This is a genomic window from Bradyrhizobium sp. SZCCT0231 (assembly GCF_018130245.1).
Lineage (GTDB): Bacteria > Pseudomonadota > Alphaproteobacteria > Rhizobiales > Xanthobacteraceae > Bradyrhizobium > Bradyrhizobium japonicum_F.
Genome location: NZ_JAFCKP010000014.1, coordinates 113557 through 169988 on the forward strand (window position 1 = coordinate 113557; position 56432 = coordinate 169988).

Here is a 56432-nt window from a genome sequence, read left to right on the forward strand (position 1 = left end):
CGTCTTAAGGCCCTACCCCTGTCGGCTCGTTTGCGCCCAGCAACTCGATCTGCCCCACGAGGCGCACGTCGATCCGCGGCCCCGTATTCCCCTCCACCCAGCCCCGAACGCGAATACGTCTATTTTCCAAGGACTTAAGGGTGATGCCAGCGCTTTCGAACGCCGCGAGCGTGCGCTTTGAAATAGTCACGGCAAAGCCACGTGTCCAGTTCCGCCCGAAGTTGAGGTAGGTCATTGCCCCAACTTGCCGGACCGACAGGATTTTGCCCTCGACCACCGCAAAGCGCCCGATCTCCGCCAAAATATCGTCCGGACTTTCCGCGTTTTTTATGGCCGACGGGTCAGCCCAGCTGCCCTTTTTTTGGCGCCGTGCCGCGGCCTCGGACGCCATCAGGGCGGCCGCGCAGTCCTTGTCCACGATCTCGGCGGAGGCGATGGCGTCGCCCCGGGCGAGCAGCATGGCCTGCACGGAGCTGCCGCTTTCGCCGACGAAGACCAACGCGCCCTGGCGGCCATAGCGGTCGGGCGTGTCGTCGGGGCTGCGCAGCGTCACGTCGCGGCCGGTGAGCAGTGAGGCCAGCGCCTGCTTCGTGGTCGCCGTCGGCTCGATGCCGGTGAGGCGGATCTCGCGCCCGTCATCGAGGCGCACGCTGCGCGCATCGACGATGGCAGCGACGCGGCCTTGGTCTTGCGACTCGAACTGGCATGGTGTCGCGAGCGCCGAGTTACTTGCGACAAGAAATGCGACGATGAAGTGAAGCCGTTGCGTCACGTGACCCGGAGAGGTTGCAGTGCGCGACAACTATACCTCATGCGTAGTGGGCCGCGAAGAGGCTTCGTCACACTCCGTCATTGCGAGCCAACGAGGCCGCGCTTCGCGCGGATCCGTTGGTCGCAATGACGACGCGGAAACATTTCGACGCGCCTCACCATTCCGTTTTGCGGAAAACGCGCGCGGCAATCGTACGCTTGCAGCACCCCGCGCTTGCTGCCCTCTCGCGCATGCGGCATGATTGCGGCAAGAGCAATAACCAAGCCGCCATCAGAGTACGGCGCGATAAAGGAGGTCGTTTCGATGAAGACTGTTTTGTCCGGCATTTTTGCCGCCGCGTTTGCCCTCAATGCGAGCGCCGCGCAGGCCCAGGACAAGCCGCCACTGAAGATCGGCGGCATCCTCGACATGTCGAGCCTTTATGCAGATATCACCGGTCCCGGCAGCGAGACTGCGGCCAAAATGGCTGTCGAGGATTTTGGCGGTGAGGTGCTGGGTCGCAAGATCCAGGTGCTGGCGGCTGATCATCTCAACAAGGCCGATCTCTCCGCCAACATCGCCCGCGACATGCTCGACAACCAGGGCGTCGAGATGATCTACGACGTCGCGGCCTCCGCAACCGCGCTTGCGGCCGGCGAGATCGCCAAGGCGCGCAACAAGATCATCATGTTCAACGGCCCGGGCTCGATCCGTCTCACCAACGAGGCCTGCGGTCCCTACACCATCCATTACGTGTTCGACACCTACGGCCAGGCCAATGTGACCGGTCTTGCGGCGGTGAAGTCGGGCCTCGACAGCTGGTTCTTCCTCACCGCCGACTACGCCTTCGGCCAGGATCTGGAGAAGGACACCAGCGCCGTCGTGACCAAGACCGGTGGCAAGGTGCTCGGCAGCGTGCGCCATCCGCTCAACACGTCGGATTTCTCGTCCTTCCTGCTCCAGGCCCAGGCCTCCAAGGCCAAGGTGATCGGGCTCGCCAATGCCGGCGGCGACACCATCAACGCCATCAAGCAGGCGGCGGAGTTCGGCATCACCAAGGGCGGCCAGAAGGTCTCGCCGCTGCTCGCTTTCGTCACCGATATCGACTCGATCGGGCTGGAGACCGCGCAGGGGCTGTTGCTCGCGGAAGCATTCTACTGGGACCTCAACGACGACACGCGCGCGTTCTCGAAGCGCTTCATGGAGCGGACCAAGCGGGTGCCGACCTCGGCGCAGGCCGGCGTCTATTCCTCCGTTACGCATTACCTGAAAGCCGTGAAGGCAGCCGGCACCACCGACGCCGCGGCGGTGATCAAGGTGATGAAGGAGACGCCGATCAACGACTTCTTCGCCAAGGGTGGCAAGATCCGCGACGACGGCCGCATGATCCACGACATGTATCTGTTCGAGGTGAAGAAGCCGTCGGAGTCCAAGGGCCGCTGGGACGATTACAGGCTGCTCGCCACCGTGCCCGGCAACGAGGCGTTCCAATCGCTCGAGTATTCGCGCTGCCCGCTGGTGAAGAAATGAAGCGTCATCCCCGGGCTCGCGAAGCGAGAGCTATGGTGCGCAATTGCGCACCTGAGGATCCATCGGGCGGCAGTGACGGTGTGAAATATGGATTCCGGGCTCGCGCTTCGCGCGCCCCGGAATGACGAAAGAAACACAAGGGAGACGTCCCATGAACGACATGGTCCTGCAAACGCTCGAAGGCGGGCTGCTCACCATCACGATGAACCGGCCGGAGCGGAAGAACGCGCTCAACCCGGACATGGTCGCCGGGCTGGTTGAAGCGGCACGGCGCGCGGCTGACGATCCCGAGGTGCGGGCGGTGCTGTTCAAGGGCGCCGGCGGCTCTTTCTGTGTCGGCGGCGACGTCAAGTCGATGGCCGCAGGGCGCGCGCCGCTTCCGTTCGAGCAGAAGCTCGCAAACCTCCGCCGCGGCATGGAGGTCTCGCGCATCCTGCATCAGATGCCGAAGCCCGTGGTGGCGCAGCTCGATGGCGCGGCGGCCGGCGCGGGCCTGTCGATGGCGCTGTCCTGTGACCTGCGCATCGCCTCCGAATCCTGCAAGATCACCACCGCCTTCGCCAAGGTCGGTTTCTCCGGCGATTACGGCGGCACCTATTTTCTCACCCAGCTGCTCGGCAGCGCGCGGGCGCGCGAGCTCTATCTGATGTCGCCGGTGCTCACGGCCAGGGAAGCGCATGCGATCGGCATGGTGACCAAGGTCGTCCCCGACGCCGAGATCGACACCGCGGCCCACGAGCTGACACTGTCGCTGGCGCAGGGACCCTCGATCGCGCTCGGCTTCATCAAGCGCAACATCAACAATGCCGAGCACCTGGCGCTGGAAGACTGTTTCGACGGCGAGGCTATCCATCACACCCGTTGCGGCGACACCGAGGACCACAAGGAAGCCGCAAAGGCCTTCGTCGAGAAGCGCAAGCCGACCTTCAAGGGCGCATGACGATGGCGCGCTATGTCCGGCTGCGTCAGATCTGCCTGGTCGCGCCGCAGCTCGAGCCTGTCATCACGGATATCGCCAGGATCATGGGCCTCGCCGTCTGCTATCGCGACGGCAATGTGGCGAAATACGGTCTGGAGAACGCGCTGCTCCCGGTCGACACCGTCCTGCTGGAAGTCGTGGCGCCCTTCAAGGACGGCACCACGGCCGGCCGCTTCATCGAGAAGACCGGCGGCCGCGGCGGCTATATGGCGATCTTCTGCTGCGATGATCCGGACGAGCGCGGCCGCAACGCCAATGCGCTCGGCGTGCGCACCGCCAACGTGATCGACCATGCGCCCTATCACGGCGTGCAGCTTCACCCCCGCGACTGCCGCGCCGCCTTCATCGAGTTCAACCATACCGACGGCAGCGACGATAGTCTGGGCGCCTATCCGCCGGCGGGACCGGACTGGCAGAAATTCATCCGCAAGGACGTGACGCAGGCGCTGACGGCGGTGGAGATGCAGAGCCCGGACCCGCAAGGGCTGGCGGAGCATTGGGGCAAGATCATCGGGATTGCGCCGAGTCGTGGTGCCGAACTGAAGCTGCCCAATGCGACCTTCCGCTTCGTCAAGGGCGCCAGCGAGATCATGAGCGCGCTGGAGTTTCGTGTGGCTGACGTGGCGCAGGTGCTGCATACCGCCAAGGCAAAGGGGCACGCGGTCGCGGGCAATGAGTTTCTGCTGGGCGGCGTGACGTTCCGGGTTGTAGCTTGAGCGGTTGCCACACATACCGCTGTCGTCCCGGACAAGCGAAGCGCAGATCCGGGACCCATAGCCACAGGGAGTGGTTTGGCGAAGACTCGGAGTTGTCAACTCGCGCTACAACCACTCCCTGTGGTTATGGGTCCCCGCTTTCGCGGGGACGACAGGGGAGTTTGTGGAAGCGCTAGAGGGACACGGCGAGACCCTGCCGCGATCACCTTCCCCTAAAATTCGCCACCCGGCGCTCTTCGGTCGCCTTCACACCTTCCTTAAAATCCTCCGTCGCGCGCAACCTTGTCTGCTCGGCGAGCTCGTGATTGGTCGCGGCCATGACGCGGTCGGCGAGGCCATTGCGTAACGTGGCGCGCGTCGAGAGCAGTCCGAGCGGGGAGCATTCGGCGATCTCGCCGGCGAGCTTCATCGCGGCCGCCTTGACCTCGTCCTGCGGCACCAGCTCGTTGGCGAGGCCCCATTTGTAGGCCTCTTCGCCGGTGACGCGGCGGCTGGTGTAGAACATCAGCTCGGCGTTGTTCTTGCCGATCAGCTCGGGCAGCGTCACGGTCAGGCCGAAGCCGGGATGGAAGCCGAGCTTGGTAAAATTCGCCGAGAAACGGGCTTCGGGGCAGGTGACGCGGAAATCGGCTGACACCGCAAGGCCCAACCCACCGCCGATGGCCGCGCCCTGCACGGCGGCAACGATCGGCTTCTTGGCGCGGAAGATGCGCACGGCCTGGATGTAGAGATGGTTGATCGAGCCGAGACTGTCGGCCGGATCGCCTTTCTTCTCGGCCTCGTGCGCTTCCTGCGCCTGCCGCGCCGGATCCTGGAAATTGGCGCCGGCGCAGAACGCCTTGCCCTGCGCGGAGAGGACGGAGGCACGAATTTCGATGTCGCGGTCGAACTCGTCGAGCGCATCTGCGATCTGGTTGATCAGCGAGATGTCGAAGAAGTTGAGCGGCGGACGGCGGATTTCGATGGTGCCGACGTGTCCGACCTTCTCGACGCCGATGTCTTTGTAGGTGCTCATGATGATCCTCGATTGAATTAGCGCAGGCCCAAACCGCGCGCGATGATGCCGCGCAGCACCTCGGTGGTGCCGCCCTGGATGGTGAGTTTCGGCGCGGTCTTGATCGCGAAGTCGAGCTGCCGCTCCAGCGTCTCGCGGTTGGTCGCGGTCTCCTCGACGAAAGCGGCGAGATCGCGCACGCGATGCGGCAGCTGCTGCTCCCAGACCGTGCCGATGTCCTTGACGATGGACGCCTCGACCACCGGCTCCTTGCCGGCTTCCAGCATGCCGGCCACCGAGACCGACATGCGCCGCATGGTGTGGAGCTGCGCGACGAGGCGGCCGATACCCTCGGCACTGCGCGTATCCGGGTTGGGGCCGACCGCGCGGACCAGCTCCGTCAGCACGTAATAGGTCTCCAGGAAACGCTCGGGGCCCGAGCGCTCGTATGCGAGCTCGCTCGTCGCCTGCTTCCAGGCGCCGTCGACCTCGCCGAGCACGTGATCGTCAGGGATGAAGTGATCGGTGAAGACGACCTCGTTGAACTCGTACTGGCCGGTGATCTGGCCGATCGGGTTCACCTTGATGCCCGGCTGCTTCATCTTGACCAAAAACTGCGTCAGGCCGTGGCGGCGGTTCTCCTTGGTCGGCGGCGAGGTCCGGAAGATCGCGATCATGTAGTCGGCGATATGCGCCGACGAGGTCCAGATCTTGGTGCCGTTGATGAGATAGCCGCCGTCGGTCTTGGTCGCGCGCGTCTTCGCGGCGAACAGGTCGGAGCCGGAGTTAGGCTCGCTCATGCCGATGGCAAAGCAGATCTCGCCGCGGCAGATGCGCGGCAGGATGTCCATCTTGATATGTTCAGGCGCGTATTTCAAAAGCACCGGCCCGCTCTGGCGGTCGGCGACGAAGAAGCGCCGGGTCGGCGCGTTGGCGACGCGCATCTCCTCGGTCACCACGTAACGTTCCAGGAACGAGCGCTCCTGGCCGCCATACTTTTTCGGCCAGGTCATCCCGAGCCAGCCCTTGGCGCCGACCCGGCGGGAAAATTCCGGCGCGTCGGTGTCCTCGCGGTTGGGCTTGTTCGGATCGAAGGTGCCGGCGGCGATCTCCTCGGCGAGGAAGGCGCGCACTTCCTTGCGCAGTTGCTCGCACTTCTCGGGCAGGCGGATCGGATCGAAACGGAGGGCAGCGGTCATTGTGGTCGTCCCCTGATCAGCGCGAAGCCACGAGCGGCCACAATTCGTCGGCGCCGCGGTTTGCTATGAGCTTGCCGAGCTCGACGGCCCAGTAGCTCTCCGAGCCGAAATCGTCGCGCCAGGCCAGCGCCCGCAGCGAATAGCGGTGCAGGATGTGCTCCATGGTGAAGCCGATCGCGCCGTGGACCTGGTGCGCGATGCCGCCGCCTTTCTCGGCTGCTTCCGCGCAGCGGATTTTGGCGGAGGCGGCTTCGAGATAGACCTCGTCGTTGAACGACTTGGCGTTCGCGATCGCGTCGGCGGCCGAGGTCGCGGCCGCAAGCGCTGCGGCGGATTCGCCGGCAAGGCGCGCGAGATTGTGTTGCACGGCCTGGAATTTCGAGATCTTCTTCTCGAAGGCGACGCGCTCGTTGGAGTAGCGCACCGAGATGTCGAGCATCGATTCCAGCGCGCCGGCGATCTGAAGGCTGCGCGCAACGCCGCCCATCAGCATCAGGATCGTCTGGTCGAGGCCCTTTGGCGCTGGCTTGATGGTGATCGGCTGGACCTTGTCGAGCGTGACGGTGTCACTGTGGTCGTAGCCGACATTGAGTCCGGATTCGATCCGCGTCTTGCTCGCATCGACCAGCGCGATGACCGCGCCATCCTTGCCGTGCGCCAGCACCGCAAAATGTCTCGCCGCCTTGGCGAAGGGCACGCCGCGGGCGCGGCCGGAGAGCGCGCCATCGGCATCGAGGCTGATGCGATCCTTCGGGCCCGCCGGCACGATCGTCATCTCGCCCTCGGGCGATGCGATCCTGGCCTGTGCGAGCAGCCAGCCTGCGAGCATGGTCTCGGCCAGCGGCACCGCGACCGCGAAGCGGCCGGCGGCGTTCAGCAAGGCAAAACCGTCGGCGAGGCTGGCACCGGAGCCGCCGAGATCGTCGGGCACCCACGACAATGGCAGGCCGGCTTCGCTCAGCGCCTGCCACAGCGGCGCCTGCCAGGAATTCTTCTTGTCGTTGTTGATGGTTTGCGGATCGGCGAGATCGGCGAAGATCTTCTCCGCGGTCTCGACGACGATATTGTCACTCTCCGCCACAGCGTTCCCCGTGTCTTGCCATTGGCGCGTCCCGCCTCCTTGGGCCGGCGCGCAGGTTCTTCTTGCGCCCGATGATCGGAAAAAGCCATGGCCCTGACAAGCGTTGATCGCAGGTCCATCTGCGGCGCCGGCATGGGGGCAGGCTTCAAGAAATGCTAATTCCGCTTAGCGGAGTTTGCTCGATTTGCAGGGCGCGGCAAACTCGCTAAACAAGGCGCGGAAGATCAGAGCCACGGGGAAGGAAATCAGGATGGCCAAGGACAATCTGTGCGCAATCGTGACGGGGTCTGCCTCAGGCCTTGGCGCGGCAACCGCGGAAATTCTGGCGCGCAGCGGGGCGCGGCTCGTCATCAACTATTCGTCGAGCCAGAAGGAAGCCGAGGCGACGGCTGAGCTCTGCCGCAAGGCCGGCGCGGCGGAGGTGCTGGTTGCGCAGGGCGACGTCTCGAAGGACGAGGATTGCCGCAAGATCGTCGCGGCGGCCAGCGGCTGGGGCCGACTGGACATCCTCATCAACAATGCCGGCACCACCAAGCATGTCGCCCACGCCGATCTCGACGGCTTGTTGGCTGAAGATTTCCAGCGGCTCTATGGCGTCAACACCATCGGCCCGTTCCAGATGGTGCGCGCCGCGCGCAGCCTGCTCGAGGCCGGTGCGAAGGCTTCAGGGCGGCCATCGGCGGTCGTGAACGTCTCCTCGGTCGCCGGCATCAGCGGCGTCGGTTCGTCGATCGCCTATGCCGCGAGCAAAGGCGCGCTCAACACCATGACGCTGTCGCTGTCGCGCGCGCTGGCGCCGCTGATCCGCGTCAACACGGTCTGCCCCGGCTATATCGACACGCCCTGGTTCACCAAGGGGCGTGGCGAGGCGCAGGCAAAGCAGGTGCGCGACAGCGTGGTGGCGAAGGTGCCGCTGAAGGTCGCATCATCGGCAGAGGACATCGCCCAGCTCGTCTGCTTCCTGGCGATGCCGGCCTCCAGCAACATGACCGGCGAGGTCGTGCGGATGGATGCGGGGATGCATTTGATTACGTGATTGGCGCGGCTGGTGCGGCACACACAGGTGTCGTCCCGGCGAAGGCCGGGACCCATAACCACAGGGAGTGGTTTGACGAAGACTGGTAACTCCGAGTCTTCGTCAAACCACTCCCTGTGGTTATGGGTCCCGGATCTGCGCGCGCTTGTGGCGCGCTTGTCCGGGACGACAGCGAGTGTGTTCAGCCTTTTATCACGCCGCTCGCGACCAGGCGGTGCCAGATGAACAGCACCACCACTGCGCCGACCGTGGCCATGATGAAGCCGGCGCCCTGGTCGGGGCTGTAATGGCCGATGGCCTGGCCGACGAAGGTCGCCAGAAAGGCGCCGGCGATGCCGAGGATGGTGGTGAGGATGAAGCCGCTCGGATTGTTCGGCCCCGGCGCCAGCCAGCGCGCGATGAGGCCGGCGACGAAGCCGACGACGATGATCCACAACAGGCCGCCCATGCTCATGAGTGTGCTCCCCTTTCCGAGAACGGCTTCAGATTCGGCCCGAGAGTTCGTTCTCGGTCGGCAGCCGCCCGTCCGGAGTCAGATGGTCGATCACCTGCGGCAGATATTGGCTGAGGCCGGAGAGCAGCTCCTCGCGTGACAGCCCGCTCTGGGCGGACAGGCTGTCGATCTGGTCGGCGCCGAGGGCGCTGGCGAGATCGCCCGGTGCGATCGGCTTGTTCTCGCCCTTGCCGACCCAGGAATTCGCAGTGTCGCCTTGGCCGCTCTGCTGCAGCTGGTTGAGGAGATCGCCGAGCCCGCCGCTGAGCACGGTGCCGGCCGCGCCGCCCGCGAGCAGGCCGCCGAGGCCGCCCTTGAGCAGATCGCTGAGGCCGCCGCTATTGCCGCCGAGCGTGCTGTTGCTCGTATTGGCAGGCGTGGGAGGCGGCAGCGGTGAGCGTTGCTGCGGGGCAGGCGCCGCACCGGGCTGGCCGGCCGTCAGATGCTTGAACGCCTTCCAGGCGAGCAGGCCGAGCAGCGCCATGGTCATCGGCGACATGCCGCCGGAGGATTTCTCGGAGCTCGGCATGCTGGGGCCGCGCGGGCCGTTCTGCATGCCGTTGAGGACGTCGAGTAGACCCATGGTGCTCTCCTTTGGCGTTCTCGTTCGGCGAGCGCTCGCCGCTGACTGCCCCCGGCGCGAGAGCATATGGGGCACTCATGACCGTTACAAGTCGGATGCGACGCGATTGGTTGCCGGCCGCGCCTCTGCTATCGAAGGCCGGTCATTCAGGGGAGCGAGCTCAGTGGTTACGGATCGACCGATCGTGGTGGCCGGCGCCGGCGCCATCGGCTGTTTCGCCGGCGGCATGCTGGCCGCTGCCGGCCGCCGCGTCGCGCTGCTGGTGCGGCCGCGGGTGAAGACCGAGATCGAGCGGTTCGGCCTGCTTCTGACCGATTTCGACGGCTCCGAGAAGAGGCTTGGCGCGGGGCAGCTCGCGTTGTCAGAGGATCCTGCGATCTTCCACAGCGCCGGCATCGTGCTGGTGACGGTGAAGAGCGCCGACACCGCCGCTGTCGCGGACCAGATCGCGCAGCATGCGCCGCAGGATGCCGTCATCGTCTCGCTCCAGAACGGCATCGGCAATGTCGCGGTGCTGCGCGAGCGGCTCGGCGGCCGCCGCGTGCTGGCCGGCATGGTCCCGTTCAACGTGATCGCGATGGGCGAGGGCCGTTTCCACCGCTCGACCTCCGGCGACATCCATGTCGGAGAGGACGCTGAGAACACGGCCGCCGCGCTCTCGGTCGCAGGCCTGATGGTGCGCGCGAGCGGTGACATCACCGGCGTGCAATGGGGCAAGCTGATCATCAATCTGAACAATGCGCTCAGCGCGCTGTCGGACTTGCCGCTCGCTGCGCAATTGGCGAACCGCGACTGGCGCAGATTGTTCGCCGACCAGATGGCAGAGGGGCTGGCCGTGCTGAAGGCCGCCGGCATCGTGCCGGTTTCGTCGACGCCGATCCCGATGAGCTGGTCTCCGACCCTGCTGCGGCTGCCGGATGCGATCTTCACCGTGATCCTGGGACGCACGATGAAGATCGATCCCGAGGCGCGCTCCTCGATGTGGCAGGATCTGAAGCAGGGCCGCACGACCGAGATCGACTATCTCCAGGGTGCGGTCATCGCGCTCGCCGAGCAAAACAATGTCGGCGTGCCGTTGATGCGCCGCATTGTTGCGCTGATCAAGCAAGCCGAGGCGGCCGGCAAGGGCCCGCCGCGGCTGACGCCGCAGCAGATCCGCGGGGCGGCGTGAGTGAAGGAGGAACGCGATGAAGCGTTGTCTGATGATCGGGATCGCGCTGGCCGCGTTCTGCGGCGCATCGGCGCTCGCCCATGCGAGGCCGCCGACGGTCGTGAACTCTCCCGGCTATGACAGGCGATTGCAGGAGAGCAGGTCGCAGTTGGGTGGTTCGCCCGTAGTGACTGCGCCGGCAAATGCGCCGAAGCGCAGCAAGAAGAAGCATCCAGACTGAGTCCACACCCTCCGCCGTCGTCCCGGACAAGCGCGCCTCAAGCGCGCGCCGATCCGGGACCCATAACCACAGGGAGGAGTTGTGACGCGAGGCTGGTAACTCCGAGTCTTCGCCAAATTCAATTCGGTGGCTATGGATCCCGGATCTACGCGCGCTTGAGGCGCGCTTGTCCGGGACGACAGCGGAGTTTGCCGCAGCAGCGGAACGAAAGCCGAGAAACTCACCCCTTCTTCGCGGGCTTGCTCGGTGTCGGGTTGAACAGCTTCTTCAGATCGTTCAGGCTTTCCGATAGCCGCGGCCATTCGCAGGAGAACGAGCCCTTGGTGCAGGGTGCGCTCTTTGGCCTCGCACCTGCGGCCTGCTGGACCTTCGGCCGCTCGACCGGGATAGGCACGCGCTCGACTTCGGTTCGCAGCGCGACCTGCTGAAGCTGCTGCACCTGTTGCTCTTGCTGCTCGCGCTGCTGGCGCGCCGTGGCTCGGGCCACTTCATTGCTGCGGCGCTGATTGGCGAGATAGGCGGTGTAGGCTTCGTCGATCTTCTTCTGTTCCTCCGGCGTCGGATTGGGGCCGGCGATGTCGAAGGTGCGATCCTGAAGGAAGTCGTAATAGGAATAGCCGCCGCCCGGCTTGCGGCGGCCGGCAAACTTGGCGTTGCAATCGGCAAGCGCGGCGGTCTTCTCGGATTTGGTTGCGGCCTTCTCGGCGGCGTCGGCGCATTCCTCGAAATCGACCGGCGCACGTTTCCACCATTGCGCCTCGGCATCCGTATGCGTCAGCAGGAAAAAGCCTGCTGCGGCAACGAGAAGCAGCGCTGCACGAGGCGATGTAACGACGGCCGACATTCTACGAGAGCATTCCTTGCGAAACTCAACCCGAACTGAGTCGAGTCGGATTTTTGCCCCTTTATCGCCGCCTTGTCACCCATGGAACCCTGGAATTTCATGGCTGGAATGCTGACATTTTGTGCTTGACGTGGCGCAGGAGTCACAGCGCCGTGCCGACAGGCTGTTACACTCATGTTGCGAGCGCCTCACTCTCTGCGGCGACGCCAAGAAAACGATGTGGAAACGAAGTGGAAACGCCTGATGCTGCTCCCCCTGTCCGACGTGCCGCGCTGGTACGCTGAACGCAAACCGCAAGGCACGATCGCCGTCCGTCATGGACAGGACACGCTGACATGGGACGAGCTCGAGCGCGGCGCCAACCGGCGCGCGCGGGCGTTTGCGGCCAAGGGCGTCAAGCCCGGCGATTTCGTCGCGATCGGTTTGCCCAACGGCAACGCGTTCTTCGAGACCTCCTTCGCGGTCTGGAAATGCGGAGCGACGCCGACCTCGCTGTCATGGCGGCTGCCGCGCGGCGAAGCCGCCGCGGTGCTCGACATTCTCAAGCCGGCGCTGGTGGTCGGCGGCGAGGCAGACTGGAACGCGCCGAACCGCCTGCCTGCGGATTTCGTGCCGGAAGGCTTTTCGGACGAGCCGCTCAATCCGCCGGTGGCGCGCTACTGGAAGGCCATGACCTCAGGCGGTTCGACCGGGCGACCGAAGGTGATTCTCGATCATCATCCGGCTGTCACCGACACCGTCGCCGTGCCGCCGCTCAACATTCCCTTCGGCGTCTCGCTGCTCAATCCCGGTCCGCTCTACCACAATGCGCCGTTCATCGTGTCGCATTATGCGCTGTTTGCGGGCGGGAAGCTTACGGGCCTGACCAGGTTCGACGCCGAGGAGACATTGCGCCAGATCGAACGCGAGCGCGTGCAATGGGTCAATTTCGTGCCGACCATGATGCACCGGATCTGGGCGCTGCCGGAGCACGTGCGCAACTCTTACGACGTAGCGAGCCTGCAGACAGTCTTCCACATGGCAGCTCCGATGCCGCCCTGGCTGAAGGAGAACTGGATCGCTTGGCTCGGACCTGAGCGGATCTGGGAGCTCTATGGCGGCACCGAGCGCCAGGGCGCCTGCATCATATCAGGCACGGAATGGCTGATGCACAAGGGCTCGGTCGGCAAGATCGGCGACATGGCGAAGCTTCGCATCATCGGCGAGGACGGCAACGATGTCGCGCCGGGCGAGACCGGCGAGATCTACTTCCTCAACAATGACGGCAAGGACGCCACCTATCATTATCTCGGTGCCGAGCCGAAACGCCGCGCTGACGGCTGGGAGTCGCTCGGCGATATCGGCCGGCTGGATGCGGAAGGCTATCTCTATCTCGGTGACCGCCTCGCCGACATGGTGCTGCGTGGCGGCGCCAACATCTATCCGGCCGAGGTCGAGGCCGCGGTCTCTGCCTGCCCCGGCGTGCGCTCCAGCGTCGTCGTGGGCTTGCCAGATCCGGAATTGGGCCAGCGCGTGCATGCCATCATCGAGCCGGAGCCCGATGCGGACGGCCAGGCCATCGCTGACGGCATGGCGGATTTCCTCAAGGACCGGCTGAGCCGCTACAAGCATCCCGAGAGCTTCGAATTCGTCAGCGCCCCGCCGCGCGATGATTCAGGCAAGGTTCGCAGAACGCTGTTGCGCGACGAGCGCGCGGCGTGGATGAAGGAAGGGCGCGCGTTCCGGATTTTGCCGGCGAAGGCGTCGGCGCATGCCGAATAAGAAAATTCACGAAAGGACTCTTTGACATGACGATCACGATCGCAGCGAACAGCGTGCCCAAGCCGCCGGCCGAGATCATCGAAGGTTTCAGGGGGGCGCCGACCTCGGTCATTTCAGACAATCTCGCCCGGCTGCCCGGCGCGGTGGGGCTGAAACCCTATCATCGCGGCGGCAAGCTGGTGGGGACGGCCTTCACCGTGCGCACCCGTCCCGGCGACAATCTCGCCATCCACCGCGCGCTCGAGCTGGTCGGCCCCGGCGACGTCATCGTGGTCGATGGCGGCGGCGATGAGACCCGCGCGCTGGTCGGCGAGATCATGAAGAACATCGCGCAATGGCGCAAAGCGGAAGGCTATGTCATCGACGGCGCGATCCGCGATGTCGCGGCCTTCGCGGCCGACGACTTTCCCTGCTACGCCCGCGCTGTGATCCATCGCGGCCCGTACAAGAACGGCCCCGGCGAGATCAACGTGCCGGTGACGATCGGCGGCAGCGTGATTGCGCCCGGCGACATCGTCGTCGGCGACGAGGACGGCGTGGTGTCGTTTCCCGCCGCCGGCGCCGCCGCCCTGCTGGACGCGGTCCGCACCCAGGTCGCGCGCGAGGAGGAGACCATGAAGGCGATCCGCGAGGGCCGCTATCAGGGCTCGTATGGCAAAGCCTGACCAGAGAAAATGTAGGGAGGATGGCGTGAGCCAGAAGGACGAATTCCACAATCTCGACGATACCAGCGACGGGCTGTTCCGCGAGCTCGCAGCCGGCGTGACCACGCGCATCTTCTCCGGCGAGCAGGCGATGCTGTCGGTGGTGACGCTGGCGCCGCATGCGCAAGGTTCGCTGCACCATCATCCCGAGGAGCAGTGGGGCGTGCTGCTCGACGGCTCCGCCATCCGGGTCCAGGGCGATGAGGAAATTCCGGTGAAAAAGGGCGATTTCTGGCGCACGCCAGGGAACGTGCCGCACACCATGCGCGCCGGCCCTGAGGGCGCCCGCGTGCTGGACATCTTCAGTCCGCCTCGGCCAGAATACAGAAAAGCGGGTTCGGGTTTCGGAATGACCTAAGCGCCAAAGAGCAAAAGCCAGGCGCGGAAACAAAGGGAGGGGACCATGACGATCACACGACGGGCGCTGCTGGCTGCGCCCGCCATCCTCGCGATGGCACCGGCGAGCGCGCAGGCCTCGAAGATCACGCTGGTGGTGCCGTTTCCGCCGGGCGGCTCGACCGATGCCATGGCGCGGCTGCTGCAGAGCAACCTGCAGACCAAGCTCAACCGCATCGTCGTGGTCGAGAACAAATCGGGGGCGGCCGGTGCGCTCGGTGCGGCGCAGGTCGCCAAGAGCCCGGCGGACGGCTCGACGTTCCTGGTGACGTTCGATTCCCATGCGGTGATCCCGTCGATCCTCGACAAGCCTCCGGTCGATGTCGAGCGCGAGCTGATGCCGGTGCTGCTGATCGGCACCGCGCCTTACGTGATCGCCGCCGGCGCCGGCCGTCCCTACAAGAGCTTTGCCGACGTGGTCGCCGCCTGCAAGGCGACGCCCGGCGCGGTGAAATACGCTTCCGTCGGCATCGGCACGCTCGGCCATCTCGCCATGACCGTGCTCGGCAGCAAAGCCGGGGTCGAGATCATGCATGTGCCCTATCGCGGCGGCGGGCCGGCCATGAACGACGTGCTCGGCGGCCATGTCGATCTCATCGCGGGATCGGCTGCGCTGGTCGCCGCCCAGCTCGGCACCAACATGCTGCGCCCGATCCTGCAGCTCGGCCGCGAGCGGCTGCCGGCCCTGCCGGACACGCAGACCGCGATCGAGGCTGGCTTTCCCGATTTCGAGACGTTGGCCTGGTGGGGCATCTTCGCGCCCGCGGGCACGCCGCCGGACGTGGTCGCGGCCATGGCGACGGCATCCAAGGAGATCCTGAGCGAGCCCGCGACCGCCGCTCAGCTCAAGGACACCCAGCACATGACGCTGCTGCTCCAGGACGGCGCCGCCTTCAAGACCTTCTTCGACAGGCAGGTCGCCTATTGGGGCAAGGTGGTGAAGGACAACAATATCAGGGCATGAGAGGCCCTTGCCCGGGATTGCCATCCCAGGTCCGGTGGCAAGTCCGATGTCAGGTCCGGTGCGCTCGCGCGGGCCTGAGCGTCAGAGCATCTTGCCAACGATCTTTGTCATATCCGCCGCCGAAAACGCGCGCAGCGTTTCGGTGCGGACATTGCCGAGTGCGCTGAGACTGAGGCTGAGCGACATCGCGGAAGCCTCATCTGGAGCCTCGAGAAAGGTCACGACGTCATATCGTCCCTGCGTCCAGACGATCTCTTTCACAGTCACGCCGAACGTTTTGGCCATCTCCTTGAAGGCCTCGGCCCGCTTCGGCGAGTCCTTGACGTTGCGGACGCCCTGATCCGTGAAGCTCCCCAGCACAACATAGGTTACCATGGTCGTCCTCCTTGGTTAGAACTTGAGGAAACCGCGCCGAGCTTGCCACAGCGGCCGAGACAGCGCTACTTGCGCGTTGGAACGTCAGCAGATGCGACTTATTCGGTCAGGACAACGGCCGTGCGAAACTGAGTTCATGGCCGTCGGGGTCGGTGAGGTGGAAGTAGCGCTCGCCCCATTCGGCATCGCGCGGCGTGGTCGACGGCTGCCACCCGGCAGCGCGCGCCTGCGCGTAGGTCTCGTCGACATCGGCCACGTAGAAGATGACGCGGCCCCACCAGGACCAGCGCTTGTCGTCCGGCTGCGCCGTCAGGTTGAGATAGCCGCTGCCGGCGCGAAAGCTCGTGAATGCTGCGGCTTCGCCGCCATAGAGAAGCTCGAACCCGAGCGAGCGGTAGAAGTGCACGGCGCATGCCATGTCATGGGTGCCGAGCGTGATGGCGCTGATGCTCTCGATCATGTGGGCTGCTCCGCCAAGAGGGACTCCGACACGAGGGACCTGGGCGCATTGTACGACCGCCTTGCTCAGCTTGCAGGTGATCTCGTCCGCCTTGCGGCTGGCGAACCGCATCCTGCTCTGCTATGAGGGGCCGAACCCGTACCCACGGGTTCCGCGGTCCCGTAGCTCAGCCGGATAGAGCGGCGGTTTCCTAAAACTGAGCGACGCTGTTACATAGCAGCACATAGCGTCTCATTTTCTCAATAAAATCAAAAGCTTATCCGATTTTGGCGTGATATGCTGTCTCACAGCAAATCACCTCTACTCATGCACTTTGAGAGCCAAATCGGAGCCAAAAAATGCCTGTCGCACACCTCACAGATATCGTGGTGTCGCGTCTCAAAACGCCCGGCACCTATTTTGATGAAACAACTCCCGCGTTCGGAATCCGTGTCGGCAAAAATCGCAAGACGTGGATTGTCATGCGCGGTGTGGAGCGCCAGCGGGTTCGGATCGGCCACTATCCCGCCATGTCGCTTGCGGATGCTCGCAAGGAGGCGAAAAAACTCCTCACGGAAGAGCCGACCAAGCATTCCAAGATGACGTTCGCCGCCGCGTGCGATGAATACAAAGAGGCCATCAAGTCGAAGAAGCCGCGCACCCAGCGCGACTACAACCGCATCCTCGACAAATACCTCCTGCCGAAGCTCGGCAAGAAGAAGCTATCCGAGATCGAATACGAGGACGTGTCCGCGATCGCAGCCAAGCTCAAGGTCTCGGAGAAGTCACACTGCCTCGCAGTCGCCCGAACATTCCTGCGTTGGTGCGTCCAGCCGCCCCGCCGCTACATCCCGCACTCGCCGCTCGAAGGCGTGAAGGTCGGACAGGGCAGGGGCCGCAAACGCATCCTGAAACCGGATGAACTGAAAAAGGTCTGGGACGCTGCCGGGGCCGTTGGCTATCCGTACGGCACCGTCGTGCAACTGCTGATCTTGAATGGTCAGCGAAAAGGCGAGACCGCGAATCTGCGTTGGCCGTGGATTAACGAAAAGGACCGCTTAATCACATTGCCCGAGTGGGTCACGAAAAACGGCCGGGCGCACACCTTCCCCTACGGCGACATGACAGCCGCGATCCTCGACGCCATCCCGCGACGGAACAGCACCGATCTTCTATTCCCGTCGGCGGTGTCGGACGAGCGGCCGATATCGGGCTGGAGCAAGTACAAGAAGAACCTGGGGGATGGCGTCGAGGGATGGACGCTCCATGATCTGCGCCGGACGTTCGCCACCATGCTTGCGGAAATGAAAGTGCCGCCGCACGTCGTCGAGAAACTACTGAACCACACGATGGGCAGCATCGGAAACAAGGCCGACAGCATCGTGAGCGCCGTTGCCGAGGTTTATAACCTCGCCCGGTATCTGCCAGAGATGCGGGACGCTGTTGAGAAGAGCTGGGAGCCGTACCTTCAGAACCTGACCCGCGCCGCTTGAGGCGCGGGTTTCTCTACTGTTAAAGAGCAGAGTCCAGCGCGAAACCGTGTTCGCCGCGCTTGAAGTGCTTGACCTAATCCCATCGGAGGGTGAACAATAAGGAATATACACCTATCCCGAGTGCCATTTATGACTTTCCAATTCGACCCAGAAAAGCCACTCGACGAGAACGTGGCAGCATTCAAGACCCACGTGTCAGCACTTGATCCGGAATGCGCTGCCATTCTTTTTGATAATCTGGACGTTCTGCTGGGAGACGGTGATCCGACCCGGATGCGAGCCCGCCGCGGGGAATTCAATGCTGCCGTCGTCGAGGCGCTCGAAGCGCTGCCTGCGCCGATCGAAGGCAAGCCATGACGCGGTACTACCTGTGCGAAATATCGGTCGAGGGTTTCCGCGGAATTAACAACGACGGCGACCCCCTCGTCATCAAGTTGAAGCCCGCTGCGGTGAACTCGGTCGCTGCTCCAAATGGAGTCGGGAAGACATCGATATTCGAGGCGATACACTTCGCAATCTTTGGGACAGTGCCTCGTCTCGCGAAGCTCCAGGCTGCGGAACGACCCGATTCGTACATCATAAATCGCTTCCATCCCTCCGGCCATGCGGTGGTTGTCCTGACGTTCGAGCCGGACGACGGTTCGCGCAAGGTCGTGATCAAGGTCGAGAGGACGAGGACCGGGGTGCGCACGGTTAGTTCGCCCTCAGGCCAATCCGATCCAGAGGGATTTCTCAAGAGCTTGCGCGAAGACTTCGTGCTAGTCGATTACGCAAAATTTGCGGAATTCATCGACGCATCAGCGTTGGAGCGCGGGCGGTCATTCGCATCGCTTGTCGGGCTCAGCAATTACTCTGGTCTGCGGCAGGCGCTTGAAGGCGCCGCCGACACGCGGACCCTTAATACTGACTTCGACATCAGAAAGATTGAGGCAGAAATTACGGCGCGTGAGCGCGAAATGGTGGAAGCGTCCGCACGTGCTCTGACGGCATACGCTGAAATCACCGGCCAGACGGCGGCAGACCTCAACGATGTCGAGGCCCTGTGCAAGACCGTCTCATCCGCGCTGCAGGGCCTCGAGATTTTGAAATCGGTTGTGGGGTCCCTCGACGTGCGGCAGGTGGATTTAGCTGCGGCCGAGAAAGTGATCGAGAAAGAAGAAGGTGGTACAGGTCGGAAGCGGCAAGTCGAACTACGACAATCGATAACTGATCTGGGCAATCTCGCACCCGCCGCTTCGGAACAGACGGAACGGGCTGCGCTCGTGAAGGCCGCAGCTGATCGCGATACGGCCCTTGCCAAGGTCGGTAGCCCTCTGCTTCGGGAACTGTACGAGAAGGCCAGGGTAGTTATCGACGACGCGGGATGGCCTGACCCAAAGCGATGCCCGGTGTGCGAATCGACACTGACGAAGAATTTGGCCGAGCACCTTCAAGAGCGCATCGCGCAATACGCCGCCGCCGACGCTGCGAACGAGGCAATCGAGACAGCCATCCTAGCTGCCGCAAGTATCGCCCGGTTGGGACGATTGGAAACGGCGAACACGCTGGCGGTGCCCGTTGCCGAACGTATGCACGCGACGATCATGCAGGCAGCGCGCAGTCACTCACTGGCGACGGCAGAGATCAACACGGTCTTCGCTCGGCTGGAAGAGCTTGAGGCCAAGCGAGAGCAAGTGCTCTCTGGTGTACGCACTGAACTTGCGGAGATCGAGAAGACTCTCCCGCCGTCCCTCGTCGCCGTGGCGAGGACTATCGCGAACGTCAGGCAGTTTTGCGACGCGATTAATTCGTATGGTAAAACCGCAACGGCTCTGGCGGAGCGTAAGCGAGCGCTGGCGCTCCGTGAGCGATGGCGAAAGTTTATTGGGTCGGCTGCGCAGGTCTTCAGCGCTGCGGAAACGGGGCTCGCAAATACGCGGATCGCTGGCTGTGAGACCGAGTATCAGGGTCTCTTTGGATCACTTGTTCGCGGCGGCCCCGATGTCCGGCCGACGCTTCAGCGCGCTGCGGGAAGTGAGAATATCGACCTGACTCTCGCAAATTTTCACGGACAAGCCAATGTCAACGCCCGCGCAGTGCTTTCGGAAAGCTACCGCAATGCGGTGGCAGCGTCGATCTTTCTTGCGTCTGCCACGCGCTACAAAGGAGCGCCGCGCTTCGTGATCCTTGATGACGTGACGTCGAGTTTCGATGCTGGACACCAATTTAGTTTGATGGAAGCGATCCGGACAAAGCTGCAACAGCCGGCGAATCCGGACGGTTTGCAGTTCATCATTCTCAGCCACGATACGGCTCTAGAAAAGTACTTTGACAGGCAGAACGGAACAAAAGACTGGCACCATCAGAAACTGCAGGGAATGCCGCCGGTCGGACGTGTGATGATTTCCGCGCAAGAGGCGGATCGACTGAAAGTACTTGCGCACAGCCAACTGAGTGCCGGACAGATCGATCTGGGAGCGCCTTTTCTGCGCCAATATCTCGAATTCAAGCTCGGGCATATTATCTCGAAGCTCGAAATACCGTGCCCGCCAGACTATGCCACACGTGGCGATAAGAGGACGCTATCGACGTATCTCGATGCCATTATAGACGCGGTGGATTTGTATCAAGCCGCGAACCGTTGCGTACTGACGGCCGCGCAAATCAACGACATCAAGAATACGCACGTGCCGTCAATCGTCGGCAACTTCGTGAGTCATTACGAAACCGGAGCTGGCACACCATTCAACGCCCATGCACTGTTGGGGGTGCTTCAGGCGATCGATGATCTGGCGGATTGCTTTACGTGGCAGGACACCGGGGTCACACCGCCAGTGAAGCGATACTATCGCCGTCTCAACGCACGCTGAGCTAGGCGAGAAAACGCCTTATTCGCTTCTCAACTTCCTGCAGGTCTTTTGTTTCGCATTCCCAGATTGTGAGAACAGACCAACCCATCGACTGGAGCGCTGCTACTCGCTCGGCGTCCCGCTGCTTGTTGCGACTGAGTTTCGGGGTCCAATATTCGGTGTTCGATTTCGGTCGCCGGGAATCAAGACATCCCTCACGATCATGCCCGTGCCAGAAGCATCCGTGGACGAAAATCAATTTGCGCCTCGGGCCGAACACCAAATCGGGCTTGCCCGGAAGGTCCGCCCGATGGAGGCGGTATCGATAACCTAAACGATGCACGAGCTGTCGCACCGCCAGCTCGGGCTTCATGTCCTTGCTCTTGATGCGCCGCATGTTTTCGGAGCGGCGTTCGGGCGTCAGTTTGTCCATAACGCGAGACTCTTCCCGTTGGGTGCGGTACTCAAGTGAAAAAGGTCCCGCTGATTCGCGGGCATTGGGCGCAGGGACCGGACCTGATGGCGCAAGATACACCGTTTGGGCAGGGCACGCGTATGCGTGTGCTGGAGGGCTATTTTGCCGAGGCGGGCGAAGTCACCGAATCGAACGCGTGGGAGCACGTGTACCGGTGCCTTTTGTGGATGAACGTCGGTGCGGGTCTCGCGCACATCTACGATTCCAATCACATGCAGCCTGGCGGTGTCTTCCACAGCCGCGCCGTCCGCTTTACCGAGCTGCTTTGCGAGCGGTGGAAGATTACACCGAAAGAACTGCCCGACTTAATCGATATTCTTTTCAAAGGATGCGTCGCCGAGTTGAAGCGGCGGCAGGCCGAGGAGCCGATAGACAGCGAAACTGAATCCGAGTTGATCTCGGCCGTCCAAGGGGTGCTGCGCGGGGAGGGCCTTGCGGACGACAAAGCCCTCGCAGTCTCTCGGAAAATAGAAGTGCTGAGCCGCGACTTCTTCACGATCGGGAATAAGCGGAAAAATGCGCTTGGCGAAGGGCTAGAGGATCTGCTGCTGATCCTTCTGCAGCGCGTGTCTAAAGTCCCCATTGAGAAACTTGCGCTCCGGCAACCGGTCTCAAAACTGCCGGGATTCCGGCGTGCGCCACCCCCGCAAAAGGGTGAGAAGCGCAAACGCGAACCTCATCCAGATGTCGCGATTGTGGAGGGAAAAGTAACGCACGTCATCGCAACAGCGAAATGGTCGATGCGGCAAGATCGCGAGACGCAATTTCAATCGGAATACGCCTCATTCCAAAGGAATAAGGTGCAAGATACGGAATTGACATATGCGCTGATTACAAATGAATTCGATATTGCGCGCCTTAAGAACGTGGCGAAAGCCATGCCTGGTAGCGAGGGCGGATACATTTTTCACAACATGTATCACGTATGCTTACCGCTTCTTCGAGAAACGCACGGCGAGCGGTTCAAGGAGCTTGAGCCGTGGGTTGGAACCGGCAAGCTCCAGTCGCTATCCGACTTTCTCACCGACATGCGGGGCCGGTATGGGGAGCTCTAATTGCCGGGAGTGGGATGCCGCGAGTTTATCAGCATCGCTCAAGATAGCTGAAATCGTGCGGCCAATCGCTTGGGCAAAGAGTGGGGGAACAGCATTGCCGATTTGGCGGTAACGGCTGTGGCGGTCGCCCGCCAGGAAGTGATACGTGTCGTCAAACGAATGCAATCGCGCAAACTCGCGAACGGTGAGTGCGCGCGGTGTGCCATAGTGAAAAACGCAATCCGCTTTCGTGTTGAGCGTCCAGCTGAAATAGGCTGGGTGGAGTTTCCGGTACGCGAAGAAGTACTTTCGGCTCAAGGTCTCGCGGCCGAGTTCCGGTCCCCATTTTTTCCCGGAGAGATAGCGGGCCGCAAGCTCTTCAGGGAGATCGCGGAAGTTTCCACCTTGGGGAATGCTGCGCAAACGCTTGACCGTATCTTCCCGTATTGAGGGAACATCCGCGTTGAAGAGTTCTTTTGCTTTACCGCGGCGTGCCCGTTGATACGCCGAGGTTGGCGCAGCTTCATACTCAATCGGATCATTCGAAGGCTTTCGCACAAGCTTAGCGTTAGGGCGCAACCATGTGAGATCACCGATCGCCTGCTCGACGGTCACAAGTGCGACGGATGCGGGATCGAGCAATTTCGCCAACGAGCGCACAGTCTCGGGAGACTTCCGGTGGCGATACGACCAGCGGCTTCCGGATGCTTTCCGGTCGAGAATGGGAATCGAGTTCGAAAAAGGGCTCTCCGGGAAGCGAGGTGCAATCCCAAGATCACGGCGCACGCCAATGAAAAGAATTCGCAGCCTATTCTGCGGTACGCCAAACGCAGCCGCATCCAGCACCCTGCATTCGACGCGGTATTCACCGTCAAGCGTAAGATCCTCAAGAATTTGAGCGCGGACCAATCCTCCGGCGAGGTTTTCGAGACCAGGTACATTTTCCATGACGAACGTACGCGGCCGAAGTTTGCCGATGACGGAAACGTAATCCCGGTAAAGCCGGTTTAATGGATGCTCGATAAGCCGGGCGTGATTGCGAACCTGTGAGAAGCCTTGGCACGGCGGCCCGCCGATGATTACGTCGAGTTCCTGCGTGCCGACTGCGGCAAATATTTCTTCCCGAACTTCGCGGCGAGAGATATCGCCAAGGATGAACGCGGTGCCGTGCTTGCGATGGTTGAGATCGTACGTCGCGCCTGCTGAGGGGTCTATGTCGGTAGCGGCGACGGTATGAAAACCCGCCTGCCGGAAGCCCTCGGAAAAGCCCCCGGCGCCGGAGAAAAGATCAAGGCAGAACAGTGCGTCTTGATGGGTGCGGGATACGGTCTCGGACATCGTCCCGGCCTCAATCTTTCTTCATGCCGCGCACAGGCATATCCAAGGGCAGCTGAAGGCCCTTACTCTCTTCTTCAATCAGCCGCTCTACCGCGTGCCGAATCAGCCAAGACACAGAGACCTTCTGCCGCTCGGCCATGAGCCGGAGCAGGCGGCCTTGTTCTGCCGTCAGCGTGGCAGTCGTGCGGGGCTTCTTCGGGAGGGCCAGCTTGTTCATCGAAATGCATCACATTGCAGCGTGATGATGCATATCGTCGCTATGCAATTCAAAACAATTCCTGAACGAACCCCAGCTTTTTAAAGCCTGCGATCCCGAAACACCTCCAAAATTTGAACGCAATAGAACATATAGTGAACACTTGGCTCCTGTCAAATCGGCGTTCGATAACCCAACAGTCGCGCGGTCGATTGCAGTCCCATGGGTCTGGGAGGGGCCCTCTTTGTCGCAGTATGGCGTGAGGGGTCGGGTCGCTGTCCGCCAGGAACGTGGGGGCTTGTGAAAATAACTGCCCGCTTTGGTCTGCCGCGAGCACGATCCTCAACGAGCGTGGTTTCCAACCAGATATGATTGAAGCGGCGCTCGCGCATCAAGACGAGAATGAAATCCGCCGCGCCTACATCGCGCGACGTATTGGCCGGAGCGTGTCAAGCTCCTACAGTCGTGGGCCGACTTGCGCGATGAGTTCAAACAGTTGGCCGTGCATAACCGCAGTGCGGCTTGAAATGAGCAGACCAAGCGGAAAAAGTGTCCGCGACTCCATTGGAATCGCTTGTTAGGCCGAATCGCGCATTTTAGGTTTTCCGACTGGCCGAACGTTTATGTTGTGGTTCGCGACTCCACAACCAAAAAGCGTTAGAGTACACTTACCGGCCTAAGCCGATTTAGGCCTATCGGTATTCGTCATGGCAACCACGATACAATCCTCATTTGAGAAATTTAGATCGAATTTAGAAATCTCCGACCTCCAAGCTACGACGGTATCAACGCGGCAGACCAATGTGAGGAAAGTCGTAGAAGACGGAATGACCGTCCTCGACAGCTTTCTGACCGGATCATACTCCCGCTCGACGATGATCGCGCCCCTTAAGGAGGCCGACATTGATATCTTTGTCGTGCTCGATGCGAAGTATTACCACAATTACAATGGGCAAAATGGCGGACAGGGCGGGTTGCTCGATCTCGTTAAGCGAACACTGCTTAAGACGTATACCACGACGCCTGCAATCAGCCGCAATGGTCAAGCTGTCACGATCCGCTTCAGTGATTTCATGGTTGATGTAGTCCCGGGGTTTTACCGGGAAGGTGGGGGATTTCTGATACCGAATTCAATCACGAAGACTTGGCTACCTACTGATCCGAAGAAACACGTGGAGCTAATGTCGGCGGCGAACGAAGCTCACAATGGAGACCTCGTCCCGCTAATCAAAATGATCAAAGCGTGGAACAGAAGCCACAGTGCATACTTTCGGTCGTTTCATCTTGAGGTCTTAGCTTTGCAGATCCTAAATAACGTCACAATTTCCAATTTCTCGTCGGGCGCGAGGTACTATTTTGAGAAAGGAATAGATCTCATCAAGAAGCAAAATGTTGATCCTGCCGGTTATGGGGACGATGTGGGGCGCTATATTACTGGAGCAGATGTAGAGGAGGCAGTACGCAGATTTCAGTTGGCCTATGACAGGGCCATAAAGGCCGAACAGTATGCCGCGAACGGCAGGATAGGCGACGCAGTTGAGATGTGGATAAAGAATTTCGGAGGGTATTTTCCCGCATATGGCTGAAGAAACTGAAAAGTCTGACACCAGTTGGTGAGCGATACTTCCGTCCGCTTCTTGTCGCCGAGAAGACGCTGGAAAGGGTGAGTGCCGTTCTGGCAAAGCTGTCAAAAGGGCGACGCATCGCCGGAGATGAAGGAGGGAATGCTAGAATTGTCTAATGGCTTATACCGTCACTTCTGCTTTCAACACATTCTACGACGCAATCAATCTCGGTGGTGACCATCGCGAGACAGCGAATGCGCGGCGTGATCGCCTTGTGCAGCTCCTCAGCAATCACTTTACGATACTTGACGCGTTCTCGATGGGATCGATTCCCAAGTTCACGGCCCTCAGGACCCGATCGGATTTGGACGTAATGGTCGTTCTTCACTACGGCAAGCATATTCAAAACAGAACGCCGTCGGCGGTCTTGCAATCCGTCCGAGATAGCCTCGCGGGATACCGCACCGGCGCCAGAAAGAATGGCCAAGCGGTCACACTCTATTATGATACGTGGCCCAATGTGGACATCGTGCCAGTTGCACGTTTTGTCGATGGGAATGGCACCGTTACTCATTTCACCGTGCCCGACTCAAACAGCGAGACGTGGATTGAATCTCGCCCCAAGGAATTTGCGGATGCCATCGAAAACAAGTCGTCGTCGTGCGGAGCCAATTTTCGTCGCATCATCAAAATGGCCAAGGCCTGGAACGCAGCACATAGCGAGTATCTAACCGGGTATCATATCGAGGTACTGGCGCTCCGCTGCTTGGAGGGAAATCTCGACGAAACGCCATGGCAAATGTTTAGGTTTTTTGAGAATGCACGAGCCCTGGTTGCCAATTCGCTCTGGTACGATCGCAGCTATGCCGATGCATATCTATCCTATACAGATCGGCAGGAAGCGTTGAAGCGCTTCGATAACGCGATTTCGACGAGTCGCGAGGCGTGGTACGCTACTTATGGCGCGAACAATGACCACCAGAATGGCATCCGTTTATGGAGACAGGTTTTCGGCAGCGACTTTCCAACCTACGGATAAGCAATTTACATGAATAACATTCCCGAAGTTCAGAACCAGGAACCGCAGCAGCGCCTGCTTTGGGCTAGGCGAAACCTATATACGACTGGTAAGCGGATTTTATCTGCTCAATTGATCTTGACCCTCGCCATCCCTATCCTTGGCTCGATCTTGTCGATTTGGCTCACTGCGTTGAAGCCGTACGTTGCGTTAGTATCGCTAGTCATCGCAGTGCTTGACCCAACGATCTTTGACCGATGGCAAAAGAAGATTCGAAGTCAGGCGGCGCGTCTGCAGGAACAATTCGATTGCGCGGTCCTCAGCCTTCCCTGGGATGAATTTACGGCCGGACGTCGCGAAGAATATGAGACTATCCATCAACTCTCAACCAGCTTCGATCCTCATCATCCAGATCCAAAGTTGTTGGATTGGTATCCGCAGATCGTAGGTACGGTTCCGTTGCATCTCGCACGAATTATCTGTCAGCGGACCAATCTCTGGTACGATGGAAAGCTCCGGCGGCAATATGCTGGATGGGCACTGGCCCTCACAATCGCATTAACGTTCTTACTATTGGGAATCGCAATCTATACTGGATTGACAGTCGAATCATTTGTGGTGAGTGTGCTTGCTCCCGCATCGCCGATTATCATATGGGGACTTCGCGAGCATTTTCGACAGAGAGATACGGCGGACTCTCTCGACGGGCTTCGACATGCCGCCGAGGCGCTGTGGGAGCGCGGACGTTCCGGGGCCTGCGCGGAAGAAGAATGCACGCGTCAATCGAGACAATTCCAGGATGGCATTTTCGAGCGTCGCAGCAGCAGCCCACTTATTTTCAGCTGGATCTATAACTTGCGCCGTAACACGCTTGAGCAAAGTATGAATAAAGGGGCAGAGGAATTGATCAGGGAGATCACTGTCAACACTTTGGCAACCTAGCGCCACATGCGCGCGGCGAAAGCGCGCTCTTCCGGTCCAATGACATCGCCATAGATCGCGGTCGTCTTCAACGATGCATGCCCGAGCCATCGTTGCACGAGGTGCGGCGGGACGTTCGCCTGGAAGGCGCCGACGCCGAAGGCATGTCGGAGGCCTTTGGGCATTGCAGGCGTTCCATATATTCCCGAGGCTGCCATGACGGATTTCACCTTTCGCCAGGCAGTGGTGCGGCTCCAACCCCAGATTTTCATGCCAGCAAGCGCTGGGTCCAGCTGTCGGATGCGAATACGGTATCGCTGCTTCAATTGACCGACGAGCGGTCGTGGCAGCGGTATCTGTCTAAACTTCCCGTCTTTACGTTGTTTGAGAGTCTCAATCGTTACCGAGCTACTGTCGAGGTCAAAGCTCGACGGCGTAAGTGCTAAGACCTCTGACAGGCGACCACCAGTTGCGGCCAAGAGAACGCAGAAAAGGTGGACATCCGGCGGAGCCGCTTTCGCTGTGCGGATGAATCGTCGAAGCTCCACCGCGGTGAGATATTTCCTGGCACCGGACTTGTCATGGAGGCTCATACCAGAGAGGGGACTCCGCTTACGCAATTCGTATTCAAGACGTTCCTCCGCCGCTGAAACAGAATAGCCAATAGTGTTGCAACAGAAAAACGCACCAGCAGCGCGATCTTTCGAGGAGTGTTGCGATAAGCTACGGAAATCAGAGTCATATTTTGCGCGTAATGCCTTGGAAAAATCCAAAGCTGAAACACTATTGGCTATAGTGTAACGCATCGCATTGCCCAGGACCGAGAATTGTCTCGGCCAACCTACTGAGGGGCAACGCAATGTACATTCCCGATCTCATCCCCTTGTCCCACGCAAGTGCTGGAGGCCATAGCCTCCGCAAATCGATCGTCGCCGCAGTGGTGGCGATCACAATGGCGTCAGTTCCGAGCGCTCGCGCCATCGGTGCAGTCGACAGCTGCCTCCAGTGCAATACGACCGGCACCGATTGCGCCACTCAGTGCGGTCCGATGCGTCACCACAGTCCGAATGAACAGCGGCCCGTGATGATCGCAGTCAACGCAGAGCGACCACTAGTCGGTAAAACTCGAACATACACCGACGATAGGGGACGCCCGTTCTGGGTGACCTATCACGGCGATGGGACCATCGCGGCCCGCTCGGCGAACGGAACGTCGTCCGGCGGTACGTGGCAGATTGAAGGAAATCAAGTCTGCCACGACTACAACAACCCAAATTGGGTGCGAAGAGCGTGCAAGCCTCTCAAGTAATTCAATCGAGAGAGCCCTTGCGTCTCCCTTCCTGCGCAGAGGTGACGCAGAGTCGGTCACACGCCGCTGCAAGCAACATCGAGCTCGACGAACATGACATTGAAGTTCTGCTCGCGAGCACGGAGTTCAAGGCGTTCCTGGCTGTCCCAGATGATTTCTTCCCGGTTGCGGTCCTTCCCGAACGCCTCCGGCGGCTGTCCCCGAAGCATCGCCTGCTGGTCTTGACGGCTCCCGTCGCCGCCAAGATCGGAGAAAAGCACGCTGATGTCCTGTCTGCGGACTACCGAGCGATCAAGACGCTCCTGTGCGATGGCCATGTGCTCGCCTCGAAGCGGGACGCTCCCGATCGCCTCACACTCTTCGGAAAGGACGAGCATAGCCGCAGGTGGTGTCTTGTCATTGCGTTGAGTGACCGTCAACCGTCGGCACGTGTGGTGACGTTCTTTCGGATGAGAAAAAACGTCTACCGTCGACGCGTCGCTCTCATTCAATCGACTCGTCCATTCGTAAGGTAATAGATCGCGAGAAGGAGCCAGAGACCGCCTACCATTAAAAGGAAGCTAGTGGCGACGTCGAATAAGCCCTCCGCTGATCTTTCGCTCATCAATTGGTTTCGAAAGAGGCGCGATGAGATCCACGGAATAATATTCCGCCTTCGATTCGTGTAGAGATTCATGTATATCGCAACTAGGAGCGCCCCGATCAACAGCCCCGAAAGTGGTTGCCAGTAAGTGACGAGGTAGGAAACGATGGTGTCCATAAGTAGTGGTTATTGTTAGTGACAAATAATTTGCTCTACTTATTTGGTGGCGCAGCGACCAGCTGTCCGCCCCAATTCACTACCGCGCCGCTTGGCGTAAACCTATCCCGTAAATACGGCTTACTTCTTAGTGCGATCTTTTATTGCTAATATGGCTACGAGACCAAATATTGCCAAAACAACTAACGCGTTACGCGATAACTCCAAAAGAGCCGCATCACCTATCCCAGAAAGGATTAACTCTCTAACGGATACCCCCCATATGACAATTAAGACCGTGTAACTACCTAAAATGCCCCAAGCCAGCTCTCTCTTCTTGCCGTACCACCTCCACTGACAATACCCGTAAACTGCGACCGAGATGCCACTTAGGAAGGCCGCTACATAGATAACGAAGGCAACTGTTGGTATTCCTAGCATATATAACTGTTTTTAATGCGGAACTATCGCGTGTAATTCAGGGGCTACAGGAAATATTGTACCACCTGGGTACGTGACCGGTGTAGACCCGCCTTGTCCCGCCTTCGATGAATAAGTAGTTCCGGCGTTCGAGTAGGTTCCGCTACTGTGCGTCGCATAAGACGTTTGAGGCATTACTGCGTGTGAAGAATTGCCGCATGAAGAGCCGCACACTCCACTAACTGTAGGTGAATAGAGATTATTTACCATCGTCGGCGTTGCTAACGCTGAACCAATTCCCGACTGGTGCACGGTCGCTTGCGTACCCCCATCCAAATCACAGTTCAGCAATGTGCAACCAGCTTCAGAAATGAGGCTGCTAGCTAGAATTATTTTTCCGACTGTTCCCCAGCTGGGCGGTGGAGTAATTGGGCCTTCAGGCAAATCACTGCGATACGCGTTTTGCTGTACCATTTCTTGCAATGGGCCAAATCCAGGCGCTCCGTCCGCGCTATTTGAATAGGCTGTGTATCCCGTAAAAAGTGCCGTTCCTATAGCGGTGCCTACGATGGCGTCGAATGGTCCAGATTCGGAACCAAGGAAGTATCCAGTCCCATAGGAAATTGCAGCTGCGGCCTGCTTCCCGTTCGGATCGCTCTTAGTGATCGGGTTACCGTCGGAATACGAATAGGCATTCAACGACTGCGGGTCTCTCAGAAGTTGGCTTGAACTAAGGAAAACGGGGTCTTGCGAGAGGAACTGTCCACGCTGCGAATCATAGTACCTGGCATTCAGATAGCTTAGACCGCTTTGTTCGCTGAACTGCCCGATGAACTTTCGTCCCTCCGAGACGCCCGCCGTGTTCGTGTCTACGCGCGTCGCCCCGTAGGGGTAATAGTCCAAAAGTTCCGAAGCCGTGCCCGATGCATCGGAAATCACACCGGTCGAACCGAGATTGTCGGGATGAATGAAATGCAAGATCGGCGTGCCGGTGGCAGTCCCACCAATGATCCGTTGGTCCACAGTTGCTAGCAGCGTATCCCCAGCAAACGCATATTCGGTACTGGTTGCCGTCGTGGTCGCGCCGGTCGTTGTGGTGAGGCTATAGAACTTGTTGGGGTAGAACGTCGAGGTGCTGCCACTTATCTGTGAGACGCGACTGCCGAACGCGTCATATCCGTAATTCGTCGTCACGCCGCCCACAACAGATTGAACCATTCTGTTTGCGTAATCATACGAGTAGGTCGTGGAAGTACCGACCGCAGTCACGTTGCCATTCAGATCGTATGTGTACGTTGTGGTTGCGCTGCTGCCGGGGTTTGATGCGAACGCCGGAATGCTGAAATAATTCGCGAGCCAATGGCTGGTCCCAGGTATTGTCCAGTTGAGCCCGATCGACCCGGCAGGGGAGACGGGGCCGTTGCTGTCCGCGTAATACAGCTTCCCGGACTGTTGCTGACGGATCGTGGTGTTCGAGCCCGCCGTTGCCGTCCCGGAGATGGACGGCACGCCGACCAAGACGCCCCATGAGTTGATTCCAGATGTTGTCGTGGTCGCCTGGAAGAGCGACACAGCCCCGCTATCGCTGAGCGGATTTCCGCTGCCGGAGGCGTCCGGCACGCCGCTCTGCTTCACGCCGGTGTAGGTGCTTGCGACGGCATACAGGATGCACGATGCGCTCGCAGACACCACTATATTGTGCGTGCCTTGCGCAGGAGCGAAGCCGTAGTAGGTCTTCAGAGCGCCGCCGATCGTGGTCGTGTTGCGAACATAGTATCCGAAGTCTGAGAGGGCAGAGCCGTTGTCGGTAACGCCGGTCACGGTATCACTCGTGCACGGGGTCGTTGTCGCTTCCGCAACCGCGATAACAATCAAGCCATTCGTATTGTTGTTGGTCGTATGCGAGAAGGTGAGGGAAGAAGCCGGGACGCCAATGCCAGAGAGCGTGCTGTTGTCGTATGCAATGGTTGGAGCGGAGGCGCCGGTAGTCAGGACGGTTTGCGTGACTGCGTCGGGATTTGCGCCGCTTCCGCCGCCGTAGGTGTACGTGCCAGCGGGGCCGGTTGTCATATTGCCGAGCAAATCGTATGCGTAGGTCTGGTTGTACGAAGGAAGATATCCGCCGGTTGAGGACGCGGAGGTGAGGCGGTTGAACGCGTCGTACGCGTACGTAATCTGTTGGCCCAACGCTGTATCCGAGTTGTCGGCACGCGACACAATGTTGCCGGCGGCGTCGTACCCGTAGCTCAAATCCTGGAGCTTCACGTTCCGTGTGGTGGTGGCGGACCCTGCCGAGAACGGATACTGCTGGCCGGCACCAGCGTTGTAGAGTTGAGAGATGTCGACGGACGACAACGCCCGGTTCCAAACTGCTACTTCGTCAAGTTTACCGTCCCAGTCGTTGCCGATTTCGCTGTTGGTGTTGTTACCGACGAAGAAATCTCCGGATGGCGTTCCAACTGAATTTCCACTTGAGCTTCCAACGGAGGCGCCGTTGACGAAGAACTCTATCTTTCCTGTCGCAGCTGTGTACACGGCGACGAAGTGATACCACGTGCCGGTTGTGAATGACTGGGCGACCGACAAGCTTCCGCTTCCAAGCGCAGCTTCAAGCTTCGGGGTCCCCCCTATGTTGCGCCACCACAACCGATATTGTTGTCCCGAAACGCCAAAGATGCCGAAGATTGATCCGGACGAATAGCTCGTCACTTGGGAGCTCGGATTGAGCCACGCCTGCACGGTGAAGTCGCCCGTTGGATACAAGCCGCTTGGAGAGGATTTTAGGAAGTACCCGTTCGTGTGGCCAAAGCTCCCTGCGTTGTTGAGTTTGCCAGCCACATACCCGCCTCCCTGAGGGGAGAGCGAGTTTGAGCCCACGCTATCCGACGCGTGTCCGCTTGATTCGTCGAATTTCCAATATGAGGCAAGGCTGCTCGTGAGTGTCGATGATATCGGGTACGTCGTGGTTGAGGCCGGACTCTGCGTAAGAATCTCCGAAAGTCGGTACAGAGCCGCTGGATTGTATGAATACGTCGTCGATGCGCCCGAAGCGAATGCGATTAAGCCCAGCTGGTTCGTTGCTGCGTAGTTTAGCAAAGACGCCATGCGGGTCGTCGTACCGGCGTTCGTTCGACTCACTCCGTTCACGAGCCCGGCAAGGTTGTATCCGTAGCTGAGCTGAGAGCCGTTTGCGTTGGTCACGCTCGTGACGTTCCCTTGGCGGTCGTACGCGGATGAAAGGTCGTAGGCGACCCCGCCAATCGTCGTCGTCGCCCCTGTTGTCCGGCCGAGCACATCGTATGCAGAGGAACTGAGGGCGGCGGTCGATGAGGCACTGCATAGACGGCCGATGCCGTTCTGGCAGGAATCATATGTGTTGGTCACCTGCGTCCCGTGCCCCGTCCAGCTCTCGGTCAAGGGTCGATTCAGGGCGTCGTACGTATGCGTGGTCGTCTGGCTCTTCGGGTCAGTCCGCGAAATCTCGTTGCCCTGATCGTCGTATGAATATGACCAGGTGCCAAAGGAGCCGGCGCCGGAAGCATGAAGGTCCTCCGCCGAAAGACGATTGCTAATGCCGTCATAGGTGAAGTTGCGGATATTACCGAGCGCATCGGTAATCTTGATCAGATTGTTGGCGGCATCATAGAGGTAGTTCGTCGTGGCGTTAGACGGTGAGATATGTTCGACGACCTGCGCGAGGTTGCCGTATGCATCAGTTGTGTAATCCTTGACGTTCCCATTGGGATCGGTCGTCGTCGTACTCCACTTGGCATATGCATTGGTCGTGGTGCCGACCGCCGTTCCGATCATTGTCTTGCGCCCGAGGGGATCGTATGTGTACGTTGCGTACAGTGTGCGCGTCGATGTTGCGGAGGTGTTGCTGCTTCCCGAGGAGAAGTAGGGAAGACTTTGTGACGCGAGAAGACCCGCTGTGCTGTACGTTGAATCCGTAGTCGTATACGTACCGCTGTTCTCTGACGATTTGCGCTCCTGGATGAGGCGAGAAAGGCCATCGTAATAGTCGAACGTGTCGGTGGTCGTTGCGGACGTGAGGTAGTCGCTTTCGTGCACGGACGGTGGGGTGGTCGTGCTGTCGGTAAATTGGAACGTGGATTTTGTTACGAGAGACGATGGATTCGCGACATCGGATTGATCAATCTCGGTTATGCGACCGACGCCATCAAACAGTGTCTTTGCAATTGCGCCGTTGGGGTCGGTTGATTGTTTCGGTTTGCCGTTGGAATAGTTGTACGCATATCCCGTCGATTGTGAGAGTGTGTTCGTCGAAGTTGCAGGATAGAGATTGAATGAGTCGTAGCTGTAGGTGGTGGCGTTGCCGTTGCGATCGGTAGACTGGGTGACCAATCCGTACGAGTTGTACGACTTGGTTGAAGATGCATAGTGCGTACCGGAAACCCAATCCTCCTGACGTGTCTGATTGCCCGCGCCAATCGAGCCGAACGGTAGGGTGTCGTAATACAGCTTCGTGTCGGTGGTCGTCGCACCAGTGTTGTTGAGCACCGTCTTTTTCGTCGGGACACTCAGATTGACCGAGCTGCTCGCGGCATACGTGATAAGTGTCGTTCGTGAATCACCAGAGACGTCGGTGAATGTCCCATCGGAGTTCCCCGTCACTTCACCGTAGTTGTCAGTCTCGATGAGGTCGTCCGTCGTGGAAGAGTATTTATAATCCGTATCCTTATCCCGATGACTTCCATCGCTTGCGTAGTCAAACTCCAATTGTCTTCCGAGCGCCACGAAGGTGCTGCTCGCGTGTGGGTACGCGTCCCAGCGGTATAGAAACTTTTGGACGGCCGTACCAGCAGGGGTGAAAGTCTCCTTGCGAAACGGATGATTGATTTGCGCGAACCCGTCGCTTTGCTCGCCCAGTGATGTCGTGGTGGCGTCGCCCTGATTAAAGTACGTGACGACGGTACGATCCGAGCGTGATTCAGTGGTCGATGCGAATCCGCCGAATTTGCGATCAAACACATTTGTTGGCAGGTATTGCAGACCGCCAGAGTAGGAATAGTCGGTCTCTTCGTTGCTGCCACGGCCGTCGTGGTTGATGAGCTTTGTTACCGTGAGCAAGGAATACGGCAGCTGGGGGTTTTTGCTGGATTGTGCGGTGTATCCGTATGTAACAGTCGTACTGCCGCCTTTGGGTAACGTGACGGTTGAAAGGGCGTCTTGGTCCATCTGGCCGTTGCCGGTCCAGTTTTCATATTCGTCGTTGCAGAAATTGCCGCTACTCGATGACGTTGTGATCGTTGCGGGGAACGTGTACGCGGTTGATGTCGCCCATCCGTGACCTGTGTTGAGGAAGGCTTGACTGTACGTGGCAAGCTCTGCGGCCGATCCACTGCCGCTATACGAGTGGATCATGTCAGGTAGGCCGTCGCCGTTCACGTCAAAGAAGCGAATGCCACGGTCGTAGTATGAAGTCACTCCGAGATTGGTGAAGGCGAAGAGTGTCGAGGTGGAGATGGTCCAAGCGGGATCGGCTGTTGTGTTCCAGCCCCTGCCATTGTTCAGAAGCGCGTACGTTTTGTTAGCATCCGAATATACCCAGTCGGCTAGGCCATCACCATTGACGTCGAGCAGCTGGGAGTTGGTAGGAGTTGATTCGACGGACGTGGGGAAACTTTGCGCTGGAGCGAAAATCGTCGTCGTGCCGGCATTCCATCCCGACCCGTTCGCCAGGTATGCCGTGGGGCTGAAATAGCTGGTCACCGATTGCTCGAAGGAGGGCAATCCCGTGCCGTTGACGTCACCAAAGATGCCGGCTGTCAGGCCGTGAATACTACCTGACCCGTCCTCGCCGAAGGTTGGGATTGTGCCGGTGGCCATGCTTGTCCAGCCATAGCCGGTCGAGGTCGCATACGTGTTGAGGTACAGTCCGGTTGTATCAGCACCTGTCGTGTAATTGTGAAAACTGGTGACTACGTCGGCCTTTCCGTCTCCATTTATGTCGAGAAAGCGGACGCCGCGTTCGTATATGAGTGCAGGTGGCCCATTCGGGCAACTTGCACTGGAAACGCCGGAGGACCAATAGTCAGGTGCGGCACTGACGTTAGCCGTCCATACAGATGGAGGACTCGCACCGTCCGCAAGGACGGTCCCGTGCGCCTGACCAAAACTATCTACATAGAAAACGGTCGTGTCATTGATCCCGTTGCCGTTCACGTCGGTGACGACTTGTGCGGGGCTCGTTATTACTCCGCCTCCACCGCCTCCGCTCGGCCCCGGCGTGTAGAACGGAGTTGTGGTGCTGTCGTATCCGAAGAGTGTCGGCGGCAAAGTAGTCTGCGTCCCGGCGTCGTTCCAACCCGTCTCTTGGACCGACGAAAGCAAGGAACGCGTTCCGTTGTTTCCGACCGTGTAAGAAAGATTGTATTGCCGAACGTTGCTGCCGTTGAATGCGGCGGTGATCGACGATATGCGATAGCTAGTTGTTTCCGCGAAGCCGGGTCTGTAACTCGTAACGACATCGCTGCGCGTTGACGTCGCGATGGTTATTGTTGCCGGTCCATCTGTCGATCCATTGCCGGTGTATATGATCTGATACGGAAAAATCTGGTTGCCGTCTTTGTGGTACGTATACTTTATGTAGTTGCCGTTGGTGTCGCGCACCTCTTCGAGCATCCACTTATAGACATTGCTCGGGCTCGTTGTTGCGCTCTGCTCACTCTGGCTGCTCGCGCCAAAGAGATAGCGCGTGCCGTTCTTGTCGTACATCGTCCAGGAGTTTGTGGACGTTGCGTACGTGTATGAGTGGAACGATCCGTCATCAATGCGGGCACCATACGTGCTTATCTGCGAGTTTGTCGTCGTTGATGTTACCGACAGCGGATATGCGAGGCCGCTACCGCCGTTGTAGAGCTGGGAAATTTCGGTAGGCGACAGTGCTCGGTTCCACACCGCCACCTCGTCGATCTTGCCGTCCCAGTCGTTTCCAATCTCGCTGTTGAAGTTATTGCCGACGAAGAAGTCGCCGGACGGGGTGCCCACGGAGTTGCCGGTCGAGCTTCCAATCGAGGTTCCGTTGATGAAAAATTCAAGCTTTCCAGACGAAGCGGTGTAGACGGCGACGAAGTGGTACCACGTGCCCGGGGTGAAGGATTGAGCGACCGAGAGGCTGCCGCTTCCCGGCGCGCCCACCAGTGTCGCTACTCCTCCCACGTTGCGCCACCAGAACCGGTACTGCTGTCCCGAGACGCCGAGGATGCCGAACAAGGAACCGGAGGAGTAACTCGTAATGTTCGATGCCGGATTGAGCCAAGCTTGCACGGTGAAATCGCCGGTAGGATAAAGGCCACTCGGCGAAGTCTTGAGGAAGTAACCCGCGCTTCCGCTGTGCGCGGTACTCCCGGCATTGTTGATCTTGCCGGTTGCATATGTCGCAGAGCCTTGCGGCGTGAGCGCATTCGATCCGGCACTGTCGGACGCATTTCCGCTCGACTCGTCCAGTTTCCAGTATGAGACGAGGCTGGCCGCGACTGATGACGTGCTGACGGTCGAACTGGTGCTGGTTGAAAGAGGAGCAAGCTCGCCGTCGAGCGATGAGGCGAAGTACGCATTCGGACCGTACATATCCTGCGAGCCGGTTTTGTTGAGCCGCTGGATATATGGAATTGAGAGCGACCAGCCATAGCCAACGATACTATCTTGGTCGGTGTTCTGACTGTTGTAGTCCAATGACAATGATGGTTGTAGCCCATTGCGACCGGGCGGAATATCGATCGGAATATGTTGAGTGAAGGCACCGGTCGCCCCGTCGACCCTTGCGGCCGTTGACTCTGAGGTGAAAACCGCTTGCCCGGACGCGGTCGGCGGCGGCGGGGTTGTTGCGAATGCGGGACCAACAGGGGAAAGGATTGTAATGCAGAAGATTGCAAGCGCGCCGGTCAGTTTAGGAAGGGAAACGTTTGAGCTTGTGTATGTGTGCGACCCCATGGAGAGAGTGAGACGTGGATAGTCGTCATGAGACTTATTGCCATCAGCGTATCATGCTCATTCCGTCCGAGTTAGCGGTAGTGTGGACAGCGCAAAGCGCGCGCCGGTTCTCGCGTGCCGCAGTTATCAACACCACGATCGAGGTGTCACACCGTTCGATGATACACTACCCCCAAATGGGTATGCGCGTTCTTGGTCACCGCAACGGCGAACGATGGAGCATTGCAATCGGCGTGATGATCGCGGCTATGAGCATGGGAACGGCCCTCGCAGACACAACGAGCTCGGATGCAGTCACGACATCGACTTCGACAGATGCGACAATTGCGACCGTTGATCTCTCGACAGTGACTGCAGATACGACAATAGCAACGCTCGACGCGAGCAGCTCGGCCCCCGGAACGGCCGATGCTGGCTCGACGACGGATGAAACCAAGGAGTTGGTGTCGGACGCAACTTCCACCAATTCCGACGCGTCGGAAAGTGCGAGCACGTCGACGCCAATTCTCTCCGGCGATACCGGCACAACCAGCACCGAGCTCGACGGCGGAGCATCAAGCACGACGGAGCAGGATACGACGAGTTCTGCTACTTCGACAGCCAGAACGACGCTCGATATTGCAACGAGCAGCGAAGCGGTGAGACTTGACTGTCCCATGGCCTATACCGCCGATTTGTACGACACGCCTTCCGGGCACCTCGATCCGGGCTACTCACTGGATACGGGTTTGGGAACGACGACTGGACAAAGTGCGCACAAAATCGGTACGCAGTCGTGGACCGTCTGTCACGATGCCGAAAGCCACACGTACGAGTTCAAGATCGCCCCGTCCGACTATTCCGGTCTAGACCAACCGGGTGCGGAGATGATCCGGGAAACGGTCACAAAACTGCCCGTTCAAACAGGCGTCGCTTCAATCTAGGAACCCTCGCGCTGCGAAGGTCGAGAACCTGTCTGGTCCCTGCCTGTGCAGGGGGTGTCAAGGGTATACGACCGGGCGCTCGATACCGCGAAAATCAGGAACCTATATCTCGCGGAGGCGTCCGCATATGGGCTTGCGGTGAGATAGGTGAATTGTCTGCCCGGTAGCTACCCGGTCTGTTACGTGCCGAAGTGTTGTCGTATCGCCGGTATCAGGAACTGCTCAATGCGCTCTATGCCCTGACATGCGATGTGCGTTGCGTCCCGCTGAAATGATGCAAGACCGCAAAGTCTCGTCTCTACCTCTCCGTATGAGCCGTCAGTCCCGACGTTGAGATACATGCGCCAAAGGCCACCTCCGCTTGTGCCCCCGAACGATTGGGGCAGGCGACGGACATTGTAATCCATACACTCCAGCGTCATGACGCCTTTGTCCCGGGCTACAACATGCCCTGGGGTCAAGACACCTTGCATCGGAGTTGTAACCAAGCCGCCGCCGCGAACCGGCTCGCCGGAAAACTCGTCCACCAGGCCGAACACCGCATCAACGTGGGCATCACGCTTTGGCTCGCCGCTTGTGAACTTCTTGTAGTTCAGATCCCAATTGAGAAACACGCATGTGGCGTTCAACGTCGCGACATCGCGTTCTGGAAGCCGCGTGAAGGCGAGGTCAACAGCATCTGGATTCGACCAGCGTGGTTCGCCCACGTTTTCCTCTATGTACAAAGTCTTCGTGCCGCCGAGCATCAGCTTCTGCATTTGAATAGTTTCGTCTCTGCTAAAGCGCAGCAAGCCAATCTCTGTGCGTTCCCTGAAAACTTCTGCAACATGAGCGCAGGTGAGTATCCCGCTAACCTCACCGATCGTAACAAGTACCCCCGAGCCCAAGACACGTGGAGCGGGCGGGTCGTTCAAGACAAACCCGACCGTGTACCGCCGCGCGTGAGGCACCAGAAGATCGCTCGCGTCGCTTGTCATGTTCACTTTCGCGGGGCTGTTCGGCTTTTCGATAACGTGGGTTGGAAGAATAGACCGGGAGGCAAACTGTCGCCAGCACGACATCGGCCACAAGGTCAGCCAGCACATATGCCGCTACATCCGGCATGTGGCGGCGGCATGTGGTGGTCCGACTGAAATTCAAATGTATTCACAGTACCTTACGCCTCCACGCTTCCTGCCGCTGAACCCCGACTTAATATGGCCTTCCAGCCATATTGCTCGGCCTCGCGGCCTCGCTCCAAAAAATCATGGTGCCCCCTAATCGCTCCTCACTACCTGCTCTACTGAGCCAGGTAGGTATCGTCGCTTCTTTAGGGGAGAACATGGACGTAGAGCTATACGAATCGCTCTGTTCCTTTTGACTTTGGCAGGTTGCCCATTCAGACTTGGATATCCGATATTGATGCGAGTTTGTGCGCACCAGTTCGAAATGTCCTGTGCAAAAATCTCTCGAAACTAAAATGATGAAGTCGAGCGAACTTCGAATCGTTGACAGTTCTTTTGCGTTTATTTGATCAGCGCAATGCGTTTGGCTCAGACGTTGGCGACTGCCCCTAGTTGCGTGAGTGGCACCTGCCGAACGGTACGCATAGCAGGGCACTTGAGGGGCCAGTGATCCGCCGCAACGGCCGACTGGAATGCATGATGGAAAAGGACCCGGAACGACGACATGGGGGAGGTTGTCGTGGAGGAAGTTCTAGAAGTATTCTTTTTCTTGATAAGCCTGGAGCTCGTCAATCTTGTTTGCGCTGCACTCTGTGTGGTGTGGATCATATGGGCGCTCGGCGCCTACGGGATACGGGGAATTTGCAGAGACTATTTGCCCGTCGTCTTGCTTGGAGGTGTCGCTCTTTTCATCGGGCTAGATGACGCGCGTACGATTGCTGGTTCGACCTCAAATCTGCCGGCCGACTTCAGGTCATCGTTCTTCATACGGCTGTTTGGGCCGAGTTACCTGAGTCTCGTTCTGGGAGCGTATGTCGGTCAGTGGCATCGCAAGAGCGCGTATCAGAAACACAAGGCTTGGTATTTGCTTTTGCCAGCTGCGACTTTCGCGCTCGTCCTGAGGGGCGCTCTCAAGTACTCTGCCACGGTCATTGCCTCTGTGCCTGAACCGATTGTACTCATCGTACTCTCCTTGATGGCAGTCGGATTGTTTGGATATGTGTGCGGCGATTGGATTGTTCGTGGTCTCGATGAATTGCGGTCAACCATCATGACGAAAGCTGAAGAAGAGAAAGCTCAACAAACGTCGTCTGAGGCAGGCAGCCGATGGCAGCAAGCAGGGAAAGCACTTGAGCGCGACGTACTGTTCGCAAGGCTCGGGTCGGCTCGACGGGAGGTTTCCCAGCCGGAGCCGCAGCCCCCGAATCCCGCGGATGCAATCGAGGCACAATCGCAATCAAGTGGCGTAGAAGTGCCGCCTGCGAGAGTTCCTCGGGAAGTGGAGCAAGCATCTATCCAGCGCGGCCAGCCCAACACGCCCTCCACTCCAGCAGCGAAAGCGGAAACAATCAACGAACCGGGACCGCCGGCATTCCTGCTTCCCACCTTGAACAAACAGTCAACTGATCAAGCAAATGAGGAACCGCCTCCTCCATCATTTCTACTGGCTCGCGAAAGGCAAAATCTGCCGGCAGTCGTGCCTGAGGTACAGGTCGCCGATGAAGAAATCCCGGCAGTTCGTCAAACACCTCGGATGCAACTCAAACTGAAACGTTCGCAGCGGCTGAGTACCTTTGGCAAGCCAATCTTCGTTCTCGATGCGCGTATGGAAATCGCACCGGAGGAGTGCGCCCTCATCGAACGTTACCGTCTTGGGGATTGCGTTGTGTACGACAGCGCGGCTCGGGAGAAATACCAAGAAGCAGCGAAGCAGCATTTGGAGCAGACAAAGGATTACGAAAAGAGCAGCTCTGGCGGTGCCGCTTTGAAGAGCCTGGGGAGAATGCTCTACCGTCTGACCCGAGCAGGTGTAAGCACCGCCCTGGCCAGCATGTCACTTCGGATCACCATCAACAGCCTTATGCGCGGAGTCCATGTCGAGTGTAAAGACATGGACGAACTGCTCGGAGCGAAGACGGCAATCGTCCAGGCTGGCGAAAACCTCCGGTCATACATCGACACCGCGGTTACCTTCGACGGGCGGGAGGAAATCCTTGAGTTCTGACCCCAACCGCCCGTCCGTTTACAGTCCCTTTTTGCGCCGGTTCACCGACGAGATCGCGCTCGACCTCTCCGAGACCATCGCCCTGTACCGGGACGTGAAGCGTGAGCACGAGGCGTCCACTTGGTCCGCCAAGGACATCGTCGAGCGAATCCACCGTCACTGTGTCGAGATCATCGAACAGGCGGCGAAATCTCCAGAGTATCAGCCACTGTGCGAAGCGCTCGACCGCTGCCAAAAGGCCATCATCAAGCAAGAAGCGACCCTTGTGTCGTTTCCGGAGATAGACTTCGGAAGCAGGCGCCTGTCCATGAAAGAGATGGTGGACCTGCGGCGCTTTCTCCGGGCGAAGCAGCATTTCCTCTCGAACCAGGACCGGGTGTTCGGGCAGCTTTGCGAAACCCTGTGCGTCCTGTTTGCGGGTATCCTCGGTGAACTTCCGCCGATATCGAGTGACGACAGTCCGACACTGAGTGTGCCGCTCGTCTCCCTTCTGCCAAAGCCCGGCGAGATTATCGACAAGCTCATCGGCACCATTATTACGACGCCACTCATCAACGCGGGCCTCTTTACCGCACTACAAAAACGACTGTACGAGAACCAGTGCCGGGTCTCAAAGGTAGACCCGAACGCCGAGAGCAGTCGTCCGCTCGTGGACGCCGAAGACGCGGATCTTCCGCCCGAAGAACTTCTCGATGCGTACCTGGGCGGCACGCCGTTTCTCGACCTCTTCAAGACAAATGTTCCGTTCGAGCTTCCGCAGCATGCCCGATTTGAGCACCACTGGATTGTCGGCGGCTCCGGTCACGGCAAGACCAACGCGCTCTCGAACCTCATCATCGACGACCTGCAGCGCGTTGCGGACGGAGAAGCTTCAATAGTCGTTATCGACTCCCAAAATTCGCTTGTTCCCACCATTGCGCACCTGCCGGTGTTCGCTCCCGGCGAAATGCTCGACGGGAAGCTGGTCCTTGTGGACGCCTCCGACGTGGAATACCCGGTCGCACTGAACCTCTTTGACGTTGGGTTGAAGCGACTTGATACGTATTCGCTCCTCGATCGCGAACGCCTGCTCAATACCGCCTCCGAGGTCATGGAGTTTATCCTCTCCAGCCTCCTGGGTGCCGACATGACAAGTCGTCAGTCGACCCTGTTTGGATTTGCGCTTCAGGCAATGCAGCTCATTCCGAACGCGACCATACATACCTTCCGCGAACTCATGGAACCCGGCGGTCGCAAGAAGTTCGCGCCGTACCTCGAAAAGCTCCAGGGCAGGGCGCGCGAGTTCTTCGATTCCCAGTTCGACGCCACCATTTTCTCGCAGACCAAGCAGCAGGTCGTCGCCCGACTGTACGCCATCTGCGAAAACCGCACCTTTGACCGGATGCTCTCCAATCCGCAGACGAAGCTGGACTTGTTCGAAGAAATCAACGCGGGGAAGGTCATCCTCATCAATACCGCCAAGGACTTGCTCAAGGGGCAGGGGACGGAGACCTTTGGTCGCTTCCTCCTGGCGCTCCTCGCCCAGGCCGCCCAGGAGCGGGCGACAATCCATCCCACCAAGCGGCTGCCCTGCTTCGTCTATATAGATGAATGCCAGGATTACCTCTCGACCGACTCAAACTTCACCATGATCCTAGAGCAGGCGAGGAAGCAGAACGTTGGGATGATCGTGGCGCACCAATACCTGTCCCAGCTCTCGCAGAACACGCTGGACAGTTTGTATGCGAATACGAGCATAAAGTTCGCGGGCGGGGTGAGCGACAAGGACGCATATGCCTTGGCGCGCAACATGCGGTGCGAGCCGTCTTTCATTGCCGAGCAGGGGAAAGGCTCATTCGCGGCGTACGTGCGCAACACGACGAAAAGCGCTGTGTCCCTGAAATTCAAGCTTCTGCATTTCGGGGCGAACGCGCGCATGAGCAACGCGGAATACGCCCGGGTTCGTGATGGCATTCGCGCGAAGTATGCGGTGCATTACACGACGTTGCTTGCGCCGCCACCGCAAACTCCCGCGCCAGTCGTAGCCGCATCGCCAACTGTCGCGCCGCCTGCCGAGCCGAAATCGGCAACGGCGCCACAAGCAGTGCCGGCGCTGCCGAAGAAGAGCAAAACGGCAGAGAAGCCGAATGAATCGTCTTCGGCGAAAGCCGAACCGGAGCCACCGAAACGGAAGAAGTGGCCGATGGAGTAAGTACAGGGCGAGAGTTGTAACAACTCTGCGAGAAATCAAAATTCGTTCGACGCGCATGCCGTAACAAGGCGACTCATCCACGTCGCTGCAGCGCACTGTGAACCTGTTCTTGTCTTCTAGTCCGGTGCATGTAGTCCGGTATGGATGTCCATACCAAACAGCACCGCCGGCCGCGCAACAATCCGCGCAAGACATCTGGGATCGTCGTCAGGACGATGCATGATGCAAAAGGCATTGCCGAGCCACTGGTCCGGTACGGCGAGCTTCTTGCTTGCCAGATCGTCGGCCTTTACAACGCAATCCACGGCTTATCGGTGACGAGCGACCATTGCCGCGCGCGGCTTGGACGGCTTTTTCACGAGGCAGAAGGATTGCCTGCCAGTGGCAAACTGCTCACGCGTCCGACATACCAGTGGCGGTACGGCTACAACCACCAGACCATCTATCGTGTTGCGCCAGGCGCTGGTCGTCTATTGATTGGCAACGGCCTTTGCGATGCGCAGATGTTACGGTGGTCAGCGGCAACTCGCATCGTCCACATGCAGGAGGACGCAGAGCGCGAGCCCTCCGACCACGATGCGGCACTCTCGTTCGTCGTCTCGTCAATCGAGATTGGTGTCAGAAGGACGCCGGGCCTGCTGTTCGTTACGCATCTTGATGTCGTGAGGAATGCGTCGCCTGCGGCACAGAGCGCGTCAAGTCCGTTCGCCATTCCAATCTCCGAATTGTCCCACATGTTCCCGGCGGGACACCATGCCACGCTCAGAGACATTCATCTCAAACCCGATGCGATCTTCGGTATCCAGTATCCTCCGGCCGACGATCCCGAGTTTGTTTTCTTCGCCGTCGAGTACGACCGGAGCACTGAGGACGTTGAGCCATCGCGCAATCTCGCCCGCGCCTCGTGGCTGCGCAAAGTTCTGTCGTATTCTGCGATATCGACGGGCCGCTCGCCAATCTACGAGAGCCATCTCAAGGTGCCGAGTCTTTTAGTGCTCTGCATTTTCTCTGACCCGCAGCGGACGGCGCACGTTATGGATCTTGTGCAGCGTTGCGCGATGGATAAAAGCCAATTCCTCTTCAAGACGGTCCCGCCCGTCGATCCGCTCTTGGTGAGCGCTCCCATGCCCACACTTTTCACAGACCCATGGCAGGGGATACGCGGACCCAGAAAACTTACAACTATCGAAAGGAGGTGAAGAGCGTGGATATCGACACTCAAATTACACGAGTGAAAGACCTTATCGCAAAACGCGAAGCGATTGACGCCGAGCTTTCAAGTTTGCTGGGCGTTACGCCGCGAGTACGCAAGACACTTCGTTGCTCGATCTGCAACGAAGAGGGGCATACCGCACGGAGCTGTGAAAAACGCTCGTCAGGGGATTGAGAAGAACGGGCCGCGCAAATGCGGCCCGTATCTCGTCGTCGGCAGTATCAGACGACATCAATTCCGATAGAACACATTTCAATGTGACGCCTCATCGACTGAATGCGGTGGAAGCGTCACCGCGCTGAATGGTCTCGACGGCATGCCGTCAATCATGACTTTCATATACGCATGGTGGTTCGGGAGCTGTAGCAGGTCGAGCTGCTCAAAACGTTCGTGGAATTCGCGCATCATATATGGCGCATCTTCGGCGCCGACCCGAAACGATACAATCGTCCCCGCATTACCGAGCACCGCATGCCGGATATCCGGGTCCAGTTGGTTCAAATACTGGTGCGCAACCGTGAAGCCGACACGGTACTTGCGCAGCTCCGAGAACATGTTGACGAGTGCCAGGGTCGTGAAGCTCTGGAATTCGTCGACGTATACAAAAAATGGTCGCCGGTTCGCGGCCGGCATGTCCGCTCGGCTGAATGCCGCAAGCCCAATCGTTGTAACGAGAAGCGCGCCAAGAAGGGACGAGCTGTCCTCTCCCAGTCGGCCCTTCGCCAGATTGACGAGCAGCGCCTTGCCCTCGTCCATAATGCGGCGGATGCGGAGGTCTTCGGCCGGCGCCGTCAAGATGCGGTTGAGGAGAGGATCGGCGAGGAAGGCCCCAATCTTGTTTTGGATTGGGGCTATGCCGTCCGCGCGATATCCGAAGGTGAACCGTTCGAATTCCTTCTCAAGGAAGGTGCGTACGGTTTCGTTTTGCAGTGACTGTGCGACGTCCTGGCGATAGTCTTTGTCTGAAAAGAGCCGGAGTACGTCCCGCAGGGTCGCATCCGGTTGCTCAAGGAGCGCGAGAAGCACATTGCGCAAAATGTGCTCCATGCGCACGCCCCAAGCGTCCGCCCACATTTTCTTCATCGCCTCCAACAGGCCCGAAGCCGCAAGTGTGATGAATTCCGGCCGCACCTGGCGAAGGGGATTGTATCCGTACGGTTGTGCAGGATCGGGAGCATTGAAGTAGATGGCGTCCTCCCTGCGGGACCGGGGAATGTGGGCTGCGACCCGCTCTACGAGGTCCCCGTGCGGGTCTATGAGGGCAAATCCGTTACCCTGCTCCAGGTCCTGGATTGCCATGCTCTCTATCAGCGTTGACTTGCCGGTGCCTGTTTTTCCGATGATGTAGATATGCGAGAAGCGGTCTTCGCTTTTGATACCGAAGACGCGCGGGTCATTGCGAAAATCGACACGCCCGAGGTGAGTGACGGTCATATCCGACCATTGTTCTCGACCATCGCGGGTATGACAGACGAGCGCGTTTGCCAAAGCGGACAAAGCGGCGGGCATGCCGTGTCGATCCGACGTGCGTTTGTGCCAATTCGGCAACATCGCACGTCTGTCGCCCCTTGCAATCCCACGCGAACATTGGCGCAGAGAAGCCTCGGTCCTGCAATTCGACACCTCAGAGTGGCGGGGTGTCGGTAGCGGGACGGAGGCGCTGCGGATTTCAGCCAGGTCCGTCCGCAGCCCTCCTCCTTGCGAACCGGTGCCCGAGATGGTTCGGGCGCCGTTAGCGAGGAGGAGAGAATGAGTACTATTGCTCTTACCAAGAAGGCCATGCGGCTCTTGGAATTGTGTGAGGCCGAGGGGTTCGAAACGGTCGAGGACCTGATTCAGGCTTCAATGACTGACAGCGTTTCGCCTGCCATCTGCATGGAATGCGCGCACGCGGCGAAGATGGAGCCCGACCAACGCGCGGGATACTGCGAAGCCTGCCATACCAATCGGATGGTGAGCGGGCTGGTTCTCGCCGATTTCATCTAGGAGGTCGGCATGACGGAAACCATCAACAGAACCGATTGCATCAGAGAATTAAACGATGCGTTCCGGCGCACGTTTTCCGGCGGACGCGTGACCATGACGGCCGGCGTAGCCGAACTTCCCGATATGGTCAGGGCTGCGGCGCTATGCGAGGTCGCGACCTTCGACAGGTTCACGGAGAACAACGATCCGCACGGGGAGCATGACTTCGGCGGCTTCGAGCTCGTCAATCGCACGTTCTTTTGGAAGATTGATTACTACGACGAGCGTTGCGACTTGGGATCGGAAGACCCCACCGACCCGGCGAAGACGACGCGCGTCCTCACATTGATGCTTGCCAGCGAATACTGACAGGCCAAGAAGGGGACGCCATTGAGACGTCGACCCTATCCGCCTCCCGCCTAGGCGCTGCGGACTGTCATCCGAGCAAGCACGGATGCCGTCGCGGGGACCATCGGTACAGCTTGTCAGGTGGCGGAAACGCTGCCATGCCCGGTCAGTGCGGAGCAAACTCGGACTGCTCTTTTTGTCCATGCCCTCGCGTCATTGCGAGGGCACTTTTCTGGGAAGGTGTGCCTCGGTAATGCAGCCCGAGGTTCACCCTGACTATCCCGAAGGCCGCCTATCGGCGGCTCTTGCGGTACTGCCTTTATCACAGCCCCTGTGCTGATCCTTGTGCTAGTAATTTCCGTGGCGTGCCGATAAAGATCGGCTGCCCACGGGTTGCCCACAAAGTGATAAAAGCTGGCTAATCTTGTTGGCTACTGAGTACAGTTGAGCTTCTCACGATTTTCCGAGTCGTTCTTTGCTTAAGCCAAGAATCCTTGTTTTCAGCGCTGTCTCGGCAAGTTGTTGAAGTGGTTGTGTTCGGTTTCGAATCCCTCCCTCTCCGCAACTGTTTCAATCGTTGTTCCATTGTTATTGGTGATTATAGCGCGGAGAATAAGCATTTTCTGGCGTGAGATATTGTTGAGCAGCCTCCTCGTTTTGCGTCGAAATCCATTCATTGCCCACTGGTTGCCCAAGAATTGCGGCAGGCATTGTCTTTGGATTCAGCATCTCAATCGCTGCGCGCAATGCCGAAGGCGCGACATGCGCATACCTCATTGTCGTTGTGATTGTGGAATGACCGAGAAGAGCTTGCACAATATGAAGCGGCGCTCCTTTCATTGCGAGGTGCGATGCGAATGTATGACGCAGCGTATGCCACCCGAATCGTCTTAGTCCCGCTTCGTCACGCACTTTGTTCAATCTGCGGATGAGGCATTGGCCATCGAATGGCTGATGAGCGTCATTCAGAAAGACGTATCCTGTTGCTCTTTTTCGCTTGAACAAGACCTCTTGGATGTCGATATCCATCGGAATATGCCGCTCTCGATTATTTTTAGGCGATTCCAATTGCTTCGTGCGGTCGCATCTTGAATGCCGCACCGTTATGATACGAGCCTCCCAGTTAATCGAGGGCCACTGGAGTCCTTTCAGTTCGCCTTGTCGCATGCCCGTCCGCAGTGCGGTCAGGATCATTTCACGTATCACGCCATCTGCATGCGCTAGCAGGAGGCTGCATTCATCGGCCGAGAGGAAGGTCGTCTGCGCCGGAGGGCATTTCAGCGGTGCGCGTTTGGGCGCTGGTCCTGGAAAGCCGTACCACTCATACGCTGTCGTTAGACATTTGCCCAAGATTGCCAGCCGGTTGTTCACGGTCTTCCGCGCAAGGCCGCCCTTGAGCACATGCGCCTTATACTGTTCGATATGATGCGTCGTAATCGCATCGACCCGCAGTGTTCCGAAAAATGGAACGAGAGACGAGCCGAGGATATATCGCTTCATTCGTTGTTCTGAGTACTTATTGTTAGGAATCACGTACTCATCGAACCACTTCCATGCGAAGTCCGCGAACAAGAGAGCTTGCGGAGCGGTCTCTTGAGGGCGATCGATGTTCTCACCTCGGGCCAATCTGTTCCGGAGCGCAGCTTCATATGCGAGCGCTCCGCTTCTTGTATTTTCGGGACTGCGTTTCCTATGCCTCACGTGGTCCGACCGAAAATCGACCCACCATGAGTTGTTAATTCTTCGTACTGCCATAGTTGTGTTAGTTGACCGGTCCGACCCGCCGCGATTGCAGGTATGACAGGATGTCGGCTTTGGCGAAGCGCAGAGCTCCGCCGACCTTGAAGAAGGGGAGGCGCCGCGCCTGTTGCAGGCGCCGCACGCTCGATACAGAAATCTTGAGCGCCTCGGCGACTTCAATGAGGGTGAGCAGCTCTATCGTTGGGCCGGACCCGGTCGATGTATTGTCAAGGATCGTTTGCACAGGGGCTGGCCCCATACTGACTCTAGATCGCCGAAAATGCGAGTCCCGCATGGGTGGGGGGAAGCTATCCGCGCCGTTCTCGTTCGAGCAGGATAGTGACGGTGAGTCAGAGCGCCGCTTGCGAGCCATGCAGCAAGCGTACGTCTACACCGAGGAGTTAAACAGGCGGGCGTATTGCTCGATCGGGCAATATCGCCTTCCTATCGCGTGCTCGCGCTCACCGATACGCTTGCCACATGGAGAGCGAGAAAGGCCAGGAGAAGAAGCAGATCGTATCGACCGTATCGGCGATTCTCGATGACGGTTCGATTGCGGAGCTGGTATATCGCTCCGAAGACAGAAAGACACTCTTCGCGGTGTACAGCGCCGGTCGGTGGACTCTGAAAGCCGGCATCGATATCAATTCGACCACCCGCCTTGCGCCGTTCTCGCCGGAGAACAATCTCATCAAGAATGCCGCCGTCCTTCTCCCGTCAGAGCCCGTTATATATGGAAGCGACGCGCGGCTCGTCTCGGACATAGCAGCCTTCATTCACCGATATGTTGATCTCTCGCCTGTCTTTGAGAAGGTCGCAACATACTATGTCCTGCTCTCCTGGCTATACGATGCATTCAATGAATTGCCGTATCTTCGCCTGCGTGGGGATTACGGGAGCGGCAAGACCAGGGCGCTGCTCACGATTGGTTCAATTTGCTACAAGCCGTTCTTCGCGAGCGGCGCATCGACCGTGTCGCCGATCTTCCATACCCTGAATGCATTTCGCGGGACGCTTATCTTCGACGAGGCGGATTTTCGTTTCAGTGATGAGAAATCGGAACTGGTGAAGATACTCAATAATGGCAACGTACGGGGCCTTCCGGTACTGCGGACCGTGATGAACCGCCAACGGGAATTCAATCCGGAGGCGTTTCAAGTCTTCGGACCAAAAATCGTCGCGGCGCGCGGGAGCTATGAGGACAGGGGACTGGAAAGCCGCTTCCTGACTGAGGAGACCGGCGCCCGGAAGCTGCGTGCGGATATTCCAATAAACTTGCCGGACTCATTCCAAAGCGAAGCGCTGGAGCTGCGCAACAAGCTGTTGCTGTATCGTTTTCACCGATTGCGGGAGGTAAAGCTCGACGAAAGCCTGATTGATCGGCAACTGGAGCCGCGCATGAACCAGATTCTGCTGCCGCTTCTGTCTGTGGTCTCGGACGAGAGCCTGCGGGCCGAGCTCCGAGCGATGGCGCGGGACACACAATTCGGCCTGGTTGCTGAGCGAGGCCTTTTGGTCGAAGCACAGGTCTTGGAAATCCTCAATGAGCTCATGACCGCCTGCACCCGACCAGTGCTCCCTCTCAAGGAAGTCGTTGAGGAGTTATGGGAACGGTACGGTGAGGAATACGACCGGCCGATCACGAACCGTTGGGTTGGCAGCGTTCTGCGCAAGCGCCTGAACATTCGTACTCACAAAAGTCACGGCGTCTACGTGGTGCCGATGAGCGAACGTGAGAAGATTGAGCTGCTCTGCCATCGCTATGGCGTTGCTGTCCTTGTCGAGGAAACGAACGGGTAGACGTGGGGACGTGGGGACGTCGTATCGAGTGCATAAGCCAAGGCGTCAAAGGCGCGTAGCGCAGCTTGTAGAGATGTCAATACGTTGTCCCCACGTCCCCACGTCCACCCGCACGTTACAATGCGGACATCGGAAATGGTTCGCACAGTGACGTGCGAAATTGCCAATCTGGCATATTCGCACGTCTGTTGCGCGAAGGTGTAATCGTCCAAGATGAGTATGTTCGGCAACCGTTGGAGTCGACCGAAAATAATATGAATTCAAACAAGAAGTTTTCATATTTGCGCTCATACCGGCTTCGGTGGGGTCTCTCGCAGCGAGAACTTGCGAATCTCTTGGGATGCAAAAGCCCCGGCATTATTTCTAAACTGGAAAAGTCGACGCGCGTGCCAAGCGTGAAAGTCGTCATTGGCTGTTTCATTCTGTTTGGCACTCGCGCTGCAGAACTATTCCCCGGCGTGTTTGATGGTGTTGAGAGTGGTGTCATGAAGCGTGTCTGGGAAATGTACGAAAAGACTCAAGGCTCCAATTCGAAAATGGCAAAAACAAAAATGGAGCTCTTCGAGGATGCCATCGAGCGCGAGAGGCAGCGCAATGAACGCGCATGATTTCACGCAGGCGGTACGAACATATATTGGCTCTGTATCCGCAGACCCGTGGATTTGCGTTTGCACTGTTCGAGGGATTGCTTGTGCCGGTGGATTGGGGAATCCGGGAAGCGCGCGGTCCCGAGAAGAATGCGCGCTGCCTCCGGAGGATCAAGGAATTATTGACGCTGTATAGCCCGGATGCCATCGTATTGCAGGACGTCCCGCAATGCGGTGATCGGCGGAAAGCCCGTATCCATGAACTTCACTACTGGATCGTAGAGCTTGCGGAGTCGGAGAAAATACCGACGCATCTATTCACCCGTGATGCAGTGTTGTCTCACTTTGCGCAGCTTGGCGCGACGAGCAAGCAGGCCGTCGCCGAGACAATCGGCAAGCACGTGCCTGCGCTGCGCCTCTACGTCCCGGCACGGCAAAGGTCCTGGAAGAACCAGCATCCGCATCTCGGGATCTTCGAAGCTGCGGCGCTCGCGTGGATGTATTTTGAATCAGCAAAGGGAAAGTCGTGAAGGGTCACTGTTCTGACTTGAATTGCTTTGCGCGGTGAAACTGTTCAGACGCTGCGATCCTGACTTGACGTTTTCATAAACAGGATTGAGATTCCCGTTGCAGCTGTATGGTTGAAGTATGCGCGGCTGAGTACGCTGCAGTGCGGTCTATGTTTGAGAAGATTTTTGGGAGGTATTTGCAATGGCTGTGAAATGCCAGCATCCAGGTTGTAGCGATGTTTCCTTCGACAACTGTGATGTTTGCGGAAAGGCGGCCTGCCGTCGTCATGGAAAACAGGTCGGCGACCGCTTTGTGTGTCGGCAGTGTATCGAGAAGGGCAGATAGGACGGTAACTTGCCGAATTTCCGCTTTGTGGTATAATTGTAGCGTATGAAATTGAGAGACAATCGGCTCGATAGAATCACCGAAATCAAGATTTCGAAGCTCGACAAGAGCAATGCAGCCGGGCTGGTAAGGCGAGAGGCTCAAGCGTTCATTCGAAAATGCTCGCCTTCAGTTGAGGACCTGTACGTCTTCGCATTGCAGAAGCTGCTTATCGCCGAAGGAAATGTGCATCATCGCCAGACGTGGCGTGGGCTCTACGATCGAGAGGCGATTGCCGAAGCAAAATTCCAGCATTCGGGTTGGCATCAGATAACGAGGAAGCTGACCAAGGTCGTCGGCGCCTAAAACTCATCGCCGGATTGCCGACTGTCTTTCGGGCGCATCAGCCTTGCAGCAAAAGAGCCCCGGGTTGGACACCGGGGCTCTGCCCTTCGCAGAAGAAGATGTTTTAGCGGTTGCCGATTCTCTCCTCGATCCACGTTTCCACTTCTTCCGCGACCCACGCCACTCGACAGGCACCCAGCTTTACCCGCTTGGGGAATTGGCCGGCGACTTCGAGCCGCGCAATGTGCGCGGGGCAGTAGGGGACACCGTAGACCGATTTGAGTTCCTTCTTTGTGACTAGCTTCCGTGTCATTGCAAATCCCTCGTGAAAGGGACGTTGCAACGCCCGGTTAGCCCTGGGCGAGGGAGAGCATAGGGTCAGATGGAAAACCAGGCAACGGGAGCATAGCGGCTCATTGCGTTGCAAAGCCTGCCGCCCGGCGTTGGGGAAGAGCAGTCTCCAGTTGTTTGCGGCTCATCTAGCTTGTATGAAGTCGGTGATCGCCAAGATCGAAATCGCGGAGCCAAAAAAGAGCCAAAAAATTGAGGAGCCAAAAATTCCTCAATGAAATCAATCCGGTCCCGTAGCTCAGCCGGATAGAGCGACGGTTTCCTAAACCGTAGGTCGGAAGTTCGAGTCTTCCCGGGATCGCCATTTTCCGAGCGTTTGCGCGGGCGCCTAAGGCCGGTATCCCTCCAAGCGTTTTTCTATCGCGACGTGTGCCGGCAGCCGGCTAAAATACGCCGGGTGCAGGGGGACGTTGCATGGCGGACTTATGGTTCTACGCGGACGGCGGGCAGAAGCGCGGTCCGCTCTCGATTTCGGACCTGCTTACGATCCTCGCTCATGTCGCCGATCCCAGGCGTGTGTTGATCTGGCGGCACGGCTTCGAGCAATGGAAGCCGGCCGGGGAGGTGTACGAGATCGCGCAGCAGCTTCTTCAATCGCCGCCGCCGGCCCCGGCATCATCGCCGGTTGAGATCACGCGCGCGCCTGCCATTCCCGCTGAAGACGCTGCTGCGTTCAAGAACGTCGAGCCTGAAATGATCGGCATCAGTGGTTGGCTCGGGCTTCTGGCCTTCGGTCAGATGATCGGTATCGTGCGGCTGGTCGTCAGTGCTGCGCAATATGTGCAGTCGATCAGCGCCGACATGTGGACGCAATATTCGATCGTATTTTGGGGCGAGATTGCGATGAACGTTGCGCTGATCGGCCTCGCAATCTGGACGGCGGTGCTCCTGTTCATGCATTCCCGCAGATTTCCAGCCTTCTTCATCGTGCAGACGATCTGTGTGGTGCTGATGCCGCTGATCGATCTGTTTTGGGTCGCATTAATCTTTTCCGTGGGCCTAAACCGTCCATTCGGCGATTTTTTCCTCGTGTCACCATTGCAGATCGCACGTTTCGTTGTCGGTGCGATCGGTGCCGCAGTTTGGATATCGTACGTGCTTCGCTCTCGCAGAGTCGCGAATACGTTCACGAACTAAGCTCCAACAAACACGGCGCGCCCGATTTGCTTTGGCGGCGTGAAAATTGCTAACAAAAACGGCCGGGCTGGAAGCGTGCCTTCCAGCTTTGTCCATGCTTGCCCCATCCGGAGACCACAATGCCTTTCGACTTGATCCTGCGCGGGGGGCGGGTGATCGACCCGTCCCAGAAGCTCGATGCCGTGACCGATGTCGCCTTTGCCGGCGGGAAGGTCGCGGCGATCGGCAGCGGGCTCAAGGCCGATCCGGGCACCGATGTGCGCGACGTCTCGCGGTTCATCGTCACGCCGGGGCTGATCGATCTGCACACCCATGTCTATTGGGGCGGCACCTCGCTCGGCATCGATGCCGAGGAATTCTGCCGCACCTCCGGCGTCACCACCTCCGTCGACACCGGCAGCGCGGGTCCCGGAAACTTCGCCGGCTTCCGCAAGCATGTGATCGAGCCGAGCCAGGTCCGTATTCTCGCCTATCTGCACGTCTCGCATGCCGGCATCTTCGGCTTCTCGCACCGGATCATGGTCGGCGAAAGCGAGGAGCTGCGGCTGATGAATCCGATCGAGGCGGCCAAGGTGGCCGATGCCAACCGCGATCTCATCGTCGGCATCAAGGTGCGCGTGGGCCTGCATTCTTCCGGTACGTCAGGGGTCGTGCCGCTCGACATCGCGCTCGAGGTCGCCAACGAGGTCGGCATGCCGCTGATGGCGCATATCGACCATCCGCCGCCGAGCTATGAGGACGTGCTCGCCCGCCTCCGCCCCGGCGACGTGCTCACCCACGCGTTCCGTCCCTTCCCCAACACGCCGGCGACCGCGCAGGGCACGGTGAAGAAGGCGGTGCTGGACGCGCGCGAGCGCGGCGTGCTGTTCGATATCGGCCACGGCAAGGGCTCTTTTGCGTTCAAGACCGCGCGCGCCATGCTCGCCAACGGCTTCTATCCGGACACCATCTCCTCCGACATCCACCAGCTCTGCATCGACGGCCCGGCCTACGACCAGGTCACGACCATGTCGAAGTTCCTGTGCATGGGCATGGAGCTGCCGGATGTGATCGCGGCATCGACGGTGAATGCGGCGATGGCGCTGCGGCGCCCCGAACTCGGCAGCCTCAAGCCGGGCAGCGTCGGCGACGCCACGCTGATTTCGGTGAGGCAAGGCCAGTTCGACTATGAGGACGTCGTCGGCGAGCACCTGACGGGGAATCGCAAGATCGTCTCGGAGGGCGTCGTCATCGGCGGCCGCTGGTGGCATCCGAATTGACGCGGCGCTAATCCCGCTCGCGATAGAATTGCAGCAGCCGCGCGCCCGCCGGTGAGAGCCAGTCGGGCGCGCCGGCGATGTATCCCTCGACGCGTCCATCTGTCCCGACGAGATAGGTGATGGGCATTCCGACGTTTGAAAACATCTCGGTGGATGCCCGGGCCGCTGCGCCATAGGCATCGACATAGCAGGCGAGGTTCTGCACGGCGAGGCCGCCGAGAAATGCGCGGATCTTGCGCAGGTCTTTGGTGTCCGTGCAGATCGCGACGATATCGAGCCGATCGGGCCGCGAGGCGGCAAGGCTTGCGAGCATCGGCAGATCGAGCTTGCAGGCCGCGCACCAGGTCGCCCAGAAGTTCACCAAGGTGACGCGGCCCGGCTTTGCCGTCACGACGGTATCCCTGCCGTGCAGGTCCTGAAGCCTGAGCTGTGGCATCGCTACGCGCGGCCGCACCAGTGTGAACTGGCTGCGGCCGGCCTCGAACACCGGCGGCCAGCTGTCCTGCGCGCCGCTCGCATGCGGGACAGCGAGAGAGGCTGCCGCGGCGATCAGGATCGATCGCCGCGACAGCGTAACGCCTTCGCTCGCTTCGTCACGCATGGATATAGGCCCAGCCCTTCAGTTGCAGATCGACGACGCGGCCGATGCCGAACGGGACGAGACTCGCGCCTGAGATCAGCGGGATCGAGATCTGCTCCTTGGCTTCCGCGATCGCCTTTGACGAGGCGCACATGCTGTAGGTGAGATTGGGCAGCGACTGCCGCAGTGTCGCGAGCGGCCCGACCAGCGGCGTCTTGTCGGCGCGGAAGACGTCGATGCCCTTGCCGTTGGCGACGACCTCGATCAGCAGCCGCGCGCCCCTGTCGGCAAAATGCTTGGACAGGTTGGCCGAGTAGCTGATCGCGTGACCCATGACATAGGGCTCGTTGCTGTCGATCAGGATCACGACGCCGTCAGTGAGGCGATCCTCCTTGGCCGCGGCGCCGCCGGCCGTGAGGATCGCGGTGCCGGCGAGCAGGCCCCTGCGGGACCATCCGTTGGC

Annotated in this window: 53 protein-coding genes and 1 tRNA gene (1 of these 54 running past the window's edge); 31 read left to right on the plus strand and 23 right to left on the minus strand. The window is 59.2% G+C overall.

Features of this window, described 5'->3' with window-relative positions; genetic code table 11:
- Positions 1-4: 4 nt before the first annotated feature.
- Both JQ566_RS26330 and JQ566_RS26335 read right to left on the minus strand, forming a co-directional pair.
- A complete protein-coding gene (locus JQ566_RS26330) occupies positions 5-802 on the minus strand; it encodes a thermonuclease family protein (protein WP_212377800.1) in 798 nt (265 codons plus the stop codon).
- Positions 803-849: 47 nt separating this feature from the next.
- The gene (locus JQ566_RS26335) at positions 850-1098 is read right to left on the minus strand and encodes a hypothetical protein (protein WP_212377802.1); all 249 of its coding nucleotides are present in this window, start codon (positions 1096-1098) and stop codon (positions 850-852) included.
- On the opposite strand from JQ566_RS26335, the gene JQ566_RS26340 reads away from it, so the two are divergent.
- From JQ566_RS26340 to JQ566_RS26350, 3 genes are all read left to right on the plus strand, one after another.
- Positions 1076-2281: an ABC transporter substrate-binding protein gene (locus JQ566_RS26340; RefSeq protein WP_212377804.1), complete on the plus strand. Its 1206-nt coding sequence runs from the start codon at positions 1076-1078 to the stop codon at positions 2279-2281. The two genes, JQ566_RS26335 and JQ566_RS26340, sit on opposite strands and share 23 nt — an antisense overlap.
- A gap of 151 nt (positions 2282-2432) precedes the next feature.
- The gene (locus JQ566_RS26345; RefSeq protein WP_212377806.1) at positions 2433-3221 is read left to right on the plus strand and encodes an enoyl-CoA hydratase; all 789 of its coding nucleotides are present in this window, start codon (positions 2433-2435) and stop codon (positions 3219-3221) included.
- A gap of 2 nt (positions 3222-3223) precedes the next feature.
- Entirely contained in the window at positions 3224-3976 is a 753-nt protein-coding gene (locus tag JQ566_RS26350) for a VOC family protein (protein ID WP_212377808.1), read from the plus strand.
- Between the two features lie 202 nt (positions 3977-4178).
- Here the strand turns inward: JQ566_RS26350 and JQ566_RS26355 are convergent, their stop codons facing one another.
- The 3 genes from JQ566_RS26355 to JQ566_RS26365 are packed head-to-tail and all read right to left on the minus strand — an operon-like array spanning position 4179 to position 7250.
- Entirely contained in the window at positions 4179-4991 is an 813-nt protein-coding gene (locus JQ566_RS26355) for an enoyl-CoA hydratase/isomerase family protein (RefSeq protein WP_212377810.1), read from the minus strand.
- A 17-nt stretch (positions 4992-5008) separates the two neighbouring features.
- Complete coding sequence (locus JQ566_RS26360; RefSeq protein WP_212377812.1) at positions 5009-6169, minus strand: acyl-CoA dehydrogenase family protein; 1161 nt, start codon at positions 6167-6169, stop codon at positions 5009-5011.
- 16 nt (positions 6170-6185) lie between these two features.
- Entirely contained in the window at positions 6186-7250 is a 1065-nt protein-coding gene (locus JQ566_RS26365; RefSeq protein ID WP_212377814.1) for an acyl-CoA dehydrogenase family protein, read from the minus strand.
- Between the two features lie 250 nt (positions 7251-7500).
- Between JQ566_RS26365 and JQ566_RS26370 the strand changes: the two genes are divergently transcribed.
- Positions 7501-8286 (plus strand): SDR family NAD(P)-dependent oxidoreductase, encoded by a 786-nt coding sequence (locus tag JQ566_RS26370; protein WP_212377815.1) that lies wholly within the window; start codon positions 7501-7503, stop codon positions 8284-8286.
- A gap of 181 nt (positions 8287-8467) precedes the next feature.
- On the opposite strand, the gene JQ566_RS26375 is transcribed toward JQ566_RS26370, so the two are convergent.
- Positions 8468-8740: a GlsB/YeaQ/YmgE family stress response membrane protein gene (locus tag JQ566_RS26375; protein ID WP_208639288.1), complete on the minus strand. Its 273-nt coding sequence runs from the start codon at positions 8738-8740 to the stop codon at positions 8468-8470.
- Positions 8741-8768: 28 nt separating this feature from the next.
- Entirely contained in the window at positions 8769-9362 is a 594-nt protein-coding gene (locus JQ566_RS26380) for a YidB family protein (protein ID WP_212377817.1), read from the minus strand.
- Positions 9363-9525: 163 nt separating this feature from the next.
- On the opposite strand from JQ566_RS26380, the gene JQ566_RS26385 reads away from it, so the two are divergent.
- Together JQ566_RS26385 and JQ566_RS26390 are read left to right on the plus strand one after the other, a co-directional pair.
- The gene (locus tag JQ566_RS26385) at positions 9526-10533 is read left to right on the plus strand and encodes a 2-dehydropantoate 2-reductase (RefSeq protein ID WP_212377819.1); all 1008 of its coding nucleotides are present in this window, start codon (positions 9526-9528) and stop codon (positions 10531-10533) included.
- 16 nt (positions 10534-10549) lie between these two features.
- Positions 10550-10753 carry a hypothetical protein gene (locus tag JQ566_RS26390; RefSeq protein WP_212377821.1) on the plus strand — a complete coding sequence of 68 codons (204 nt, stop codon included), beginning with the start codon at positions 10550-10552 and terminating at the stop codon, positions 10751-10753.
- Positions 10754-10973: 220 nt separating this feature from the next.
- Here the strand turns inward: JQ566_RS26390 and JQ566_RS26395 are convergent, their stop codons facing one another.
- Positions 10974-11597: a hypothetical protein gene (locus tag JQ566_RS26395; RefSeq protein WP_212377823.1), complete on the minus strand. Its 624-nt coding sequence runs from the start codon at positions 11595-11597 to the stop codon at positions 10974-10976.
- A gap of 243 nt (positions 11598-11840) precedes the next feature.
- On the opposite strand from JQ566_RS26395, the gene JQ566_RS26400 reads away from it, so the two are divergent.
- Genes JQ566_RS26400 through JQ566_RS26415 form a run of 4 tightly spaced genes read left to right on the plus strand, consistent with a single transcriptional unit; the run spans position 11841 to position 15422 of the window.
- Positions 11841-13358 carry an AMP-binding protein gene (locus JQ566_RS26400; protein ID WP_212377825.1) on the plus strand — a complete coding sequence of 506 codons (1518 nt, stop codon included), beginning with the start codon at positions 11841-11843 and terminating at the stop codon, positions 13356-13358.
- Positions 13359-13384: 26 nt separating this feature from the next.
- Positions 13385-14023, plus strand: a complete 639-nt coding sequence (locus tag JQ566_RS26405; protein WP_212377827.1) for an RraA family protein — start codon at positions 13385-13387, stop codon at positions 14021-14023.
- Between the two features lie 25 nt (positions 14024-14048).
- Complete coding sequence (locus JQ566_RS26410) at positions 14049-14420, plus strand: cupin domain-containing protein (protein WP_212377829.1); 372 nt, start codon at positions 14049-14051, stop codon at positions 14418-14420.
- Between the two features lie 45 nt (positions 14421-14465).
- On the plus strand, positions 14466-15422 hold the full coding sequence (locus JQ566_RS26415; protein WP_212377831.1) for a tripartite tricarboxylate transporter substrate-binding protein: 957 nt from the start codon (positions 14466-14468) through the stop codon (positions 15420-15422).
- 81 nt (positions 15423-15503) lie between these two features.
- Here JQ566_RS26415 and JQ566_RS26420 read toward each other — a convergent pair whose 3' ends face one another.
- The gene (locus JQ566_RS26420) at positions 15504-15797 is read right to left on the minus strand and encodes a GYD domain-containing protein (RefSeq protein ID WP_212377833.1); all 294 of its coding nucleotides are present in this window, start codon (positions 15795-15797) and stop codon (positions 15504-15506) included.
- A 106-nt stretch (positions 15798-15903) separates the two neighbouring features.
- Positions 15904-16257, minus strand: coding sequence for a VOC family protein (locus JQ566_RS26425; protein ID WP_212377835.1), 354 nt, complete (start codon positions 16255-16257; stop codon positions 15904-15906).
- Between the two features lie 338 nt (positions 16258-16595).
- Here JQ566_RS26425 and JQ566_RS26430 point away from each other — a divergent pair, with 338 nt between their 5' ends.
- From JQ566_RS26430 to JQ566_RS26440, 3 genes are all read left to right on the plus strand, one after another.
- Positions 16596-17729 carry a tyrosine-type recombinase/integrase gene (locus JQ566_RS26430; RefSeq protein WP_212377837.1) on the plus strand — a complete coding sequence of 378 codons (1134 nt, stop codon included), beginning with the start codon at positions 16596-16598 and terminating at the stop codon, positions 17727-17729.
- Positions 17730-17858: 129 nt separating this feature from the next.
- Positions 17859-18086: a hypothetical protein gene (locus JQ566_RS26435; RefSeq protein WP_212377839.1), complete on the plus strand. Its 228-nt coding sequence runs from the start codon at positions 17859-17861 to the stop codon at positions 18084-18086.
- Positions 18083-20578, plus strand: coding sequence for an ATP-binding protein (locus tag JQ566_RS26440; RefSeq protein WP_212377841.1), 2496 nt, complete (start codon positions 18083-18085; stop codon positions 20576-20578). Before JQ566_RS26435 ends, JQ566_RS26440 begins: the two co-directional genes overlap by 4 nt.
- A 1-nt stretch (position 20579) precedes the next feature.
- Here the strand turns inward: JQ566_RS26440 and JQ566_RS26445 are convergent, their stop codons facing one another.
- Positions 20580-20990, minus strand: a complete 411-nt coding sequence (locus tag JQ566_RS26445) for a very short patch repair endonuclease (protein WP_212377843.1) — start codon at positions 20988-20990, stop codon at positions 20580-20582.
- Positions 20991-21025: 35 nt separating this feature from the next.
- Here JQ566_RS26445 and JQ566_RS26450 point away from each other — a divergent pair, with 35 nt between their 5' ends.
- A complete protein-coding gene (locus JQ566_RS26450; RefSeq protein ID WP_212377845.1) occupies positions 21026-22087 on the plus strand; it encodes a hypothetical protein in 1062 nt (353 codons plus the stop codon).
- Here JQ566_RS26450 and JQ566_RS26455 read toward each other — a convergent pair.
- Both JQ566_RS26455 and JQ566_RS26460 read right to left on the minus strand, forming a co-directional pair.
- Complete coding sequence (locus JQ566_RS26455; protein ID WP_212377847.1) at positions 22040-23404, minus strand: DNA cytosine methyltransferase; 1365 nt, start codon at positions 23402-23404, stop codon at positions 22040-22042. The two genes, JQ566_RS26450 and JQ566_RS26455, sit on opposite strands and share 48 nt — an antisense overlap.
- Before the next feature lie 10 nt (positions 23405-23414).
- Entirely contained in the window at positions 23415-23621 is a 207-nt protein-coding gene (locus JQ566_RS26460) for a ribbon-helix-helix domain-containing protein (RefSeq protein ID WP_212377849.1), read from the minus strand.
- A gap of 686 nt (positions 23622-24307) precedes the next feature.
- On the opposite strand from JQ566_RS26460, the gene JQ566_RS26465 reads away from it, so the two are divergent.
- From JQ566_RS26465 to JQ566_RS26475, 3 genes are all read left to right on the plus strand, one after another.
- Positions 24308-25186: a CBASS oligonucleotide cyclase gene (locus JQ566_RS26465; protein ID WP_212377851.1), complete on the plus strand. Its 879-nt coding sequence runs from the start codon at positions 24308-24310 to the stop codon at positions 25184-25186.
- Between the two features lie 154 nt (positions 25187-25340).
- Positions 25341-26204, plus strand: coding sequence for an SMODS domain-containing nucleotidyltransferase (locus JQ566_RS26470; protein ID WP_212377853.1), 864 nt, complete (start codon positions 25341-25343; stop codon positions 26202-26204).
- A gap of 9 nt (positions 26205-26213) precedes the next feature.
- A complete protein-coding gene (locus tag JQ566_RS26475) occupies positions 26214-27125 on the plus strand; it encodes an S-4TM family putative pore-forming effector (protein ID WP_212377855.1) in 912 nt (303 codons plus the stop codon).
- On the opposite strand, the gene JQ566_RS26480 is transcribed toward JQ566_RS26475, so the two are convergent.
- The 3 genes from JQ566_RS26480 to JQ566_RS26490 all read right to left on the minus strand — a co-directional run bounded on the left by JQ566_RS26480 (position 27122) and on the right by JQ566_RS26490 (position 37528).
- Entirely contained in the window at positions 27122-27910 is a 789-nt protein-coding gene (locus JQ566_RS26480; RefSeq protein WP_212377857.1) for a tyrosine-type recombinase/integrase, read from the minus strand. The two genes, JQ566_RS26475 and JQ566_RS26480, sit on opposite strands and share 4 nt — an antisense overlap.
- 559 nt (positions 27911-28469) lie before the next feature.
- Entirely contained in the window at positions 28470-28730 is a 261-nt protein-coding gene (locus JQ566_RS26485) for a hypothetical protein (protein ID WP_212377859.1), read from the minus strand.
- A gap of 875 nt (positions 28731-29605) precedes the next feature.
- Positions 29606-37528 (minus strand): LamG-like jellyroll fold domain-containing protein, encoded by a 7923-nt coding sequence (locus JQ566_RS26490; RefSeq protein WP_212377860.1) that lies wholly within the window; start codon positions 37526-37528, stop codon positions 29606-29608.
- A gap of 53 nt (positions 37529-37581) precedes the next feature.
- Between JQ566_RS26490 and JQ566_RS26495 the strand changes: the two genes are divergently transcribed.
- Positions 37582-38451 (plus strand): hypothetical protein, encoded by an 870-nt coding sequence (locus tag JQ566_RS26495; RefSeq protein WP_212377862.1) that lies wholly within the window; start codon positions 37582-37584, stop codon positions 38449-38451.
- Between the two features lie 179 nt (positions 38452-38630).
- Here JQ566_RS26495 and JQ566_RS26500 read toward each other — a convergent pair whose 3' ends face one another.
- Positions 38631-39209, minus strand: a complete 579-nt coding sequence (locus JQ566_RS26500) for a hypothetical protein (RefSeq protein ID WP_212377864.1) — start codon at positions 39207-39209, stop codon at positions 38631-38633.
- Positions 39210-40119: 910 nt separating this feature from the next.
- Here JQ566_RS26500 and JQ566_RS26505 point away from each other — a divergent pair.
- From JQ566_RS26505 to JQ566_RS26520, 4 genes are all read left to right on the plus strand, one after another.
- Positions 40120-41619 carry a hypothetical protein gene (locus tag JQ566_RS26505; RefSeq protein WP_212377866.1) on the plus strand — a complete coding sequence of 500 codons (1500 nt, stop codon included), beginning with the start codon at positions 40120-40122 and terminating at the stop codon, positions 41617-41619.
- On the plus strand, positions 41609-43810 hold the full coding sequence (locus JQ566_RS26510) for an ATP-binding protein (RefSeq protein ID WP_212377868.1): 2202 nt from the start codon (positions 41609-41611) through the stop codon (positions 43808-43810). Before JQ566_RS26505 ends, JQ566_RS26510 begins: the two co-directional genes overlap by 11 nt.
- 140 nt (positions 43811-43950) lie before the next feature.
- Complete coding sequence (locus tag JQ566_RS26515; RefSeq protein ID WP_212377870.1) at positions 43951-45009, plus strand: hypothetical protein; 1059 nt, start codon at positions 43951-43953, stop codon at positions 45007-45009.
- 5 nt (positions 45010-45014) lie between these two features.
- Entirely contained in the window at positions 45015-45197 is a 183-nt protein-coding gene (locus JQ566_RS26520; protein ID WP_212377872.1) for a hypothetical protein, read from the plus strand.
- Positions 45198-45275: 78 nt separating this feature from the next.
- Here the strand turns inward: JQ566_RS26520 and JQ566_RS26525 are convergent, their stop codons facing one another.
- On the minus strand, positions 45276-46532 hold the full coding sequence (locus JQ566_RS26525) for a type IV secretory system conjugative DNA transfer family protein (protein ID WP_212377874.1): 1257 nt from the start codon (positions 46530-46532) through the stop codon (positions 45276-45278).
- Positions 46533-46772: 240 nt separating this feature from the next.
- Here JQ566_RS26525 and JQ566_RS26530 point away from each other — a divergent pair, with 240 nt between their 5' ends.
- A complete protein-coding gene (locus JQ566_RS26530) occupies positions 46773-47009 on the plus strand; it encodes an SH2 domain-containing protein (protein ID WP_212377876.1) in 237 nt (78 codons plus the stop codon).
- Between the two features lie 9 nt (positions 47010-47018).
- Positions 47019-47357, plus strand: coding sequence for a DUF3768 domain-containing protein (locus tag JQ566_RS26535; RefSeq protein WP_212377877.1), 339 nt, complete (start codon positions 47019-47021; stop codon positions 47355-47357).
- Positions 47358-47924: 567 nt separating this feature from the next.
- Here JQ566_RS26535 and JQ566_RS26540 read toward each other — a convergent pair.
- Both JQ566_RS26540 and JQ566_RS26545 read right to left on the minus strand, forming a co-directional pair.
- The gene (locus tag JQ566_RS26540) at positions 47925-49091 is read right to left on the minus strand and encodes a tyrosine-type recombinase/integrase (protein WP_249139819.1); all 1167 of its coding nucleotides are present in this window, start codon (positions 49089-49091) and stop codon (positions 47925-47927) included.
- A gap of 7 nt (positions 49092-49098) precedes the next feature.
- Positions 49099-49320: a helix-turn-helix domain-containing protein gene (locus tag JQ566_RS26545; protein WP_212377881.1), complete on the minus strand. Its 222-nt coding sequence runs from the start codon at positions 49318-49320 to the stop codon at positions 49099-49101.
- A gap of 236 nt (positions 49321-49556) precedes the next feature.
- On the opposite strand from JQ566_RS26545, the gene JQ566_RS26550 reads away from it, so the two are divergent.
- From JQ566_RS26550 to JQ566_RS26565, 4 genes are all read left to right on the plus strand, one after another.
- The gene (locus JQ566_RS26550) at positions 49557-50876 is read left to right on the plus strand and encodes a hypothetical protein (RefSeq protein WP_212377883.1); all 1320 of its coding nucleotides are present in this window, start codon (positions 49557-49559) and stop codon (positions 50874-50876) included.
- A 254-nt stretch (positions 50877-51130) separates the two neighbouring features.
- Entirely contained in the window at positions 51131-51484 is a 354-nt protein-coding gene (locus tag JQ566_RS26555; protein ID WP_212377885.1) for a helix-turn-helix domain-containing protein, read from the plus strand.
- Positions 51481-51993 (plus strand): hypothetical protein, encoded by a 513-nt coding sequence (locus JQ566_RS26560; protein ID WP_212377887.1) that lies wholly within the window; start codon positions 51481-51483, stop codon positions 51991-51993. Before JQ566_RS26555 ends, JQ566_RS26560 begins: the two co-directional genes overlap by 4 nt.
- A 370-nt stretch (positions 51994-52363) precedes the next feature.
- Entirely contained in the window at positions 52364-52663 is a 300-nt protein-coding gene (locus JQ566_RS26565) for a hypothetical protein (protein WP_212377889.1), read from the plus strand.
- Between the two features lie 103 nt (positions 52664-52766).
- Here the strand turns inward: JQ566_RS26565 and JQ566_RS26570 are convergent, their stop codons facing one another.
- Positions 52767-52955 carry a helix-turn-helix transcriptional regulator gene (locus tag JQ566_RS26570; protein ID WP_212377891.1) on the minus strand — a complete coding sequence of 63 codons (189 nt, stop codon included), beginning with the start codon at positions 52953-52955 and terminating at the stop codon, positions 52767-52769.
- A 265-nt stretch (positions 52956-53220) separates the two neighbouring features.
- Here JQ566_RS26570 and JQ566_RS26575 point away from each other — a divergent pair.
- From JQ566_RS26575 to JQ566_RS26585, 3 genes are all read left to right on the plus strand, one after another.
- Positions 53221-53297 (plus strand) — tRNA-Arg (locus JQ566_RS26575).
- 110 nt (positions 53298-53407) lie between these two features.
- Positions 53408-54130, plus strand: coding sequence for a DUF2569 family protein (locus JQ566_RS26580; RefSeq protein ID WP_212377893.1), 723 nt, complete (start codon positions 53408-53410; stop codon positions 54128-54130).
- Positions 54131-54249: 119 nt separating this feature from the next.
- On the plus strand, positions 54250-55389 hold the full coding sequence (locus JQ566_RS26585; RefSeq protein ID WP_212377896.1) for an amidohydrolase/deacetylase family metallohydrolase: 1140 nt from the start codon (positions 54250-54252) through the stop codon (positions 55387-55389).
- A gap of 7 nt (positions 55390-55396) precedes the next feature.
- Here JQ566_RS26585 and JQ566_RS26590 read toward each other — a convergent pair whose 3' ends face one another.
- Together JQ566_RS26590 and JQ566_RS26595 are read right to left on the minus strand one after the other, a co-directional pair.
- Entirely contained in the window at positions 55397-55990 is a 594-nt protein-coding gene (locus tag JQ566_RS26590) for a TlpA family protein disulfide reductase (protein ID WP_212377898.1), read from the minus strand.
- Positions 55983-56432: the 3' portion of a DsrE family protein gene (locus tag JQ566_RS26595; protein WP_212377901.1), read on the minus strand. 9 nt of this gene lie beyond the right edge of the window; only the last 450 of its 459 coding nucleotides appear in the window; the start codon falls outside the window, past its right edge — the gene reads right to left on this strand; its stop codon occupies positions 55983-55985. Before JQ566_RS26595 ends, JQ566_RS26590 begins: the two co-directional genes overlap by 8 nt.

Coding starts and splice junctions, on each gene's coding strand:
- JQ566_RS26340 (WP_212377804.1), top strand. CDS start 1,076: ATGAAGACTGTTTTGTCCGGCATTTTTGCCGCCGCGTTTGCCCTCAAT.
- JQ566_RS26335 (WP_212377802.1), bottom strand. CDS start 1,098: ATGCCGGACAAAACAGTCTTCATCGAAACGACCTCCTTTATCGCGCCG.
- JQ566_RS26345 (WP_212377806.1), top strand. CDS start 2,433: ATGAACGACATGGTCCTGCAAACGCTCGAAGGCGGGCTGCTCACCATC.
- JQ566_RS26350 (WP_212377808.1), top strand. CDS start 3,224: ATGGCGCGCTATGTCCGGCTGCGTCAGATCTGCCTGGTCGCGCCGCAG.
- JQ566_RS26355 (WP_212377810.1), bottom strand. CDS start 4,991: ATGAGCACCTACAAAGACATCGGCGTCGAGAAGGTCGGACACGTCGGC.
- JQ566_RS26360 (WP_212377812.1), bottom strand. CDS start 6,169: ATGACCGCTGCCCTCCGTTTCGATCCGATCCGCCTGCCCGAGAAGTGC.
- JQ566_RS26370 (WP_212377815.1), top strand. CDS start 7,501: ATGGCCAAGGACAATCTGTGCGCAATCGTGACGGGGTCTGCCTCAGGC.
- JQ566_RS26375 (WP_208639288.1), bottom strand. CDS start 8,740: ATGAGCATGGGCGGCCTGTTGTGGATCATCGTCGTCGGCTTCGTCGCC.
- JQ566_RS26380 (WP_212377817.1), bottom strand. CDS start 9,362: ATGGGTCTACTCGACGTCCTCAACGGCATGCAGAACGGCCCGCGCGGC.
- JQ566_RS26390 (WP_212377821.1), top strand. CDS start 10,550: ATGAAGCGTTGTCTGATGATCGGGATCGCGCTGGCCGCGTTCTGCGGC.
- JQ566_RS26395 (WP_212377823.1), bottom strand. CDS start 11,597: ATGTCGGCCGTCGTTACATCGCCTCGTGCAGCGCTGCTTCTCGTTGCC.
- JQ566_RS26400 (WP_212377825.1), top strand. CDS start 11,841: ATGCTGCTCCCCCTGTCCGACGTGCCGCGCTGGTACGCTGAACGCAAA.
- JQ566_RS26405 (WP_212377827.1), top strand. CDS start 13,385: ATGACGATCACGATCGCAGCGAACAGCGTGCCCAAGCCGCCGGCCGAG.
- JQ566_RS26415 (WP_212377831.1), top strand. CDS start 14,466: ATGACGATCACACGACGGGCGCTGCTGGCTGCGCCCGCCATCCTCGCG.
- JQ566_RS26420 (WP_212377833.1), bottom strand. CDS start 15,797: ATGGTAACCTATGTTGTGCTGGGGAGCTTCACGGATCAGGGCGTCCGC.
- JQ566_RS26425 (WP_212377835.1), bottom strand. CDS start 16,257: ATGATCGAGAGCATCAGCGCCATCACGCTCGGCACCCATGACATGGCA.
- JQ566_RS26430 (WP_212377837.1), top strand. CDS start 16,596: ATGCCTGTCGCACACCTCACAGATATCGTGGTGTCGCGTCTCAAAACG.
- JQ566_RS26435 (WP_212377839.1), top strand. CDS start 17,859: ATGACTTTCCAATTCGACCCAGAAAAGCCACTCGACGAGAACGTGGCA.
- JQ566_RS26440 (WP_212377841.1), top strand. CDS start 18,083: ATGACGCGGTACTACCTGTGCGAAATATCGGTCGAGGGTTTCCGCGGA.
- JQ566_RS26445 (WP_212377843.1), bottom strand. CDS start 20,990: ATGGACAAACTGACGCCCGAACGCCGCTCCGAAAACATGCGGCGCATC.
- JQ566_RS26455 (WP_212377847.1), bottom strand. CDS start 23,404: ATGTCCGAGACCGTATCCCGCACCCATCAAGACGCACTGTTCTGCCTT.
- JQ566_RS26460 (WP_212377849.1), bottom strand. CDS start 23,621: ATGAACAAGCTGGCCCTCCCGAAGAAGCCCCGCACGACTGCCACGCTG.
- JQ566_RS26465 (WP_212377851.1), top strand. CDS start 24,308: ATGGCAACCACGATACAATCCTCATTTGAGAAATTTAGATCGAATTTA.
- JQ566_RS26470 (WP_212377853.1), top strand. CDS start 25,341: ATGGCTTATACCGTCACTTCTGCTTTCAACACATTCTACGACGCAATC.
- JQ566_RS26475 (WP_212377855.1), top strand. CDS start 26,214: ATGAATAACATTCCCGAAGTTCAGAACCAGGAACCGCAGCAGCGCCTG.
- JQ566_RS26480 (WP_212377857.1), bottom strand. CDS start 27,910: ATGCGTTACACTATAGCCAATAGTGTTTCAGCTTTGGATTTTTCCAAG.
- JQ566_RS26485 (WP_212377859.1), bottom strand. CDS start 28,730: ATGGCCATCGCACAGGAGCGTCTTGATCGCTCGGTAGTCCGCAGACAG.
- JQ566_RS26490 (WP_212377860.1), bottom strand. CDS start 37,528: ATGGGGTCGCACACATACACAAGCTCAAACGTTTCCCTTCCTAAACTG.
- JQ566_RS26495 (WP_212377862.1), top strand. CDS start 37,582: ATGCTCATTCCGTCCGAGTTAGCGGTAGTGTGGACAGCGCAAAGCGCG.
- JQ566_RS26500 (WP_212377864.1), bottom strand. CDS start 39,209: ATGCAGAAGCTGATGCTCGGCGGCACGAAGACTTTGTACATAGAGGAA.
- JQ566_RS26505 (WP_212377866.1), top strand. CDS start 40,120: ATGGGGGAGGTTGTCGTGGAGGAAGTTCTAGAAGTATTCTTTTTCTTG.
- JQ566_RS26515 (WP_212377870.1), top strand. CDS start 43,951: ATGGATGTCCATACCAAACAGCACCGCCGGCCGCGCAACAATCCGCGC.
- JQ566_RS26525 (WP_212377874.1), bottom strand. CDS start 46,532: ATGCCCGCCGCTTTGTCCGCTTTGGCAAACGCGCTCGTCTGTCATACC.
- JQ566_RS26530 (WP_212377876.1), top strand. CDS start 46,773: ATGAGTACTATTGCTCTTACCAAGAAGGCCATGCGGCTCTTGGAATTG.
- JQ566_RS26535 (WP_212377877.1), top strand. CDS start 47,019: ATGACGGAAACCATCAACAGAACCGATTGCATCAGAGAATTAAACGAT.
- JQ566_RS26540 (WP_249139819.1), bottom strand. CDS start 49,091: ATGGCAGTACGAAGAATTAACAACTCATGGTGGGTCGATTTTCGGTCG.
- JQ566_RS26550 (WP_212377883.1), top strand. CDS start 49,557: ATGGAGAGCGAGAAAGGCCAGGAGAAGAAGCAGATCGTATCGACCGTA.
- JQ566_RS26555 (WP_212377885.1), top strand. CDS start 51,131: ATGAATTCAAACAAGAAGTTTTCATATTTGCGCTCATACCGGCTTCGG.
- JQ566_RS26560 (WP_212377887.1), top strand. CDS start 51,481: ATGATTTCACGCAGGCGGTACGAACATATATTGGCTCTGTATCCGCAG.
- JQ566_RS26565 (WP_212377889.1), top strand. CDS start 52,364: ATGAAATTGAGAGACAATCGGCTCGATAGAATCACCGAAATCAAGATT.
- JQ566_RS26570 (WP_212377891.1), bottom strand. CDS start 52,955: ATGACACGGAAGCTAGTCACAAAGAAGGAACTCAAATCGGTCTACGGT.
- JQ566_RS26580 (WP_212377893.1), top strand. CDS start 53,408: ATGGCGGACTTATGGTTCTACGCGGACGGCGGGCAGAAGCGCGGTCCG.
- JQ566_RS26585 (WP_212377896.1), top strand. CDS start 54,250: ATGCCTTTCGACTTGATCCTGCGCGGGGGGCGGGTGATCGACCCGTCC.
- JQ566_RS26590 (WP_212377898.1), bottom strand. CDS start 55,990: ATGCGTGACGAAGCGAGCGAAGGCGTTACGCTGTCGCGGCGATCGATC.